A 57,671-nucleotide genomic window follows, 5' to 3' on the forward strand; every position below is an offset into this window, starting at 1 on the left:
ATTGTCTCTCATCAGAAGGATCGGTCAACCGATCCTTATCTGATCTACATTGCGCCAAATGGCGGGTGTTTTTTATACCTCAGATAAGATGATAAAAGCTATGGAAGCTATTCGTTATCCCATCAAGGGCAGTTGCCAGTGTGGCGCTGTCAGTTATCGCTTGTTGGCGCCGCCGCAGATGGTGGTGGCCTGCCACTGCAAGGAATGCCAGAAGCTGTCCACCAGCGCTTTCAGCATCACGGCGATTGTCAGAGCCGAAGATATAGAATTCATTGGCGAACTGAGCCATTGGCAGCGTGGTTCGGCCAGTGGCAATATCAGCGCCGCCAAGTTTTGTGGTCGCTGTGGCAATCGTATCTATCACTACAACCCGGCTGAGCCGCAGAGTATCAAACTCAAGCCCAGTAACCTGGAAGATACCCGTATCATTCAGCCGAGTGCCCATGCCTGGGTCAGTGAAAAGCAGGACTGGTTTGTTATCCCACCCGGAGTCAAGCAATACGCCGGTCAGCCTTGAGAAAGCCCAGCCCTGAAAAAGGCCAGCCTTGATAAAGAACTAAAAAAGCCGTTCACTGAGTGAACGGCTTTTTGATTGCGCTGCTGGACATTGCTAATCCGGCAAGCGTTTATTCCGCCAGCAGGCCGCGACTGCGCAGCAGTGGCTCAATGGCGGCTTCCTGACCACGGAACGCCTTGTAAAGCGCCATAGGATCTTCACTGCCACCGCGCTCAAGGATGTTACTGCGAAAAGCCTTGGCGGTGGCCGGGTCAAAAATACCGTTTTCCTTGAAGGCCTCAAAGGCATCTGCGCCGAGAATATCAGACCAGATATAGGAGTAATAACCGGCTGAATATCCTCCGGAGAAGATGTGGCTGAAGTAGGTGGAGCGATAGCGCGGCGCTATCTCAGGGATCAGCCCCATCTTGCTCAGCGATTGCTGCTCGAAGGCGGCCGCATCCTGAGGTTCGGTAACGCTGCTGCTGTGCCAGTCCAGATCCAGCTTGGTGGCTGCCATGTATTCCACCGTGGCGAAACCCTGGTTGAACTTGCTGGCGGCGCGGATCTTGTCTACCAAACTCTGTGGGATCACCTCACCGGTTTGATAGTGCTTGGCAAAATGCGCCAGCACATCCGGTTGAGTCATCCAGTTTTCCATCACCTGTGACGGGAACTCCACATAGTCGCGGGGCACGGAAGTGCCGGACTGGGAACGATACTCCACCTTGGACAGCAAGGCGTGCAGCGCATGGCCGAATTCATGGAACAGGGTACCGGCTTCATCGAAGGTCAGCAGCGTCGGCTCATCGCCACTGGGGCGAGGGTAATTGAGTACGTTGACTATGATGGGCTGCTCGTTGACGCCATCGACCACCGCCTGGCGGCGATAGGCATTGGACCAGGCGCCGCCGCGTTTGCTGTCACGCACATAGTAATCGCCAAAGAAGATACCGATAACGCTGCCGTCTTTATCTTTCACCTCGAAGGTGCGTACATCCGGGTGATACTTGGGCAGATCGTCACGCTCGGTGACACTGATGCCATAGAGGCGGTTGGCGGTGTAGAACACACCCTTGAGGGTGTTTTCCAGCGAGAAGTATGGCTTGGTCTGCTGTTCGTTGAAGCTGTACTTGGCGACACGTATCTTGTCGGCATAGTACCACCAGTCCCAGGCGGCCAGTTTGAAGTCCTTGCCTTCACTGTCGATAAGCTTTTGCATCTCGGCCTTTTCGGCTTCGGCCTGGGCCAGGGCGGCGGGCCAAATTTTATCCAGCAGGGCGTAGACATTTTCCGGAGTCTTGGCAGTACGCTCTTCCAGCACATAGTGGGCGTGGCTCGGATAGCCCAGAAGCTGGGCTCGTTTGGCTCTAAGAGCCGCCAACTCTGCCAGCACCTTCTTGTTGTCGTGTGCGTTGTCGTTGTTACCGCGCTCGATATAACCCTTGTAGAGTTTTTCTCTCAGCTCACGGTTATCGGCATAGGTCAAAAACGGGGTGACGGAGGGGCGTTGGGTGGTAAATACCCACTTGCCGGAATGGCCGCGCTTGATGGCCGCCTGGGCGGCAACGTCAATCACATCCTGCGGCAGACCGGCCAGATCGGCCTGCTTGTCTATCACAAGTTCAAAGTCGTTGGTTTCTGCCAGCACATTGTCGCCGAACTCCAGGCTCAGCTTGCCAATCGCTTCATTGAGCTTTCTAAGCTCCGCCTTACCGGTGTCATCCAGGTTGGCACCGCCGCGGCTGAAGCGTTTGTAGGTGTCTTCGAGCAGTTTCTGCTGCGCCGGGTTAAGTACCAGCTGATCTTTTTGCTGATAGACAGCCTTGACCCGCTGAAACAGGGCGTTGTTCAGGTAAATATCATCGCGACTGGAAGACAACAGCGGGGATACTTCCTTGGAGATCTTCTGCAGCTCGGCGGAGGTGTCGGCGCTGGTGAGGTTATAAAACACTCCTGACACCTTGGTCAACAAGGCGCCACTGCGCTCCATGGCTTCTATGGTGTTGGCAAAGTCAGCGGCGGCCGGATTATCTATGATGGCTTGAATCTCTGCCTTGCGCTCGGCAATCCCTTGTTTGAAGGCCGGCAGGTAATGCTCGGACTCGATGCGATCAAAGGCGGGGATTTCAAGGTAAGTATTCCAGGGCTGGAAGAAAGGGTTGTCCCGGGTTTGTTCGGCCTTGGCTGCGGCTGGGTTTGTGCCTGTGCCATTCTGGAGCGCAGGCGCTTGGGTTTGGGCAGATGTGTCGCTCTGGGATACAGGCTGGTTGTCGCAGGCGCTCAGTGTCAGCGCCAATCCCAGGGCCAGAGCCACTGGAGAGAGGGTCATTCCCTTCATTGTTATTCCTCTATGCTGGTGTTTATCTCCCGTATGGCGCGGCGAGCCGCGCCGAAGCCGTCCTTATTAACATGGCGTATTGAAAAAGGCCAATTTTGTCCTGTTTAGTTTGTAACAAAACTTAGCGAATGCAGTATCGAAACTGTATCTGTGGCACACTCTCAGGCCTTTGATAATAAAAGATAACAAAAGCCACCCTGCCATGATGATTAGAACAGTTTCCCGTTTATCCCTGTCGCTGTCCCTGTGCTTGTTCGCTCCTTTTGTAAGCGCAGAGAGCGGCCTTACTGCTCAGACTTCAAGCCAGACTTCAAGCCAGACTTCAAGCGTAAGTGCTGCCCAAGGTACAGAGTCTGTATTGAGTAAAGTCTCGCCACTGTCGAAAACCTTGGCCCAGTACAGCCTTGACCGCTATGGCAGCGAGATGGAACAAAGCCTCGCCGAGTTGGTGCGCTTCAATACCGAGGCTATCCCAGGGTTGACGCCCGACACCAATCCGGAATTCATCGGCTTCAAGCAGGCGCTCAAGACCCAAGCGGAGCTGTTGGGGCTGGATTATGCCGATCACGGTTATGTGCTTTTGATAGGCCTTGGCGAAGACAGGGGCGGCGGCGCTAACAAGCTTGGCATCATTACCCACGGGGATGTGCAACCGGCCAATTCAACCCTTTGGCACCAGAGTCCCTATCAACTGGATACTCAATCGCAACCGGGCAAGCTGATAGGCCGCGGCACCGAAGATGATAAGGGGCCGATAGTCACCGCCATGTACGCCATGAAGGCGCTCAAGGACAAGTCGGTAAAACTGAATCGCCGCATTGAACTCATGGTATATCTGGCCGAGGAGTCGGACTGGCAGCCGCTGAAAGTGTTTCTCAAGGACTATCAAGCGGCCGATATGAATATCACCATAGACGCCGAATATCCTGTAGTCACCGCCGAGAAGGGCTGGAGTCAGATAAAACTCACGATACCTGAACCCAAAGTAAAGGCGCCTAATTTCGATAAACCGCAGCTGCAGCATTTCAGCGGTGGCTCCTTTGCCAGTCAGATCCCCCAGCAGGCCTTGGCCCTGATCCGCGGAGCCGACAGCGCCATGGTCAGCCGTTTGCAACGCGCCGCAGAGTCCCAGCAGGGGATGCGCTATGATTTTACCCTGGATTTCGACAGCCTGGAGATCGCCGCCAACGGTAAATCGGCCCATTCCTCAACCCCTGAAGATGGTGTCAATGCCGTGACTCATCTGGCTGCGCTGTTGGAGTCTGAGACATTCGCACCGAGCCAGTCGGCATTAACCCTGGCATTTATCAATGAAATGATAGGCTTGGACCTCTATGCCGAGCGCTTTGGCGAGCTGGGCTATAGCGATGATTTTATGGGACCTATGTCGCTGGCGCCGACTGTGGTGGAGTGGGGGCAGGGGGGGACCAGCATTACGCTTAACCTAAGGCGCCCCATAGGCAAGAGCCCGGAAACCTTGGATAAACAGCTGTCCGCGGCGCTGGTCGGTTGGCAGCAATCCCAAGGCGTGACTCTGGTCGATGTCAGCAGCTATTGGGGCGAGCCCAAAGTGATGGATAAGGCGCCGCATCTGCAAACCCTGCTCAATGTGTTTGCCGAGTTTACCGGTATTACCGACCCTAAACCTGTTGCTATTGGCGGCTCCACCAACAGTAAACTGTTCCCCAATGCCCTCAGTTTTGGTCCGGCCATGCCGGGTGTCGAGTATACAGGCCACAGTGAACATGAGTTCATCACCCGCGAGCAGTTGCAGCTGAACCTTAAGATGTACACTGCCGCCATGGTGGAGTTGGCGGTAAACCCGGGAGCTAAGCTGCCCAGGTAATCGCTGCCGAGATAATTGCTTTCGAGTAAGGTACAGCCATGCGGACTGGGAGTGGCGCCATCATCACAGGGCGGTGCCTTATATTCTTAAACCGGGCCCAGCTCCAAGCAGGGCACTTGTTCCAAAGCCTGATCCCAAGCGGCGCGCGTCTGACAAAAAATGTGCGCCTGGGGAGTCAGCCCCGGCTCATCGTCCAGGCTGCCTGCGGGTATTTGCAGCAGCTTGCCACCTTTGACCGCTTTGGGCAGCGCAGAGCCGCAAATGGCGCAAAAGTGGCGGCTGTGGCGGGTACCGGGCAGGGTAAACGCAGTAATGGCGTCCTGGCCACTGAGCCAGGTTAACTCGGCGCTGTCTGAAAACAGATTGGCACTGTGGGCCGAACCTGAATCCTTGCGGCAACGACTGCAGTGACACAAAAAGAATTGCTGCAGCTCAGCGCTGATTTCAAAACGAACCTTGCCGCAAAGGCAACTGCCTCGATACTGCTTCATGCTCCCTCCTGGGTGTTGATAAGTTATTGTCTTTCTCGCCCCGTCCGAAATTTTGGCTGCTCCTTCCTGCCACATTGCTCAAGGAATAAGCAAATGAGTTCATTCTAATAGCGTCGCTCGGGACAGGGCAAATGCTATTGGCGCTTTAGGAGGCGATTGCGTGCCTGTACTGGATGGTGTTACCCAACAGGAATCTTCATTTTACTCTTTGATAATATATTTGAGCTGTGATTGGGTGTCAGGCTTTATTACTCAGCACGATTTTCTGTTTTGTACTAACAATGCTCGCGATAAGGCGCAAACTCAGACAGCAGCCAATCGATAAACAGCGCCGATTTACGTGGCAGGCTGCTGGACTTGGGGGTCAATAGATAATAACTGTAGGGGCTGACAAAGGGCGCTTCAAAGGGGATCACCAGAGTGCCGGCCTTGAGTTGATCTTCGATAAAGAAACGCGGGATCAGCGCCGCTCCCATGCCGCTGGCGGCGGCCTGACTCAGCATATAGAAATGCTCGACGCCAAATTTCTGCTCTGTGGTCAGTGTAATTCCCAGTTGCCTGGCCCAGTAAGGCCAAAGCTCAGGGCGGGTGGTGTGCTTCAGCAGCGTCACCTGGTTGATATCTTCCAGTTGCTTTAGCTTGGGAGCCAGTAGCGGTGAGCACACCAGGCACAGCTCTTCATTCATCAGTTTGATCACATTCACTCCCTGAGGTTCACTGGTGGCGGAGCGAATGGCGATGTCGTAGCGGCCGCTGGCAAAGTCGACGGCGAAGTCGCCTATGGTGAGATCCACATACAATTGTGGGAAACGTGACTTAAATTCCTCCATTCTCGGGATCAACCAGTTGATGGTCAGGCTGGGTAATACATTGATGGCCAGGGTCTGCGCCTTGAGACTTTGACGTTTCAACTCGGCGGTGGCATTGGCCAGGGTCTGCAGTGCCGCCTGCACCTGCGGCAGGTATTGTCGCCCCTCATCTGTGAGCGCCAGTTGCCTGTGTTGGCGCACAAACAGGCTGAATCCCAGGAAGTTCTCGAGTAGGCGCACCTGTTTGCTGATGGCACCGTGGGTCACATACAACTCCTGCGCCGCCAGGGTGATGCTTTGTAGCCTTGCCGCTGCCTCGAATGAACGCAGGGCATTGAGAGGCGGTAATTCCTGAAACATATTTTCTCCGCTGTTTAGTGTGAGAAAATCTCACGTGAAAGCGAGAATAACTCCTTTGCCTTTTGCGGGCAAACTGCGTCTAATAGCAATCCTTCAACTCTGTATTCGACAACATAAAAATGGCATTTGAACTCACTCTGCAATTGGCTACGGTTCTGTTTTTGGTCGCCTTGGTGGCGGGCTTTATTGACTCTATCGCCGGTGGCGGTGGCCTGTTGACTATTCCGGCGCTTATGTGGGCCGGACTGCCTCCGGCGGCGGCGCTCGGCACCAACAAGCTACAGGCCTGTGGCGGCAGTTTCTTCGCCAGCCTCTACTTTGTGCGTAAGGGAATGGTGAATTTGGGTGAGATGAAACTGGCAATTGGTTGTGCCTTTGTCGGCGCCTCAGTCGGTACGATTCTGGTTCAGTTGATAGATGCCAGCGTGCTGGAGTTGATGCTGCCGTTTCTTATTTTGGCTATTGGTTGTTACTTTCTGTTTTCCAAGAAAATTACTGAAGATGACCGCGCCAGGGTTCTGACCCCTGGGGTATTTGCCTTTACCGCCGCACTCGGGGTAGGCCTGTATGACGGCTTTTTCGGCCCCGGCACCGGCAGCTTTTTTGCCCTGGCGTTTGTGTCCTTGGCAGGTTTCGGCCTGGCCAAGGCGACGGCTCATGCCAAGGTACTGAATTTTTCCACCAATATTGCCTCGCTCATCTTTTTTGCCCTTGGCGGCAAGGTGGTGTGGCTGCTGGGATTGGTGATGCTGGCAGGGCAGGCCGCCGGGGCGACTCTGGGTTCACGTCTGGTTATCACCAAGGGCAGCAAGATCATCAAGCCGCTGGTGGTGGTCATGTCGCTGGTCATGAGCCTCAAGCTGCTGGCCGATCAATATCAGTGGAGTTTTTAAACCCAAATAAGACAGACGGCTGAGTGCTAAGCACTCAGCCGCAGAACCTTGGCAGGCGCATATACTATTGCATTGATTTTGCATACCATAAGGCTCACGTATCCGTCTGCAATCTTAGCGCCCAATGAAATTTATCCATACCTCGGACTGGCATATCGGTCGGCAACTGCACAACGAGTCGTTGCTGGATGAGCAAGCTCATATGCTTGAGCAAATAGTGGCGCTTGCCGCTGAGCATCAGGTCGATGCCCTGGTGGTCGCCGGTGACATATATGACCGCTCGATCCCGCCCGCCAGTGCGGTTGCCCTGCTGGATAAGTTCCTCAATACCCTGCTCAATGAGCATCAAATTCCTGTGCTCATGATAGCCGGCAATCACGACGGTCAGGAGCGGCTGGGGTTTGCGGCGCGGCAAATGGCCGCCAGTGGCCTTTATATTAGCGGCCCGCTGCAAGCGCAAGTTAATCCGCTTATCCTCAAAGGCTGTGACGGCGATGCCTGTTTCTATCCCATTCCCTATGCCGAGCCGGCGCAGGTACGGCATGTGCTGGAGGTGGATGCCAGCAGTCACCAGCAGGCGATGGCCTGCTTGCTGGAGCAGGTTCAGGCGCACGATAGCCAAGGCTTGCCCAAGGTCGTGGTGGCCCACTGCTTCCTCGATGGCGGCAGTGAGTCTGAATCCGAGCGGCCCTTGAGTATCGGCGGCGCCGATAAAATCGACCCTGCACTCTTTCGCGGCTTTGACTACGCGGCGCTCGGGCATCTGCATGGCCCGCAATATAAGGGCGCCGAGCACGTGCGCTACTCGGGCTCGCCGCTGAAATACTCTTTCAGTGAACACAAACAGAAAAAATCCGTGACCCTGGTGGAGCTGAGCGCAGGACATACCCCAAAAATCACCCTGCTAGCGCTAAAACCCAGGCGGGATGTGAGGGTGATTGAAGGCCTGCTCGATGAGCTGCTGCAACAGGGCGAAAAAGATCCGGGGCGAGAGGACTACCTGATGGTGCGTCTGCTCGATACCCAGGCGCTGCTGGATCCCATGGGCAAGCTGCGCGGCGTCTATCCCAATGTGCTGCATCTGGAACGCACGGGCCTGATGTCCCGGCAGCAGGGGCAGGAGATTGGCCGCGACAGAATCAAAAAAGGCGAGCTCGACATGTTCAGCGATTTTTTCAGTCAGGTACAGGGTGAGGCCATGACAGAGGCGCAGCAGCAGACCATGAGCCGTTTGATTGAAGAGTTGCACAGGGAGCAGGAACAATGAGACCACTGATTTTGGAAATGCGCGCCTTCGGCCCCTTCGCCGATTGTCAGCACATCGACTTTACCGAGCTGGGCGACAAGCCGCTGTTTCTGATCAATGGCCCCACTGGGGCAGGCAAGACCACGATTCTGGATGCCATCTGTTTTGCCCTGTACGGCAAGACCACAGGTAACGAGCGTGAAGGCAGCCAGATGCGCTGTGATAATGCCGATGACGGTCTGCTCACCGAAGTGTATTTCAGTTTTGAATTGGGGCAAAAACGCTACAGCATTCGCCGCTGCCCCGAGCAGCAAAGAGCTAAAAGCCGCGGCGAGGGTTTTACCCTGCAAAAGAGCGAGGCGGAACTCAAGCGGCTGTTGCCCGATGGCACCGAAGAGTTGCTGGTGGCCAGTAAGGTCACGGATGCCAACGCCTGCATCGAAGAGTTGACTGGCCTGGATGTGGATCAGTTTCGCCAGGTGATGGTGCTGCCTCAGGGCAAGTTCCGCGAGCTTTTGCTGGCCGACTCCAAAGAGCGGGAAAAGATCTTCAGCCAGCTGTTTCAAACCCATATCTACCGCCGCATTGAAGAGCGCCTCAAACAACAGGCGCTGGAAATCAAGGCAAAGGCCAGAGATTTGCAATCACGCCGCGCCGGGATTTTGGAAACTGCCGGTGTCGAGAGTCTCGAGCAGTTGACCGCAGAAATTGCTGCTTTAACCCCCTCTTTGACCGAAGCGACAGGTAACAAACAAAAGGCCAGCGAAGCCTTGGCCCAGAGTGTCAAGACGCTCGATAACGCCAAGGCGTTAACCGCCGAGTTTGAGCGCCGCAAGCTGCTGCAAACCCAGCTTGATGCGCTTGAGCAGCGGCGCACTGAAATCGAGCTGCACCAGCAGACATTGGAGAAAGCCCGCAAGGCTGAAAAGTTGCTGCCAAGCCTCAAAGAGTTGCAGTTTCGCCAGCAGGAGTGGCAGCAGGCTAAAGCCAAGGAAGCTGACTATGCCAAGCAGTTGCAGAGCGCTGAGCAGCGTCTGAAACAGGCTACAGATGATAAGGCTACACTCGCCGAGTTGGATGAGCACGCTAATAAGCTGCGACGGGAGCTTGAACAACTCGACAAGCTGCAGCCGGCTATTAACGAGCTCAAGCAACTGACCGAGGAGCATGAGCTTGGCCTAGTGGAGTTTGGGCGTCTTGAGCGGGCAGAGCAGCAGAGTCGCACTGAGCTGGAACAATGGCAGCAGCAACAACAAAAGCTTAAATCAGAGGCGAACGAACTGTTCTCAAGCGCCGAGCGCCAAGGGCCGTTGCATCAGGCACTGGCGGCGTTGAACACTCGCCTGGAGAAGACGGAGCAGCTCGGGCACATTAAGCAAAAATGGCAGCAAGCCCAAGTCAGTCTGCAGCAGGCCGAGGCCCATGGTCATCAATGCAAGGCCGAAAGACAGAGCGCCGAAACGGAACATCAAAGGTTGCAACTGGCCTGGCATACAGGCCAGGCGGCTATTCTGGCGGCTAAGTTGCAGCCTGGGCAGCCTTGTCCCGTATGCGGCGGCTTGGAACATCCGGCACCGGCCGAGATGGCGCAGGATATTCCGGGTGAAACCGAGCTCAACCGAGCGAGAGACGCCGAGCAGCAAGCCACGGCAAGGCATGAGGCGGCCCGCAGCGATTATCGTCATATCAAGCGGCAAACCGAGGAGTTACAGCTCGAGCTGCAGCGCTTGAGTGCTGAGTTACAGGCCTTTATCGCCGCGGATTTTACGACAGATGTTAAGACAGAGGCTACGACAGAGGCTAAGGTTGACGCCGCTATGGATGGCGACTCCTATGCCAAAGCCGATCTCGCTAGCGAAATAGACAGGCTTGTGTCCCGTCGCAGGCAGCTGCTCAATGAATTGCAACAGGCCGAAGCGGCTCAAACCCGCCTCAATGATTGCAGGCAACAATTGCAGCAGGCCGAGCAGCAAGTGGAGCAGCGACTCAAGCACAGAGAGACTCAATTACAACAGTTGCAGCAGCTAAGAGAGCAGTTGGGTCTTACGGGAGCCCGTAAAGACGCAGCGCTTGCTGCTCTGCCCAATGAATATCATGCTCTGGCAGCCGAGGCGGCGCTTGAACTGATGGCGCGGCAACTTGAGCAAAAGCAGAGTGAGTGGCAACAGCTAAAACAGCGACAGCAAGATATCAATCAACAGTATACCGAGGCCGTCAGCCAGCATAAGGCGCTGATACAGGCCTTGACATCGGGCCGTGAAGACAGCGCCCGGGCCGAGCAGTTTGCCATCAAAGCGCAGCAAACGCTTGATGATGCCCTGAAGCAATCTGGATTTACTGATCGCCAAACCTTGGAACAGGCGCAGCTGGATGAAGCGCAGATGCAGGCATTGGCTGAGAAGATAGAAGTTTGGCGCACGCAGCGCTTTGAGCAGCAGGCGCTGCTCAAAGCCATGGATGAGCGGCTCGCCGGACAAAGCCTGCCTGAGCTTGGGCAGCTTGAAAACCTCTGGCAGCAACAGCAGCAGCAACTCGCCGAGGCGGAGTCTGCCTGGCAGACGCTCAACAACCGAATGCAGAGCCTTAAAGGCACAGAAGCCCAGCTTAATAAAGAAGCGCTAGCCGCTCAGGCGCTGGAGCAGGAATACGCCCTTATCGGCACTCTGAGTGATGTGGCCAATGGCAACAGCCATAGCAAGGTGAGTCTGCAGCGCTTTGTGCTCAGTGTCTTGCTCGATGATGTGCTGCTCGAAGCCAGTCGCCGTTTGGCGCTGATGAGCAAAGGCCGCTACCGCTTGCTGCGCAAAGAGGACAGGGCTAAGGGCAATAAGGCCTCTGGTCTGGAGCTTGAGGTGGAAGATGCATACAGCTCCAAGGTGCGTCCGGTGGCCACACTCAGCGGTGGTGAGAGCTTTATGGCGGCCTTGTCGCTGGCGCTGGGGCTCTCTGATGTGGTGCAGGCTTATGCCGGTGGTATCAAGCTCGATACCCTGTTTATCGATGAAGGTTTTGGCAGTTTGGATCAGGACTCTCTGGAACTGGCCGTCCGCACCCTGATGGACCTGCAATCCAGTGGCCGCATGATAGGGGTTATTTCCCATGTTTCCGAGATGAAAGAGCAGATAAGCTGCCGCATTGATATCAGCAAGCATGCACTGGGCAGCAGTATTCGTCTGGTTACAGCTTGATGCAAACGGGGCAAATTTGTCGGTCAAATCTTAAATCCACCCAGTAATCATGGGGTTTTGGTGAATAATACTTGTCTCAGGGACTTTTTTTGATATAAGTTTGCAGCTGGCCTCTTGAAAACAGGGGTTCCAGCTATTGGTTTTTTCAGTTTGAACTCGGTGAGGCAACAGTTGCAGACAGATAGAATATCCTGGTTGAGTATGATCCCTATGCGTTTGCAGGCCTTGCCCACTTTACACAAGAAGCTGCTGCTCAGCTCTGGGTTATTGGTGGGCGCGGCGTTGCTTTGGCCCGGGACTCACGAAGTCACGCCACAACGTATTCCCTTGCATCTGGATATTGAAGCTCTGCTGCCTCAAGTCGGCACTGAGCCTTCGGTTGTTGAATTGGTCGGCCCGGACTTTGAACGTGTGATCCAAAGTGGTGACACCCTCAGCGTATTGTTCCAAAAGGCAGGTGTCGGCCAGCAGACCATGTACAAGGTGCTGGAAGCCGATTTGGATATTCTGGCGCTCGATACCCTGCAACCGGGTAACAGGATCCGCTTTTGGATCGATGAGCAGGGCAACCTGACCCAGCTTGAACTCTACTTCAACGCCGCACATCAGGTGCTGTTCAAACGTTTCGACGATGGTGGTTATGGGGTTGAAGAGATCAACATCGAAGGCGTCTGGCAAAACCGGATTGTCAGCGGTGAAATCCAGGGGTCTTTCTATCGCTCGGCGCAGCGGGTCGGCCTGAGCGCCGCCGAAATTCAAAAAATTGAGAGCCTGCTGAAGGAAAAGCTTAATTTTGCCCGGGATCTGCGTGCCGGCGACCACTTTTCTGTGCTGATGAATGATCAGTACATAGAAGGAGAGTCGACCGGTGTCAGCCAGGTGCTGGGATTACGCATTCAAAACGGCCGCAATGAAATCACTGCATTTCAGAGTACAGATGGTAACTTCTATGATGAGAAAGGACGTAGCCTGGCTCGGGCCTTCCAGCGGATCCCGCTGGAGAAGCGCTATAGGATCAGCTCATCATTCAATCCCAATCGTCGTCACCCGGTTACAGGACGGGTTTCTCCCCATAACGGCACCGACTTTGCCGTACCGATAGGCACCAAGGTCGTGGCACCGGGCGACGGTGTGGTGACTCTGGTGACCAATCACAGATACGCCGGGAAATATATAGTGATAGAGCACGGCAACAAATACCGTACCCGATATCTGCATCTGTCCAAACCTTTGGTGCACAAGGGCCAGAGAGTCAGTCGTGGCCAGGTTATTGCGCTTTCCGGTAATACCGGGCGTTCGACCGGACCGCATCTGCATTATGAGTTTCATGTCAATGGGCGGCCGGTGAATGCCATGAAGGCGGATATCCCCATGGCCAGCCAACTCTCCAAAGAGCAGATGCGTGAGTTCAGCCAATTGGTCAGTACCCGCAAGATGATGATGGATCTCGGTTAAATCCGCTTATTGGTTTTGCTGTAGCCAGCGCTTAACGGCGCTGGCTTTTTTATAAGCCAATTTTACCCATCCAGGCCCATTTGTTAGGGTGTGGAGAGAACCTGAGTGCAACAGGAGGAAAAATGAAGTTATGGCATGCACTGGTATTAGTGTTAATGAGCCTGGCGTTGCCGGTTACGGCGGCCGAAGAGCCCCCAAAACCTTATTCGGAGCAGAGTATTTACGATAAGCCCTTGATGGAGCGCTATGTGCTCGATGAGCTCAAGTCGATACGGCAAGACATGCAGTCGCTGGAAAAACGGGTCACTGTCGATATTACCGACCGGGAGCTGGCGGTTGCCGACAAGTCGATGAACTATGCCAATGTGACTGTGACCTACTTCTTCTATCTTATCGCTGCTGCGGTGTCACTGATCGCTCTGGTAGGTTGGCAGTCACTTAAGGATATTCGCGACAAGACTCAAGAAATGGCCAACGAGAAACTGGAGGCGATTGCCGCCCAATACGAGAAAAAGTTTCAGGAGATGGAGCGTGAGCTGAAACGCAAGAGCCGGATCATTACTGAAAACAACAAGGAAATTGAGCGGATCAACGAGATACACAACCTATGGATCCGTGCTCAACATTCGCAGACGCCGGAGCAGCGAATCGAGATCTACAACGATATTCTCAAAATACGTCCGGGCGATCTCGAGGCCTTAACCTACAAGGCCGATGCCGCCATGGAAATGGGCGAGTATCACTGGGCGATGAGCATCTGTAACCGGGTGTTGGAAGTGGATCCCAAGAACGCCAATGCGCTTTATCAGCGAGCCTGTGCCTTTACCCGCATGGGCTCGGAAGAGCAGGCTATTTCCGATCTGGAATTGGCTGTGGGTTTCAGTGCCTCACTGAGTGAGGCAGCCAAGGAGGAGAAAGACTTTGATTCCTTGCATGGCTACAAACGTTTTGACGATCTGATCAGCGACGACTGACAGTAATGTCGGGCAATTATCTAGTCCTGCGGAAGGGTTAACCTGCCTGCTGTAGCCGCTGTTGATACTTAAGGGCGCAGCGGCACAGTTTGCCCTTGAGTGCCGGGCAGCCGCCGCAGGGGGATTTCTTAAAGGGGCGCAGCGCAAAGCTCATGCTGCCGGTCTGGGGCTTTAGGCTGTGAAGTTGTCCGAGTTCGACAGAAGCTTGATTGGCGGCAATCCAGGTGCCGGCTCGGTTTTGCAGCTCTGCCTTGAGCAGTTTCTTTTGCGGTTTTTTGAGCTTCTTTTGCCGGGAGAGTTCAGTGGGCAGTTGCTGCTCTAATGCGCTAACCAAGTTTTTGCCAAGGCGTTTGCGGCTGGACTTGCCGAGTGCGGGTTGCGTCTTTTTCAACGCCTTCTTGGCCTGCTTATGGCATATCTTGGAAATATGCTTGCTTATCTTGGGCATAAACCACTCCACATCTAATCGGTATCGTCTGCTAAAACAGAAAAGCGCTGTCATATGCCGACCTGGTTAATCGCAGCATTCAATGACGGCCTGAAAAGTCAGAGTAAAAAAGCAAAGTCGATACCTGGAACTGAAAGTGATTTTAAATGAAAACTATTATCAGTCAATAAAAGATTGTTAATAAACAGAACTCTCCTGTGGTTACTTTTATCTTCAATGAGGGTTTGATAGACGGTTGAAACAGATGACCCGGCAAATGCCGGGTCATAGTTATTCTATCTGACGGGTTATTTTACCTGACAGGCTGAATATCAGATGCAACGCTGTTTCAGGTTTACTCTTGGGCGAGAGTCACTTCATTCCTGCAAGAGCGGACCGGAGCCGAAAACCCTAACCTTGAATTCGTTTTAGAAAATCCAGCGCGCCACAAACCGCGGCTACCTGGGCGGCATTGCACTGTTCATCGCTTGCCTGCGGGCTGTCCGGGTAGACTTCTGTGGTGCAGGTGTATGGGGCATTGGTAACCGAGGCACATAGACCAAGCTGCTTGAGCGGATAACGGATAACGCCGTGGTCGACCACAGGAGAGCCGATGATATTGCCGTCTTTGTCGGCCGGAGCGATATGGGTCACTTTGGCGACCGCTTCGATAATGGCTCGTTGGAATTCAGGTTGCGGCATGGCTTCATCATCTACCACATAAAAACCGTCCGGGATCTCACCGGGAGCTATGATTTTGCCATCGCGGGCCGCCAGCGCCGGGCGAAACTCGGTTTCATCCGTATCTGTGGTTTCATGCAGATCGATATGAGCCAGGAAAGGGGCGCCGTGGCTAGCAACCAGAGCCATCAATGCGGCAGACTCTTCTGCCGGGCTGGGTTCAAAGAAGGAACGGTTGGGATCGATAGCCAAAGGATTCCAACGGTTGATGACTTCGTATCCCCAAGGGCTGACACAGGGAACGACCATGAGGTTGAAATCCGCTTGATAACGTTCGGCTTCCTGCTCAAGAAACTGCAGCGCACCTTGAACGCCACTGGTTTCATAACCGTGGATCCCGCCTGTGACCAATACCCAGGGCTTATCTGCCTGTGGCGATTTACTCTGCAGGGCGAGCAGGGGATAACGTTCCGGGTCATAACTTAAGGCGCCGTACCGGCGGCATTCAAAAGCTGTCTTGAGGGCATAGATCTTGTCGAGCACCTGTTCACGGTAGCTGCGTTTTATGTTTTGGGTGGCGCGCCAGGCGGATTTTTCGGCCTCTCCCCAGGGAATACCTGGAGTGCCTATAGGGTATTCTTGACTCATGGATTGCCTCCTTATTTCTTTTCTAAACGTGTATGAATGGCGTATGAATAGCAAAACGCAGCCCATTAGGCTGCGTTTATTCTGGAAGAAAATGTTACTGGGCGTTAAAGGCCTGACCGTTTTCCTGCAGGCTGTCGTCGCCCATCAGATATAGATAAACGGGCATTATCTGCTCTGGCGTCTTGAGATCCAGAGGGTTCTCTGCCGGATAAGCCTTGGCGCGCATGCCGGTGCGGGTTGCTCCCGGATTGATACTGTTGGCGCGCACCTGGGTGCCTTCACATTCATGAGCCAGCACCTGCATCATGCCTTCGGTAGCAAACTTGGAGAAGGCATATGGGCCCCAGTAAGCGCGGCCCTTACGGCCAACACTGCTGGAGGTAAAAATAATTGAGGCGTGCTCGGCCTTGCGCATCACTGGCAACAGTGCCTTGGTCATCATCACTTCGGCCACCACATTGACCTTGAGCAGATCTTCCAGTGACTGAATATCGATATGTTCAAACGGCCCCAAAGCGCCTAACAGGCTGGCATTATGCAGCAGGCCATCGAGCTTGCCGAATTGCTGCTCTATGGTTTCGGCCATGTCGCGGTAGTTTTGTTCGCTGGCGCCCTTGAGATCCAGAGGCACAATCGCTGGAGTCGGGCCACCGGCGGCTTCAATTTCATCGTAAACGGCTTCCAGCTTCTTGACCGTCTTGCCCAGCAGGATCACTGTGGCGCCATGGGCGGCATAGGTTTTGGCTGCGGTTTTACCGATACCGTCGCCTGCGCCGGTTACCAGAATCGTTTTGCCCTTGAGAAGATCTTTTGCTGCTTGATATTCCAACATGGGGAGTTATTTCCTCTTCGCGCTAAAGCCCGCCAATACTCGACTCACTACAGCGGTATACATCTGTTTAAAACAAATGACTGTTCATAGTTACTTTTCGTTGCGGCCAACTGTGACAAAAATGTAGCTAACTCAATATTTTTACGTTAACTTGAGACGAGCTGAGTACAGATTTCAGCTCCTCTGGTCACAGTGTCTGGGGTATTGTGACCAATTTCTTGGGGAAAACAAAATTATTACAACAAGATTTGGGGAAAAAAGATGAAAAGACTCATTTTGGGTGTTGCAATCACATCTGCACTTGGACTGACAGCATGTGGTGAAGACAGCTATAACGAACTTAAGGATAAGACGGAGCCGCTCATCCCTGAGTCCCATTTGGTGTTTGATCCTGCCAAAGCTGAAGTTCCCTTGCCAAACGACCTACTGCTCAACGGCACCACAGACGGTACCTTGAATATTCCCGGAGAAGCCTCCGGTGACTATACCAATCCGCAGCTGGCGCTGGGCGCGCTGGATGGCTGGTCAACCACGCAACCGATAACCATAGATATTGAACCTTCCAAAGATAACAGCGGCAATACCCTGAGCCTGCTGGCATCTTCCGTGGCCCAGCCAGGAGCGGTGAGAATGTTTGAAGCCGTCAGCGGCGGCCCGCTTTCTTCCAAAGCCGAGTGCCAGGCCAAGCCTTCGGTTTCTGCCTGTGAAGTGGGTGAAGAGCTGGTTTGGGGGGAAGACTTCATCACTCAAGCATCCGGCAACAAGATAGTTATTGTGCCACTGAAGCCACTTAAGCCAGCTCAGTCTTATATCTACGCCACCACTAAACTCATTATGGATTCGGCCGCGCGCCCGATAGCGCCTTCCTACACCTATGGCCTGTTGAAACTGGATATCGACACAGCGCCGCTGGAAACTGCCGATCAATTGATGCTGCAAACTCTGGTAAACAGTTATGAGAAGGGCATGGCGGCGGCTCATGGCGTCGACAAGGAAAGCATTACCTATTCAGGCCTGTTTACCACCCAGTCGGTGGCCGATGTTTATGAAACCACCAAGCTGCTGATGCTGCAACCCGGTTCACCCTATGCGCCCAAGTGGCTGCAAACTCCGACTCCAGCCGGCTATACAGTGGCGATGGCAGCTGGGCTCACCCCTGCTGACGGCATAGCCTATGTATTGGCGGATTTGGCCGATGTCTACACAGCGGCCATTGAAGTGCCGGTTTACGGCACTTGTTCATCGGCAAGCTGTGACGGCATTAACGGTTACTGGCAAGCCCAGGGCGACAGCCCGGTATCTGTGTTGCTGGCGTTGCAGGCCGGTACTCTGAGCCAGGAGAACTTTGCCGCCCAGGCGATGGCTTACAATATAGATCCCGCCGCTGCACTGGCCAACCCTTCCTTGTTGGCCGGCAAAGCGTGGAAACTGGATGATGACAGTGCAGTCGATAAGACTAAGCACCTGACCCGTTTTAATCCTATTCCGGCTATTCGCAACTACGAAACTGTGCCTGTGCTGATCTCCATGCCCAACGCCACTAAGCTTGCGGCATTTTATGCCAGCCAGGGCTTGCCTTTCACGCCACCAACCAGTGGCTGGCCTACCTCAATAGCGCTGCATGGTCTTGGTGGCGGCAAAGAGATGTCGCTGGCCTATGCCGGTAGTTATGCCGCTGCCGGTGTAGCTACGCTGGCCATAGATATGCCGCTGCACGGTGCCCGTTCATTCGATGCCAATGGTGACGGCATCTATGAAGTGTCGGCCTCAGGTGCTGCCTATGGCAATGTTATCGGTAAGCCGGATGCCTTCCAAAACGGCAATCCGCTGGTATTTGTCAATATAGAAAGCACGTTGTCGGTACGGGATAACTTCCGTCAGGCGACCATGGATCATCTGGCGCTTAGAGCCGCGATAACAGGGATGTCGGCGCAATTGGCCGAAATGGGCGCGCCTCAGGTGTTTGACAATAGCCAGATAACCGCTCAGGGGCTCAGCCTTGGCGCCATTGTCGGCACTAACTTCGCGACCTATGCCAGCACAGGTTTGAAAGACCCTGCATCCGGCACAGCGTTGCCCAACTACTATGGCATCAAGGGGGCCTCTTTGGTGGCGCCGAGCGGCGGCTTGGCGGGTTCTTTCGCCGGTTCTGCCACCTTTGCACCTTTGTTGTTTGCCAATGTGACGGCTTCCGATACCTTCAAGGCCTTGGTGAATGCGGCCAATAAACAAGGATATCAGCCGGGCTCGGCCGAATATGAAGCTCTGGTTCAGGAGGTATACGCCGAATTTATCCCTACCTTCGCCTTTGCGGTGCAAACCGGGATAGAGTCGGCCGATCCTATCAACCAGACTGCCATGCTCAAGGCCACTGGGTTGCCGGTTCATCTGGTGGAAATCGTCGGTGATGGTGCTGGTAACAAGGGCGATCAGGTTCTGCCCGGTACTGTCGCGGGCTTCCCGCTGTCCGGCACTGAGCCTTTGATTGCGACTCTGGGGCTTAACTGCGTCGATCAGACCAGTGCAGGTGGTGGCGCCGTGCGCTTTGCCAAGGGGCATCACAGCTCGCTCATCGACCCATCTGAAGTTCCGGGCGTGACCGATGGCATGGCAGCCCAGGCGACAGCGGAAATGCAGTCTCAGGTCTCTATTTTTGCTTCTTCTGCCGGTAAAGATGGTGCCAGTATTTTGGTAACAAACCCAGCAGTCTTGCAAAGTTGTGGCGGCTGAAGCGCTATTTAGTACAAGTTTCTCCATGAGCAGACGCAGCACTTGAAGTAGCCAAGTCATGGCAAATGATTTCGAAAAGCACTAAAAAATCCGATGACTTATAGTCATCGGATTTTTTTATGTGTAATTTGACTCTGGTTCAGTATTTAATTCGTATCAGAGAGATAACTTCATCAGTAATCAAAGTATGACTTAAGCTCAGAAATATGATGATCGCACTGACAAACGACATATTTGGGGGAAGACAACCTCAGTCGATAGCCACATAAAGTTTATTCGTATCTTCACATCAACTACTGACAACAGGTTGTCAGTAGCACAGGTGCATACTTGCTGTCGCACTGATAGCCAAGTGTGTAAGGCACTGGAGGATGAGCCTCCCGTGATAATTGAATTAAGATGGAGAAGATAAAATGTCAACAGAAACCCCTTTGGTCTGGAGTGAGATCCCGGTTGCTGATATGGCCCGCGCCAAGCATTTTTATCAAGAGGTTTTGGGACTGTACTGCAGAGAAGATCCTATGCCTGATTGCGAGTATGTCAGTGTCAGCCGTACCAGTAGTGATAGCGCTTGTTTAGGTTTGATCAAACACCCAAAAATGGCACCTTCATTGACGGCCTCAGTGGTTTATCTCAACCTGGGCGACAGGCTGAGTACTACTATAGGTCAGTTGGAAGCACAAGGGGTGCAGATCCTGTTGCCGCCTATGGCTATCAAGGAAGGTGAATGTGGTTATTGTGCTCAAATAGCCGATTCCGAAGGCAACCGACTTGGCTTGTGGGCCATGCAGCTGTAAGCTCAGCGCAGTTATCTTTATCGAGACCGATGTTTTGTCGGTCTTGTATGGCGTCAGCCCATTTTGCATCGAAGTTTACTTATTCTGCGAGGATGAAAAGAGGTAGAAGCAAATAGGGCAATGGAAGTTTTGTCTGGCTACAGCGACATAGGCCTGCGCCGGATGCGCGGTTTTTCAATTCGCTCTTCGGTGGCAAATCGAACATTTTTAAGGAATGGTATAAGTCATGCGCCGCGCTGACCGTTTGTTTCAGATAGTGCAGATACTGCGCCATCGCCGTTTGACCACGGCGGCGGTATTGGCCGAGCGCTTGGAAGTGTCGGTCAGAACCATCTATCGGGATATTCAGGATCTCTGTCTCAGCGGGATCCCCATCGAAGGGGAGGCGGGACTGGGCTATCTGCTGCGTCAGGAGGTGAGTGTACCACCCTTGATGTTCAACGAGGCTGAACTGGAAGCGATCCAACTGGGGATCCGTATGGTGCAGACCTGGGGCGGTAATGAACTTGGCAAGGCAGCCAAACAGGCGCTTATCAAGGTAGAAGCCGTGGTGCCGGAGCGTTTACGTGCATTGCAGAGTTTGATGTTTTCACCGGATTTCTACCTTGATCAACAAGATTTTGTCTACCTGGATCCGTTACGTATTGCCGCCAGGCTTCGCCATTTTGTGCTGCTCGGCTATCAGGATGTCAAAGGCAGTGCCAGTCAGCGCAAGATAAGGCCGCTGGCGATCTACTTTTGGCGCGGCACCTGGACTTTGCTGGCCTGGTGCGAACTGAGAGAAGATTTTCGCTCCTTTCGGGTGGACCGTATTGTTAATCTGTCACAGCTGCCGCAGCGTTTTCCTATCACCCCGGGGCAAGAGATGGAAGATTTTGTTCGCCGTATGGAAACCGACTATCAAAACCAGGCGTAAAGCCAAGACTACCCCTTATAAATGACGCGGCATCTAATAGTTCTTGATATATTGGCATTATCTTTTTTGACCCCAGTATGCTGGATTCCTACGACTATAGTCTGCTTGAGCAATAAACTATTTTCGAGAGTTTGCTGAGTCATTGCCGTGAGCTTGTTTATCACCCCAGGGTATTTATCTTTCCGCCCCGGTAAGTCATTTACGCCAATGAGATAGAGCGTAAGCAGGATTTTAGTGAAGCGGTGGCGACTTATCATGAGATGCAAAAAGCCTATGAGGCTTTCGGTGATGAGTTAATTGAAGTTCTCAGATGGTCGGTTGCGAAGAGAGCCGGTTTCATTTTGGCCAAGGTGAGCGAGGGCTGCATATGTTCTCAGCCGTCGCTGTTAGCTTCCTCAGCCATTAAACCAGAGGTTCCGGTTTAATCCCAGGGCCGGCCTACCAAACGCTCAGTTTGAATATTGCCAGTATTACAGCACAGGTCAGCAGTCCAAGACCGCCCAAAACACAAACCACTTTTTCCGGGTAGCGTGAACCCAGTTCGGGAAAGAGGATGGCGCCCAGGCTGAAGCTTGGGATCATCTCGTACAGTAACCCCATTCTCTGGTTGCTTGCCGGTGCAAATGGCGGCAGGTAGAAGTAACAGAGCAGATAAATAGCCAAGGTGGCAATCGCGAGCCATTCATAGCCCTGAAAGGGCTCATCGGCCTTGAGCAGACGGCGCAGCAGGACAATCATAATCGCCGCGATTAAAAGTAGCATGACACTTCCCTGTAAATAAAATGGCCGCCACAAACTAAGGGATCCGAGATGAGCTGACAAGCGCAAAAGAGAAAAAGCGCCGCAGGGGCGACGCTTTTTGAGGCTATTTACCAGCTCAGGTGGTAATTGATGGCAAAAGTGCGGCCACGGCCGTGATAGTCAAACATCTTCTCCGGGCCGTAAGTCGGGCTGTAGAAGTAAGCGGCTCGCTGGCCCCAAAGGGTGCTGTAGTCCTTGTCCAGCAGGTTTTCGATGCCATAGCTCAGGGTGCCGACCGCCAGTTCGATGGAGCCGAGCAGATCCAAAGTGGTATAGCTGTCTAACTCACTTCTCTGGCCATCATTTGCGTTGAAGCGATAGTCAGAGTCGGCGCTGAAGCTGTGCTCGGCCTGCAATCTTAACTGTTGGCTGTCACCGCGCCAGGCGATAAAGGCCGTGGCCTTGGAAGGTGAAGCATAGGTGACTGTCTCATCAATCCAGTCGGCGCCATTTTTGATTTCACTGCGAACCAGATGCAGGTTGCTGCCCACCTGCCAGGCGCTGCTGATATCGAAGTTCAGCTGGGCTTCCAGGCCATAGGTGCGTTTATCCTTGTCCTTGACTTCTATGGTCAGATCGCTGCGATTGACCTCAATCACCTTATCCGAAATGGCGTAATACAGACTGGCCTGGGCCTGCCAATGGTCGGCCAGATAGCGCCAGCCCAGCTCAAAGGAGTCTGTCTTGATGCCATCGAGGCGGGAATCATTGATATTGATGCTGTTGGTCAAGTGCAGATAACCATCGGCATCGGCCTGATAGCTGCCGCGACCATAGTATTTGGACAGATCCGGCAGCTCAAAGCCTTGCGAGTAGGCGAGCCACAGTTGCTGATCCCGGCTCAGTTTAGCCACCAAGCCCAGGTTAACCAGGCCGACATGGTAGTCTGTGCTGCCGCCTTTGATAGCATCGGCGCCCGGCGCTTTACCCTGGGCAATCGCCACCTGTTGGTTATAGCCGATAAAGTCATCGACGCTGTTGTCCATCTGCTGATAACGATAACCTGCGTTGAGCACCAGATAGTCGTTGATATCCCAGCTGCCCTGCAGGAAGGCTGCGATGGACTCGACACTGAAGTCGACATATCGGCCTGTGGTGAATAGTTCCTTCATGGTCAAACCGCCACTCTGGTTGGCGGCGTCGAGATCAAAACTCATCTGATCCGAGTCGAAGCTCTCCTTGTCCCAGTCGATGCCCCAGGTGAGTTTGAGGCTGTCGCTGGGCCTGGATTTCAACACGGCTTTCAGGCCATAAATGCCGGTGTTTTGTGACGAGGCCGAGAAGTTGTAAACCCCGAGGGTTTCACTGACGTAAGGGAAGGGGTGAAAGTCGAGATCTTCCTTGCGGTAAAAGCCTTGCAGGTACAAGGTTTGGCCGAGAAAGTCAGCCTGGGTATAGTTGAGGTTCAGTAAGGTTCGATCGGTTTTGGGGCTGCGATCAGCATTCAACCCCTTGCGGCTTTCGAGCAGGGAAGCATCTGAGGTGACGCCGCTGAAGTTTTCCCCCATATAGAGGCCGTGGTCGCCATCGGACTCATTGTTGTAAAACTGCACCAGGGCACTGAGGGTAGCATCGTTAGGGAGGCTCCAATCCAGGTTGGCCATAAGATCATAACCTTGGGTGTACTGCATGCCGGTTTGGGTGATATCCGGCATCACCTGATTGCCGTTGCCGTCGAACCACTGGCCATTTTCCTGCCAGGCGGCACTGAAACGTCCCTTGAGGGTATCGCTGCCACCGGCCACGGCAAAGGCGGTGCGGTAATCCAAGTCATCACTGCTGTTAAAACCCGATTTGAAACCTGCCTCGGCTTCAAAGGTATCCAGGCTGTCTGCGGCTTTTTTGGTTACTATATTGATAGCGCCGCCCAAAGCACCACCGCCATAGAGGGCTGAGGCGCCGGCCAAGACTTCAATGCGGGCGATGTTAAAGGGATCTATGCTGTCCAGCTGGCGGCTGATCCCTCTGGAGGTGTTCATCGATACGCCGTCTATCAACACCACCATGGCGCGGCCGCGCATGTTCTGACCAAAGTTGGTCCGGCCCTGGCTGGATACGTCCATGGAGGGAACCAGGGCTGCCAGCATCTCTTTCACGCCTTTGCCGCTGTTTATCTGCTCGCGGATGCTGTTTTCATCGATTAACCAAACTGTGCCGGAGAGCTCGCTTATCTGGGTCGGGGTACGGTTGGCACTGACCACCATACGCTCCATCTGGGCTTCTTCGGCCAAGGTGGCTCCCATCAGCAGCAATTGACTGCAGACAGCAGCGGCAACAAGGCTCATCCGAGCCGTGGATTTGGGCATAACATTCTCCTATAAAACTCAAGGGGTTAAATGAGGCACCAGACAGGGATCCAGCAGGCAAACACCAGGCTGAGCGTCTTCTTGCCGGGTTGGTATCCCAAGGCCAAAGACAGCACCAAGCCAGGTGCCAACAGCAGGATCAACAGTCGGGCATCCAGCCCAAAACTGGCCAATACCAGCATGATTGCCAGCAAGACCAATCCCTCACACCAAAGCAGTTGGTTACAGCGCAACAACAGCGGGGACGTTTCCATATTATTTGGCCTCCAGAATGAGGTTGTATTTTAATTGCAAATAAAAATGGTTCGCAATTGAATTTACAGTGGAGGGGGAAAGTGGGTTACAGGTATTTCAATATTCACATTGATATTGCGGCTGCGATTTTCTGCGTTATTTGACTCAGGCAGGCCCCGGCGTGCCACCAATCAGATGCCTTGAATGCCAGTTGCAGCGCAAGCCTCTCTCTACAAAAGAGAAGGCCACGAGGACTTGTTCGCACCTTACTTAGGTTATTTGTGAATGAGTCTCACGTTAACGTAATTTATCTCATATATATCGCTTTAAACCGCGTACTTGAAAAATCAAACTTTCAGCCGGAATAGTATAAAATGACGCACATAATTTCGGTGCAAGGCAAAGTCAGATATCAATAAGAGCATCTGTCGTGATGAAATGCCTTGCTGTCATAGAAGGAATGTCAGTGCAGCAGAATAATCCTTATCAGGCCTCTTGTCCGGCGCAAATCTGGGTCGATGCCGATGCCTGCCCGGTAGTGATCCGCGAAATGTTAGTGCGGGCGGCGGCGCGTACCGGCATCAATGTCACTTTTGTCGCCAATCAGGCGCTCAGGATCACAGGTGCTGCCAGTGTCAAAACCTTACAGGTGCCCAAGGGGTTTGATGTGGCTGATAACGAAATCGTGCGCCTGTGCCAGGCCGGTGATTTGGTGGTAAGCAATGATATTCCGCTGGCGGCCGAAGTGATAGATAAGGGGGCCAAGGCGCTTAATAGCCGCGGTGAGCTGCTGAATCGTGACAATGTGCGTGCCCGTCTCAATATGCGGGATTTTCTCGATACCCTGCGTGCCAGCGGCATAGATACCGGCGGCAGTCCCAAGTTGAGCCAGGCAGATAGACAGGCCTTTGCCAACGAACTGGATAAATATCTGCTGCACTGGCAGCGCGCTAAGACGCGTCAGGGCTAAGCCTGCCAAGCCATAGTTCGCTCAGAGAATCAAAAGCCTGGAAACTTGAAAGCTCAGCGATTCGAAAGTTCAGCGATTCGAAAACATAGTGGCTCGCAAGTTTCGCGGCTATGCAAGATTCAAAGCCTATGCAGAATTCATTTCTTATTTAAGATCTGGTTGCAGTTTAAGATCTATCATCCATCCAAGACTGGGCATCCACTCAAGAATCGGCCAGATCCGGCGCCTCCGGCAGCGCCTGCTGGAGAAAGTCCAAGAGCAGGCTGACCTTGGGCGACAGATGGCGGTTCTGTGGGTATAAGGCCCAAATACCCTCCGGCGCCGCCTGGTAAGCCTCGAGTACAGATACCAGGGCACCGCTGGCGAGATCCTCACCGACATAATAATCGGGCAGTTGCACCAGCCCGAGCCCTTTGCGGGCAGCATCCAATAACCCAGGGCCAGAATTACACACCAAGCGGCCACTCAAACGCCATTGACGTTCCTGGCCCTGCTCGATAAAACGCCAGTAAGGGTGATTGCCCAGCAAACATTGATGCCGATGCAGCTCGCCCAGAGTGTGGGGCATGCCGTGGTTGGCCAGATACTCCGGGCTGGCGCAGACATAGTTGCGGCGACTGCCAAGACGCCGCGCCATCAAGCTGGAATCCGCCAGCTTACCCAGTCGAATCGCCAAATCATAACCGCCATCAATCAGATCCAGCGTCTTGTTGTTGAGATCCAGTTGTAGATCCAGCTTGGGGTGCAGGCAGAGAAAGTCATTCAGTAGTGGCAGAATAAATTGCTCGCCGTAAGTGACCGGCGCCGTCACCCGCAGCAAGCCCTGCGGGGTTTGTTTCAAACTGCCAAGGGCGCGCTCGGCTTCCTCTATGCCATCTTGCAGCAAACGGCAGTGGCGATAATAAAGCTGGCCCTCTTCACTGAGCGACACCTTACGGGTAGTGCGATAGAAGAGTTTGCTCGCCAGGCGTTTCTCCAGCGCGGCGATTTGGCGGCTTATCTGCGCCACAGACAAGTTGAGCCGCTCGGCGGCGCGGGTAAAGCTCTGGCTCTCGGCCACGGCGATAAATTCGCTGATCCCTTCCCAGTGGTTCATTATTACTTCTCAGTAAAAGTGATTTGTATATTTGGCTGATTATCTTTTATTTGGGAATAAATACAATGTTGGCATCCGGTTTATGAGCCAAGAGGTTCGATACCGAATCAATCACAACAGAAGGAAGCGACAATGACAGACAAATTTATCAAGTCCCGCGCCGCCGTAGCCTGGGCCGCCGGTGAACCGTTGAAGATGGAAGAGGTGGATGTGATGTTGCCCAAGGCCGGTGAGGTATTGGTGCGCATTGTTGCCAGCGGTGTGTGTCATACCGATGCCTTTACTTTGAGCGGCGACGACCCAGAAGGTGTGTTTCCGGCCATTCTCGGCCATGAGGGCGGCGGCATAGTGGAGATGGTCGGCGAAGGCGTCACCAGTGTGGCGGTGGGCGATCATGTTATTCCTCTTTACACGCCTGAATGCGGTGAGTGTAAGTTCTGCCGCTCCGGCAAGACCAACCTGTGTCAGAAGATCCGCGAGACTCAGGGCAAGGGCCTGATGCCGGATGGTACCACCCGTTTCTTCAAAGACGGCAAGCCGATTTTCCACTACATGGGCTGCTCGACTTTCTCTGAATATACGGTATTGCCTGAGATCTCCCTGGCCAAGGTTAACAAATCGGCACCGCTGGAAGAGATCTGTCTTCTGGGCTGCGGTGTTACTACCGGCATGGGCGCTGTAATGAACACCGCCAAGGTGGAAGAGGGCGCCACCGTGGCCATCTTCGGGCTCGGCGGCATAGGGTTGTCGGCGGTGATTGGCGCGGTGATGGCCAAGGCCGGTCGCATCATAGGCATAGATGTCAATGAGTCCAAGTTTGAACTGGCGAAGAAGCTGGGGGCGACCGAGTGCATCAACCCCAAAGACTATGACAAACCTATTCAGCAGGTGATTGTGGATTTGACCGACGGCGGCGTCGATTACTCGTTCGAGTGTATCGGCAATGTGGATGTGATGCGTTCGGCGCTCGAGTGTTGCCACAAGGGCTGGGGAGAGTCAGTGATCATTGGGGTTGCCGGTGCCGGGCAGGAGATCTCTACCAGACCCTTCCAGTTGGTGACTGGCCGGGTGTGGAAAGGTTCGGCTTTCGGTGGTGTCAAAGGACGCTCACAGTTGCCTGGCATAGTGGAAGATTATCTGGCCGGTAAATTCAAGCTGGATGACTTTATCACCCACACCATGGGGCTTGAAGATATCAATGAAGCCTTCGAGCTGATGCATGAAGGCAAGAGCATTCGCAGCGTGATCCACTTCTGAGGACCTTCTGATGGAAAATATCAGTAACAACAGGTCGTTTGGAGGCTGGCACAAGCAGTATCGTCATTACTCCAGCAGTCTGAACTGCGAGATGCGTTTCGCCATCTATCTGCCGGAGCAGGCCAATAGCCAAAAGGTACCTGTGCTGTATTGGCTCTCCGGGTTGACCTGTACGGATGAGAACTTTATGCAAAAGGCCGGGGCCCAGCGCCTCGCGTCTCAGCTGGGGCTGGCCATTGTTTGCCCGGATACCAGCCCGCGCGGAGAAGGTGTGGCCGATGCCGATGATGCCGCCTACGATCTGGGGTTGGGGGCCGGTTTTTATGTCAATGCTACCCAGGCTCCCTGGAGCAGCCACTATCGTATGTATGACTATGTGGTAGATGAGTTGCCGGCATTGATAGAACAGCACTTTCCGGTATCGGATAAGCGCGCCATTGCCGGCCACTCAATGGGCGGCCACGGCGCGCTGATGATAGCCCTTAAAAATCCGGGCCGTTATCTCAGCGCCAGTGCCTTTGCCCCCATCAGTCATCCTAGCCAGTGCCCTTGGGGCCAGAAGGCGTTTGCAGCCTATCTTGGCAGCGACAGGGAGGCTTGGAAGGCCTATGACACGGTAGAGCTGATAAAAAGTGGTGCCAAAGGGCTACCGATGCGGGTTGATCAGGGCGAGAGTGATCTGTTCCTGGCCGAGCAGTTACTGCCACAGGCCTTGCGGGCCGCCGCCACTGATGCTGGAATTGCGCTGAGTTTTCACAGCCACCCCGGCTATGATCACAGCTACTATTTTATCGCCTCATTTATCGACGAGCAGCTTAAGTTTCATGCCAGCCATCTGGGCTTGTAAACGCTGAGCCTCTAAAACGCTCAGTCACTTAAATGCAGCGCCGCCTAGGGTTTGCCCCGGCGGCGTTTTTATGCGTTATAGCGGCCATTGCCCGGTATCCGCTTGTTGAGTACTTTCTTGTTTACCCCACTTTTATCTGAGGGGAATTAACGAGCGCAGGGATTAACGGGAGGGAGCATGAAAATAGGCAGATGGCAGACACCCTTCGAGCAGGGGGATCTCTATATTACCGGGCTCTTCTGGGGCGGTGATTTCTTGTTGCAGCTTCCCAGTGGCAAACGCTATCAAATTAAGAATAAACCCCATCCAGGGGTGGATCTCAGTCTGGAATTGTTTCATTTACCGAGTGAAGGGCGCTATCGGCTGCATTACCGCTCGGTCAGTGCGTTTCGTATGTTGGATGAACATGGATTGCTGGAGCTTTGGCAGGCGCTGAGCGAGCTTGGGGACGAACAGGGTTGCAACAGCCGCCTGATTAAAGATCACGCCTGGTCGCGTGAAAGCCCAATCAGTTTCTTCCATGGTCACAGTGACGGTTGGTCACACCTGATTTGTACCGGCGATGAGTGTGTCGAGGTGTTGTGCCCGAGCGCGCCGGAAATCATCTATCTTGGCAAATGTGCCGCCATGGAAGACTGAAAAATCTTTGGGAAGCGGTGAGATCAGTTGATCTCGACCTTTTCCATTCCCAGTTGCTGCAGCGCTATCACGGCCTGGGTGCGGTTGCGAACCCCCAACTTACGGAAGATAGCGGTGGCGTGGGCCTTGATGGTCGCCTCGGATACGCCCAGGTCGTAGGCTATCTGCTTGTTGAGCAGGCCTTCGGCAAACATCTGTAACACCTTGTATTGCTGCGGCGTCAGCTCAGAGAGCTTGCCGGCCACCTTGTCGGTATCTTCTTCATCATTGATTTCAATCAACTCTATGCCTTTAGGCAGCCAGATATCGCCGAACATTACTGCGGTTATCGCGTCGATAAAGGTTTCCATCGAAGCTGACTTGGGAATAAAGCCGGCGCCGCCGTAGTGCAGGGCACGGCTGATGGTGGCGGCATCTTCATGGGCTGAAATCACTATCACCGGCAGTTCGGGGAAGTGGGCGCGCAGATGGATAAGAGTGGAGTAGCCATGGGAGCCCGGCATTTGCAGATCCAGCAGCACCAGATCATAGTCCTGATGAGTTTGCTCAAGCAGTTTTTGCAGCCCATCGGCACTGTCGGCCTCAAACCAGCGGGTATTGGAGAAACCGCTGTTAAGCGCTTGGCGCAGGGCATTGCGAAATAATGGGTGATCATCGGCGATGATAATATTTAAGTTTTCTGGCTTCATGGCTTGTTATGGTTATGGCTCTGCACGCTGAAGAAGGGTCAATGTAACAGAAAAGTGACAAATAATCCTATTGCTTTATCAGGCTTTAAGTGACTTTTTGTTACTGTCGCTTTTAGACTTTAGTCGAGAACGACAGTCAATAAAAGCCTTTTCAGCGGCAAACAGGATTGCAGGATAAAACTTACATAGCCTGTTGCCAGAAACAGGCTCGGATTATGTGAAATAAGCGAACAGGGTCTAGTTGGCCAGATCATCACTCCAGATCTGGGTTGGCTTTCTGTCTTCATCGACGGCCACGAAGGTGAAGACGCCGCGGATAGCGTGCTCACGCTTATCCTGATACATATCTTCTACAAAAATGTTCACTTCGACTTTCATTGAGGTGTTGCCCACATGGATCACCCGGGCGATCAGTTCTGCCAGGCTACCGGCAGGGATCGGCTTTTTGAAATCGATTCTGTCTGAGCTGACGGTGACCAGGGTCTTGCGACAAAAGCGGGTGGCGGCGATAAAGGCGGTTTCATCCATCCAGGCGAGGGCTTCACCGCCAAACAGTGTGTTGTGATGATTGGTAATAGACGGGAAAACCGCCTTGATCACCCGAGCCTCGGCTTGTTCAATTCGGCGTGCTACGGCCACTTCATATTGGCTCTGTGTCGTTTCTGGCATACGGCAACCTCTGGTTATGCTGGAAAATCAGGGGCGGTATTATAGTTCGACCAAAGGCGGATTGACAGTTTGCTTTCAATGGGTGCTGTGGAAACAGTCAGAGCACAAAAAAGCCCCGGCATCTCCGAGGCGGAGAGTGTGGGGCTATTTTATGTTGGCGGCCTGTATCTGTGGCGGCTTACTTGCCCAGCAGGCGGCGTCTTTCCTTGGCAGCAGCGGCCAGATCTCTGAGCAGCTTTTCCGAGTCTTCCCAGTGCAGGCAGGCATCCGTGATGCTTTTGCCGTAAGTGAGTGGCTCACCGGCAACCACTTTCTGATTGCCTTCGACAATAAAACTCTCGGCCATGATACCGGCAATGGCGGTGGAGCCGCTGCGCAGCTGCGTCATGATATCTTCGGCGACTTCCAGCTGCTTTTTGTGCTGCTTCTGGCTGTTGCCATGGCTGAAGTCGACCACTATGCCGGAGTGGATCCCAACCGAGTCCATCTGCTCTCTGGCCTTGGCCACATGCTGCTCGCTGTAGTTGGGGGCTTTACCGCCGCGCAGAATGATATGCCCGTACGGATTACCATGTGTGCGATAGACCGCCAGTGAGCCGTCTTTGTCCGGAGAGTAGAAAATATGTGGTTCTCTGGCGGCGCGCACTGCATCGACGGCAATATTGATGTTGCCGTCGGTACCGTTCTTGAAGCCTACCGGGCAGGAGAGTGCCGAGGCCATTTCACGGTGAATTTGGCTTTCTGTGGTGCGGGCCCCGATGGCCCCCCAGGTGATGAGATCGGCAATATACTGACCATTCACCATATCCAAAAACTCGGTGGCGATAGGCAGTTTCAGCTCGGTGATCTGCTGAAGTAACTTGCGGGCCAGGCGCAAACCTTTATTGGGGCTGAAGCTGCCGTCCAAGTCAGGATCGGAAATCAGGCCTTTCCAGCCGACTATGGTGCGTGGTTTTTCAAAATAGACCCGCATCAGAATGCACAGATCGTCTTTGAGTTCATGGTGCAGCTTGGCCAGACGGCCGGCATACTCAAGTGCTGCTTCAGTGTCATGGATGGAGCAGGGGCCTATGATGACCAACAAACGCGGATCGTCACCCTGAATAATGGCTTCGACTTCGCGGCGTTGTTCAACCAGGTAGTCTGCGGCTTCCTGAGTCAATGGATACTCAGATGCGAGTTGGGCAGGTGAGATCACTTTACATAAGAGAGAGGTGCGTAATTCGTCTGTTTTAATGGTCATTCATGATACCGAGGGAAATTTCTTGAGCGCTTTGCGCTTATCTTGTGTCGGATTATAACCAATCGAGCCGAGCTGCAAAGTGGCAATTGTCCGATAATTGCCCAAGTGGGCCTTGAAAAAGTGTCAAGACCCACTTGAATCATTCAGAGTTCGCACTGTGGTAACAAGTAGTTAGCTAGAAAATGCCAATATGTAACTCAGTTTCAACTCGAGTAGCATTTGTCGGCTGCTAGGGCGTTTTTTAGAACATATGGCGCTCAAGGCCGGTGGCATCGAGGATTTTGGTGGCGATTTCCTCGACCGATTGGTTGGTGGTGTCTATATAAGGGATGCGTTCTTTCTTGAACATCATCTCCACCTCTTTCACTTCGAGGCGGCACTGGCGCAAAGAGGAATAGCGGCTATTTTCCATCCGGCTCTGACGTATCTCATGCAGGCGTACGGGTTCAATAGTCAGGCCAAACAGTTTGGATTTATTGCGTTTCAATACCTCCGGCAGCTTGAGGTTGTCCATGTCGTCTTGAATAAAGGGGTAGTTGGCGGCCTTGATGCCGAACTGCATCGACAGATAGAGGCTGGATGGCGTCTTGCCGCAGCGGGAAACTCCCAGCAGGATAATGTCGGCCTTGTCCATATGCTTCATGGTCTGGCCATCGTCGTTATCCATGGCAAAGTTGATGGCGTCGATACGGGCATCATAACCCGCTTTGGCCATTCCATGGGTGCGATGCAGTGAAGGGCTGGCAGTGACCCCTAATTGTTGCTCCAAGGGGGCGACGAAAGTGTTGAGAAAGTCGTAGTCCAGGCCCTCACTGGAATAAATGATGTCGCGAATTTCCGGTTTGACGATGGAATGAAACACCAGAGGCCGTTCCCCTGTTGTAATAAAACTATCATTAATCTGTTTTTTAACGGCTTCTGCTTTAACGGTATTTTCCACAAATGGAATGGTAAGTGAATCAAATTCCAATGGAAATTGAGAAAGCACTGCGTGACCAAACACTTCGGCCGTGATTGCTGTTCCATCAGAAATGTAGAATACTTTACGTGCCATGCCGACCTCATGTAGTAATAAAATTACAAATAAAATTATAGATTTACGCTTGTTGCCTCGGAGTGTAAAATGCCGCTGCCCTCGTGTGAAGGGGCCACTGAAATAAACTTGCGGAGATAGAACTGTGCAGCAATACGTACTCTGGTATCAGGAATTAGGCATGGGTGACGTCAACAAGGTCGGCGGTAAAAACGCTTCCCTTGGTGAAATGATCAGTAATCTGGCCAATGCCGGTGTTCAAGTACCTGGCGGCTTTGCGACCACATCCCACGCGTTCAATGAGTTTCTTGAGCAAAGTGGAGTAAACCAGAAGATATATGACATTCTTGACACATTGGATGTAGATGATGTCAACGCACTGGCTAAAGTTGGTGCACAGATCAGACAGTGGGTTATCGAAACCCCATTTCAGCCAGAACTCGAACAAGCGATTCGAGAAGCTTACGAAAAATTAGCCTCTGAAACCCAAGATGCTTCATTCGCCGTGCGTTCCTCTGCCACCGCAGAAGATATGCCTGACGCTTCATTTGCCGGTCAGCAAGAAACCTTCCTCAACGTGAAGGGCTTTGAAGCTGTATTGGTTGCCATCAAGCATGTGTTTGCTTCTCTGTTCAACGATCGCGCTATCTCCTATCGTGTGCATCAGGGTTACGACCATCGCGGTGTGGCACTGTCTGCCGGTGTTCAGCGTATGGTTCGTTCCGATAAAGCGGCTTCCGGCGTGATGTTCACCATGGATACCGAGTCCGGCAACAAGGACGTGGTATTTATCACTTCTTCCTTCGGTTTGGGCGAAATGGTAGTGCAAGGTGCGGTTAACCCGGACGAGTTCTATGTACACAAGCCAACCCTGACTGCCGGTCACAAGGCTGTTGTTCGTCGTAATATCGGCAGCAAGCTGATCCAGATGGTGTACTCAGATGATGCATCTCACGGCAAGCAGGTGAAAATTGAAGATGTCGCCAAAGAACAGCGCATGACTTTCTCCATCAATGATGAAGAAGTGATGGAACTGGCCAAGCAGGCGATGATTATTGAAAAGCATTATGGCCGTCCGATGGATATCGAATGGGCCAAAGACGGTAACGACGGTCGTCTCTACATAGTTCAGGCTCGCCCCGAAACCGTGCGTTCCCGTGAAGATGTGCAACTGATTGAGCGTTATCACCTCAAGAGCCGCGGCGAAGTGATTTGTGAAGGTCGTGCTATTGGTCACAAGGTGGGCTCAGGTGTTGCCAAGGTGCTCAAATCTATCGACGAAATGGACAAGATCCAGCCAGGCGATGTACTGGTTACCGATATGACTGACCCGGATTGGGAACCTATCATGAAGCGCGCCAGCGCCATTGTCACCAACCGTGGTGGTCGTACCTGTCATGCCGCCATTATTGCCCGTGAACTGGGCGTGCCTGCAGTAGTGGGTTGTGGTGATGTGACCGACAAAATTCAAAACGGTCAGGAAGTAACTGTATCCTGCGCCGAAGGCGACACAGGTTATATCTATCAAGGCAAGCTGGAGTTTGATGTGATTTCCAGCCGCGTTGATTCCATGCCTGATCTGCCGATGAAGATAATGATGAACGTGGGTAACCCTGACCGCGCCTTCGACTTTGCCCGTCTGCCTAACGAAGGTGTTGGTCTGGCCCGTCTCGAGTTCATCATCAACCGCATGATAGGCATTCACCCCAAGGCTCTGCTGGAATTCGATCAGCAAAGCGACGAGCTGAAAGCCGAGATCACCGAGATGATCGCCGGTTATGAATCTCCGGTTGAATACTATGTTGCCCGCCTGGTTGAAGGTATCTCTTCTATCGCTGCAGCATTCCACCCCAAGAAGGCCATCGTGCGTATGTCTGACTTCAAGTCAAACGAATATGCCAACCTGATCGGCGGTGACAAGTACGAGCCAGAGGAAGAGAACCCAATGCTGGGCTTCCGTGGCGCCAGCCGCTACATCTCTGAGTCGTTCCGCGATTGTTTCGCCCTCGAGTGTGAAGCCATCAAGCGGGTTCGTAACGACATGGGGCTGAAGAACGTTGAGATCATGATCCCGTTCGTTCGTACTCTGGAAGAAGGCCGTCAGGTTATCGAACTGCTGAAAGAGCAGGGTCTGGAGCGTGGTAAAGATGGTCTGCGCGTCATCATGATGTGTGAACTGCCATCCAACGCCCTGCTGGCGGATCAGTTCCTGGAGATGTTCGATGGTTTCTCCATCGGCTCCAACGACCTGACTCAGCTGACTCTGGGTCTGGACCGCGACTCAGGCATCATCAGCCACCTGTTCGATGAGCGTAACGAAGCCGTTAAGGCGCTGCTGGCGATGGCTATCAAGTCTGCCAAGGCCAAGGGTGCTTACGTGGGTATCTGTGGTCAGGGTCCTTCGGATCACGCTGATTTCGCCGCTTGGTTGGTGGAGCAGGGCATAGACACAGTGTCTCTGAATCCCGACACAGTGATCGACACCTGGTTGTACCTGGCTGAAGCCCACGGCTAAGTCAGAAACCGTTGTTATGAAGGAAGCCGCTTTTTAGCGGCTTTTTTTTGTTTATAATGGCCCGATAACAAAAAATTTATTCGAGCATAAGATGTTACCCCTACTATCACACCAACAAACTCTGGAACCCTTGTATCTGGAATATCTGGATGCGCTGGAGCAGCGCGGCTTTCGCGGCGATATCGACAGGCGTTACAGTGCCCGTTTGGCGCAAGCGACGGATAACTCTGTTTATCAGTTTCTGCCACAAGCGGTGCTCTACCCAAGAGACAGCGCCGATATTGCCATGGCGTTGCGGCTTGCCTGTGAGGAAGCTTTTGCCAAGGTGGTCTTCAGTGCCCGCGGCGGCGGTACCGGAACCAATGGTCAGGCGCTGACCCATGGGATAGTGCTGGATCTTTCGCGCCATATGAACCGGGTATTGGAAGTTAATCCAGAGGAAGGCTGGGTTAGAGTCGAGGCCGGTGTGGTCAAGGATGCGCTCAATGATGCGTTGCGGCCGTACGGCTTTTTCTTCAGCCCGGATCTTTCCACCTCCAACCGAGCCACCCTGGGGGGCATGATCAATACCGATGCCTCCGGCGCCGGCTCGCTGGTGTATGGCAAGACCTCGGATCATGTGCTTGAGCTTACCAGTGTGTTGGTGGATGGCAGTGTGCTGCACACGGCTCCAGTGAGCCGCGAGGTATTGGAATCGGGTGAGAAGGTCACTGACAACCCGCTCGGCAATAAGCTGATTACCGAAGTGGCCCGTCGCTGCCGTGAGCAGCGAGAGCTGATTGAACAGCGCTTTCCCAAACTGAACCGTTTTTTGACCGGTTACGATCTGAAAAATGTCTGGGATCAACAGCTCTGTGAATTCAACCTGTCGCGGATCCTCACCGGCTCTGAGGGAACGCTGGCGGTGGTGACTGAGGCCAAACTGGATATCACCCCTTTGCCGGCCAGCCGCCTTATGGTCAACATCAAATATGACTCTTTTGAATCTGCACTGCGCCATGCGCCCGACTTGGTGCTCGCCAATGCCACTGTGGTGGAAACCGTCGATTCCAAGGTGCTGAATTTGGCGCGGGAAGACATTATCTGGCACTCGGTATCCGAGCTTATCCAGGAAGTGCCCGGCAAAATAATCGATGGTCTTAACATGGTGGAGTTTGCCGGAGAACAAGCCCAGGTAGATGAGCGGGCTGAGCGTCTGGCCGCGGCGCTGGATGCACAGATTGCCGCCGGTGAAAAAGGGGTGCTTGGGTATCAGCTTACCCGGGATGCCGGTTCCATCAATAAGATTTATGCCATGCGCAAGAAGGCGGTGGGGCTGCTCGGGGCCACCAAAGGCCGCCGCAAACCGATAGCCTTCGCCGAAGATACCGCCGTACCTCCTGAAAAGCTCGCCGACTATATCATGGAGTTCCGTGCCCTGTTGGATAGCCATCAACTGCAATATGGCATGTTCGGCCATGTGGATGCCGGGGTGCTGCATGTGCGTCCGGCGCTGGATATGTGCGATCCCAAGGATGAAGCCTTGCTGCGCACCGTCTCGGATCAAGTGGCGGCACTGACGCAGAAATACGGCGGCCTGATGTGGGGCGAGCACGGTAAAGGCGTGCGTGGTGAGTATGGCCCCCAAGTATTTGGCGAGCAGCTTTGGAGTGAGCTTGAAGAAGTTAAGACGCTGTTCGACCCCCAGAATAAACTCAACCCGGGTAAGCTGGTGGCGCCCAAAGGCCAACAGCTTATCTACAATGTCGACAGTACCAAGCGCGGCAGTTTCGATAGGCAAATACCTGTCAGTGTCCGCGATGCCTTCCCGGATGTGATGAACTGTAATGGCAACGGCCTGTGTTTCAACTACAGCCGCTTTTCGCCCATGTGCCCCTCTTTTAAGGTGACTGGAGACAGGATCCATTCACCCAAGGGCCGTGCCGGGTTAATGCGTGAGTGGCTGCGATTACTCGAATCTGAAGGCGTCGATGTCAATGAGCTGGCCAAGTCCAAATCCATGGGCCTGTTGCAGCGGCTGCAGAACAGCCTTAACGCCAAGAAAGAATACGACTATTCCCACGAGGTGATGGAGTCGCTCAAGGGCTGTCTCGCCTGTAAGGCGTGCTCCGGCCAGTGTCCGGTGAAGGTGGATGTTCCCAAGTTCCGGGCACAGTTTTTCAGTATCTATTACCGCCGTTATCAGCGTCCCGCCAAGGATTACCTGGTGGCCGGTGTCGAGGATTCTGTGCAACTGATGGCCAAGGCGCCCCGGCTGAGTAACTTTGCGGCGCAGAACCCTCTATCCAAGTGGGTGATTAAAAAGGCTCTGGGGTATGTGGATGCGCCTGCGCTGTCTGTACCTACCCTGAAACAGCGCCTCGATGCTCACCCCAGCCGCGGTTATGATCTCAACGCCTTAAGCGCTATTCCCACCGCTGAGCGACAAAACTATGTGTTGGTAGTGCAGGATCCTTTCAACAGCTTCTACGATGCCGAACTGGTTTATCGCTTTATTCGTCTGATTGAAGCGCTTGGACTCAAGCCGGTATTGCTGCCGTTCAAGCCCAATGGTAAACCGGCTCATATCAAGGGATTTCTGGAGCAGTTTGCCAAGACGGCGCAGACCGCCGCCGACTTTCTCAATCAGGTGCATGCCCTTGACATGCCCATGGTGGGAGTAGATCCGGCCTTGGTGCTGGTTTATCGCGACGAATACCGTGAGGCGCTCGGCGCCAAGCGCGGCCAATTCAATGTCCAGCTTGCCAGCGAGTGGCTCAGTGCCATGCTCGAGCAGTTGCCGCAACTGCCTGCAAGCGGGCGCGAGTTCACCTGGTTCAGCCACTGCACTGAATCCAGTGCTCGTCCCGGCACTGCCAAAGAATGGCAAACCATCTTTGCCCGTTTTGGTGCCAAGTTGGGTACCGTGAATCTGGGTTGTTGCGGCATGGCCGGTACCTACGGCCATGAGCTGGAAAACCTGCCACGCTCCAAGGCTCTGTATGAGATGTCCTGGGACGAGGCGATAAAGTCGTTGCCGCAGGAGCAGATACTGGTGTCCGGTTATTCCTGTCGCAGCCAGGTCAAACGCTTTGGTGGCTTCAGGCCCAGGCACCCCATCGAAGCCTTGCTGGAGCTGACTCAAATGCAAGCCTGAGAGCGCCAAGAATAGGGCTCCTCAAAGTGTGGAGCCCATGAGTAGGGAACACAAGAAAAGGAAGTCAGGATGAAACAGTCGGAAGAAAAGGAAGTCAGGATGAAACAGTCGGAAGACAAGGTGAGTGAGGTCCTGAAAGGGTTGGGGGCAAGGCCTGACTTGTGTCAGCAGCAAGCCCTGTTTGAGATAGATGTTAAAGGTGACTGGTATTATCTCAACTCACCGCTGCCGACCAAGTTTGCCAGACTCTTCAGTAGTATTTTGCACTGCATCGAGGGTGAACATCTGTTGCTCACCCCGGCAGAGCGTTTGAAGGTAGCGGTGGCCGACACACCGCTTATCATAGTTGATTACAAGCAGTTGGATATCGAGGCCGAGAGCAGCCGTTTTGCCTTGGTTTGCTCCCAGGGTAATGAGTTCGAGGTGCAGGGGCTCAATGCCTTTGAGAGCGCCGAATCCGGGCTATTGGTAAGCTTGCCTCGAGGTCTCAAGGCCAGGCTTGGGCGTGCCTGTTTTTATCGCTTTGCCGAAACCTATTTACTGAGTTAAAAGTCAACGGAATCGCTTTGCCATTCAGGCAGATATAAAACCTTTATTTACAGTAGCCTGACTGTAAATGCCCCATTATTCTCCTTTCTTGTGTTAGTGAAATATTCAGCAGGTGGTAGTATTAATACCATTGGTATAGAAGTTTGATTGACTCAGAATCGGGTTAGCCACTCAAGTTTAAAGCGGATTATCGGCTGGTAATCGTTTACCCATAGGGGAGTCATAAAGCCGTATATTTGGGCAGGTCAATGCGGTTTTATTCCGCCGGAGACGCCATGCACCGCTTTTCATGCTCCCCGCGTAGGTCAATCATTTTGCGCAGTGGTATAGTTAAACTCGGCAATGGAAATGGCCCGGTGCCAATGAAGCAGAATAAACGATTTTGCTGAATGGGGCGAAGCCCAGCAGCTAGCGAACAGACAAGCCCTGAAGTACAGGAGGTGTTGCTTGAACCGCAAAGAGAGTCTCGGTTATCTGGTATCCCATCTGAACGTGGAATTGCAACATGAACTGGATAGCCGCCTGAAGCGTTATCAGCTGGATATTAAACTCTGGCCTGTGTTGTTTGCGCTCTGGCAAGAGGAAGGGATCAGCCAAACCGAGTTGTCACGTCGCTGTGATGTGGCCAACTACACCATGACACGCTTGCTGGATCAACTGCAGGTACAAGGCTTAATTTATCGCCACCAGGAAGAAGACAACCGGCGTGCGTTTCAAATTTTCCTGACCGATCAGGCCAAGGCGATGGAGCAGGACTTAATTCGCGAGGCCGAGCGGGTCAACGAGAAGTTTATGGCGGCCTTGGATGAGCCGGAAAGAGCGCAGTTGCTTATGCTGCTCAACAAGATAAATCATACCGACAAGCGTTAACCTTATGGTTGAATGCGCGATCACTGAATCAAAGATAGACCAATAGTACGCACACCAATCCTCCCAGTAGCAACCAGTGTTGCATATGTGAGTTGTTTGGCTGTTGCTTCCCCTGTTTGAGGCTCGCCAGCAGGCGGTTACACTTGTAGATGCGACAGATAGTCAGCTCTGTGGTGGGGTCTACCAGAAGTTGCATCCGGCAACGTGCGCCATTACGTAACTCAAAGCTGTGTTCGCTATGTAGCCCCAGGTTGAATTTGCTGGATACCATTTTACCGTCGACAAACAAACGCTCAAATCCATTCCAGTTACTGGCCTGTAGTTCCACCTTTTGCTGTTCCACTTCATAGCCGAATCTGAGCATCACTGACTCCCTGACATTCGAGATGACGAATGTTAAGTCAAGCAGAGGCAGATGACGCTTGCCAGTCCGGGAAAATGAATTTTCTGTTTCCGGCGCCTATCTCTTTGCCGACAAGGGGAAAATTTTTTCAGTAATAAAAAAGGGCCCGAAGGCCCCTTTATGGAATATGAGCGAGCTTAAGCTTGAGTACCATTGATGATGGCGCGGGCCATCTCATCGGCTACTTCGGCCGTGGTACGGTTCTGCTCATCGGCCTGCTTGAAGATGGTCAACAGGGTGTTGTAGATCTCTTCTACCTTGGCGCTAGACTTGGCAGCATCATAGTCTTTTTCGAAAGACACGTTGATGATGCCACCGGCGTTGATCACATAGTCTGGGGCATAGAGGATGCCCATCTGCTTAAGCTGCTCACCGTGGCGGGGCTCGGCCAACTGGTTGTTGGCGCAGCCTGCGACTATGCCGGCTTTCAGCTGTGGCAGTGTGGTGTCGTTAAGTGTGGCACCCAGGGCGCAAGGGGCATAGACATCGACGTCCAGAGCATAGATGTCCTGAGGGGCAACCACCACGGCGCCAAAGTCGGTGGCGACCTTGTCCAGTGATGCTTGATGGATATCGGTTACAAACAGCTCTGCGCCTTCTTCATGCAGATGCTTGCACAGATAATAGCCCACATGGCCTACGCCCTGAACGGCTATCTTGAGGCCCTTGAGGCTATCTTTGTCCAGCTTGTGTTTAACGGCAGCCTTGATACCCAGGTAAGTTCCCATGGCGGTAAAAGGAGAGGGATCGCCGCTCATTCCTTCCAGACCAAGCACATAAGGGGTTTCATCATGGGCAATCATGATATCGGCAGGGGTGGTACCCACATCTTCGGCCGAGTAGTAGCGGCCGCCCAGGCTGTGAACAAAACGGCCAAAGGCGCGGAACAGTTGTTCACGATTCTCTGTCTTGGGATCGGCTATGATAACTGACTTACCGCCACCCATGGCCAGACCGGCCAGCGCGTTCTTGTAAGTCATACCGCGGGAGAGGCGCAACACGTCAGTGAGGGCTTCATCATCTGATTGGTAGTTCCACATACGGCAACCGCCTACGGCTGGACCCAGGTTGGTGTTGTGGATGGCGATGATGGCACGCAGGCCACTTTCCTTGTCATGACAGAATACTACCTGTTCATGTTCGTCGAATGATACATGATTAAATACAGCCACGTCTGTTCTCCGCTGTGCTTATTGGGGCGGCGCTTAGCGGCCGCCGACCGCTTGTTATATTTATTGCAGAACCATAGCATTTAGCGATACTCTCAACAAAGCTGATGAGCAGAATATTTGTGATCTATCTGGCAATTTTGCTTTCCACCTTACGTTAACGTAAAGCTGGTTGGAAGCTGAAGTCAGCCACCCATAGTCGTCTCATTATGGAGTGGTACTGAAAAAGCTGGCCAGAGGCTTAGTTGAACAGATACAGAATATAAAAGCACAATAAAAACAAACAAGAAGAAAGGAAAGTTTATGACTGAACAGACAAGTACACCGCCTAACGCCGAACAGCAGGAAGCCTTGCGCCAGGCTTGGGTGCGTGAACAGTTCCAGAAAGCCAATAAATTTCTTGCAGAGAAAGGGGTGATCCCCAGCAAAGTGGTACCGGCAGAAAGCCGTTATCTGGCGCCTTATGTAGCCATGTGGAAAATCGAATCCAAACAGCCCAGCCACAAGACCTATTGGGTGATGTCCGGTGACTTGCCTTCCGACTATGTTGATGTCAGCGTAGCAGCCACTGCCCGTGAAGCCTTGCGTCACTTTTCGCTGACCTGGCAGCTCAAGGCCGAGAACTTAGTGCAATCCGGTGCCACCAAAGACCCAACCCAGGCCAAGTTTGCCCAGTTGCTGGTCTCCAGAGCCGAGAGCCTGTACAAGATCCAAGCGGACGATAAGCTCTGGGGGTGATGTCGCAATCAATTTCTCACTCTCGACTTTGACGATGAACTTCTGATAGTCATAGTGACGCCAATAGCCTTGGCAGACTGTTGCTCCCTTCCCTGAGAGGTGTTTCTGCAGAAGTTCGAAAATGCGGTGGCAGATGTGGGGAACTACCAGTAAATCTGTGTCTTAGAGGCTGCTTTTGGATACCCCTAAAACAACAACCCAGCCTATGCTGGGTTGTTGTTTATCAAAGAGAGCTTCTAAGTTCAAAGGCGTCAGGCTGCGCCGTCGAACAGGGTATCTTCCAGTGTGCGGCCTCGCATCAGGCTGCGATATTGCCAGCCATTCTGCTTGAGTAGCTGCAGCAGTTCGATATCCAAGGTGTCCTTTTCCGGTTGGTAACGGATAAGGTAGTTTTGTTTGCCCTTGGCCGAGACCTCGTAAACACCTTCAAGGGCGTAGAGTGCCTCCAGCAGTTTTTCCTGATCACAGTGTTGCATCTGCAGCGTCAGATAGGCTTCGGCGCTGCTCTGCTGCATGGTGACCGACTGGCTCAGTTTACCTTTGTCCAGATACAGCACTCTGTCACAGAGCTTTTCCAGTTCATCCAGATTGTGGGAGCTGATAATAAAGGTAGTGTCTGCGCTCAAGGATTCTACCAACTCGCGAATTTTGCGGGCGTTGGCGGGATCCAGTCCGGCCGTGGGTTCATCCAGCAGCACCAGCTTGGGGTTGCCTATCAGCGCCTGAGCTATCGCGGCGCGTTTCCCCATACCATGACTCAGAGAGTTGGGTTTTTGATTGGCGACGTCCTCAAGGCCTACCAGCGCCAGCACCCGCATGGATTCAGCTTTGGCAGCTTCAGCGCCCATACCCTGCATGCGGGCAAACAGGCTGAATTGAGTCAGCAGGCTGAAGCCGGGATCCAGGGCGGCGTCCTGGGGCAGGGCCGAGATCTGTCCTAAAAGTCCGGTGCTGCCCGGGCGCTGTCCCATCACAGTGATTTCACCACTACTTGGACGTATATAACCCAGCAGCAGGCTCATCAATGTGGTCTTGCCGGCACCGTTTGGGCCGACCAGGGCGATGGGACTACCGGGCTCCAGTTGCAAGTCGACGCTATCCAATGCCCGCTTGCTGCTGTAGAGTTTGCTCAGGCCGTTACAGTTAATCAGACTCATAGATCACCTCGCTGCATCATGGTGCGGCCTATTGCCAATAACCCAATGGTTTGCAGCAGTGGCAACCAAGCACTTGACAGTGCCGTTAGCGGCTGGGCATTGAGCATGGCATCTATCTGTGCTCCGGGCACCAGATAACCGATGAAAGAGAGCATGGGCAGCTGAGCATTGATAACCGCCATTACTATCATCATGGCGGCAAAGAAAAGCACCGCAAAAACACTGGCTAATCTGGCCGAGCTGGCCCAGAGTGAGAACAGCGCCATCAGGGCGGTGTAGGGCAGCAGGATCAATACCAGATTGAGTGTCATCATCAAGCCGGAAGTCAGCGCGGGTAGCACCAATGCCATATCCCGGCTCATGGCCAAAAATACGGTTGCTATGACTGTGATGGCAACCAACAGCAATTGGATCAACATCATGCCGAGGAAGCGGCCGAAGAAGAGGGCATCGCGGCCCGAACGCAGGCTGAGGAAGCGCAGTGTGCCGCGGTTTTTGTCCGAGGCGAACTGATCGCCGCAGATAAGAATGCTGAACATGGGGAACAGGTAGAGACTGATGACCCAATAGACGGCTTGCTCGGCAACCGGCCAGGCAAATAGTTGATCCAGAGTGCCTTCACCGAAGGCTCCGGTAACAAAATGCTTGAAGTCCGGGTTCAACAGAAAGCTGGCGGCACCTCGGACCGGATAGGCGAGGATCAGCAGCCACACCAGGGCGAAAGCTATCATCGCCAGGGTGCCACGGCGGTGGAAAATCAGTTTATAGAGTTCAAATCCCGCGAGTTGCAGGGCGTTTTTCAGCCCTCCGGGATGAGTGCTGTGAGTTGCAGTTGTCATGTGGTTCCTTGTTTTGCTCCAAATATGGAGTCCTTGCAGCGACAGGTGCAAGCACTGGGTTGCCGATAAGACGCCAGCCTAACACCATGAGGCCAGGCAGACCAACGCCTGGCCGCTATTTCAAGCCGTAGCTGTCGTTTTTACGGTCAATTATGCCAGTTGCGCCTTAAGCTCGGCCAATTCCTGTTTTAGTAAAGCCAGCTCTTGCTTGATTGTCGTCAGCTCTAGCTCAAGCAAGGCTATCCGGCTTTGGCTCGCCGTTTCTGGCTCACTTTCGCACTTTCTTTCGCGTTCACCTTCACGGTGAGCTGCAGCTTGATTGGCAATCTGAGAGGTATCTGCGCCGCCGGAACTTTCAGATACACCATCATGCTCGGTGAAGTTCTCGGCAAAGCGTATCTCACGTTTGCCCGGCTCCCTGGCCAGTTGGCGGATAAAGCCTTTGTCTTTCAACGCTAGCAGGGTTTGCTCCACTTGTGGCAGGCCGTCAAATTCAAACAACCGCTGAGCCCGGCTTCTGAGTTCACCAGCGGTTTGGGCGCCGCGCAGCAGCAACAAACACACTATCGCCAGCTCTGCGGGGGAAAACTGCAGCTCGCCAAATTCTGTGTTACAGAATCTGTGGCGGTATTTAATGACCCGGCTGCCAAAGCCGGATTGCTCACTCAGCAGACGTTTTTTACTCAGGCTGTCCAAGGCTTGCTGCACTTCAGATTCGTTCAGTTCCATCACGGGATCGCGGCTGGTCTTTTGATTGCAGGCTTGGGTCAGTGAGTTGAGAGACAAGGGATAAAGATCCGGAGTAGTGACTTCTTTTTCCAGCAGGCAGCCAATCACTCTGGCTTCGATGGCATTGAGTTGCAACATAATTGACAGTTCCATTCAAGGCAGATGTCGGCCAACTGACCGACATTTTACTCAGTGTTTTTGAGTTATATCAGAGCCTTGAGCAGATGTCGCGGTTTTCCTCGGCTGCGCCTTTCCTGAATAGGGCAGGCGCGTTATTTTTGCTCAATTCTTTGCCAGTGCTTTGTCAGTTCTTTGTTCAATTACTGGCGTGGATACCGTCATCTTCGATGCGCAGTTTTCCGGCTTTGAACAGGCCGCCGATGGCTTTCTTGAAGGCCTTCTTGCTCATGCCAAGTTCGGCGTAGATCACCTCGGGCGAGGTCTTGTCGCTGTAGGGCAGGAAACCGCCGGCCTGGGCCAGCTTCTTCATGATCCGCTGTGATTGCTGATCCAACTCCTGACGGTCAGCCTTTTGCAGGGTCAGATCCAGTTTGTTGTCGTGACGCACCTGCTTGATATAACCCTTGAGCTTTTGGCCAAACTTCAGCTTACGGAACACTTCATTTTGATAGATGACGCCCCAATGCTTGTTGTTGACTATCGCCTTGTAGCCGAGATCTGTGGTACCTGCAATGATAAGGTCAACCTGTTGACCATTCTTGTACCAAGCCGGGCTCTTATCGACAAACTTATCGATTTTGGACGAAGCGACAATCCGTTCGTCGGCGCGGTTACGGTGAACATAGACCAGGTAACTGCGGCCTTCTTCTGCCTGCTTGTGCTGCTCACCGAAGGGCAGCAGCAGATCTTTTTCCAGTCCCCAATCGAGGAAGGCACCGACCCGGCCAATGGAAACCACCTTGAGATAAGCAAACTCACCCACCTGAGCCAGGGGCTTTTTAGTGGTTGCGATAGGCATGTCGTTGGAGTCCAGATAGAGGAACACCTCCAACTTGTCGCCAACCTGACAACCCTTGGGCACCACTTTATTGGGTAATAACACCTGTCCCAACTCATGAGCGTTGAGGTAAACCCCGAAATCAACCTGTTTGACCACTTCCAGGGTGCAACTTTGACCTATTTCTGCCATCTGTTTTTGAACCTGATTAACTTTGTTTCAGCTGCGGCGGATTATAACGGATTGCGCCCACCTATGCCCGTGCCTTTTTTTAGGGAAGGTACGAATAAGTCCTCGTGGCCTTCTCTTTTGTAGGGCGTGGCTTGCACAGCAATTGGCGTTCAAGGCATCTGACTGAAGGCATGCCGGGGCCTGTCGAAGTCAGACTTCCCTAAGTTTAAATAAGACTAAAGTTAGCGCTGCTTTTTGCAGCAGAACTGGTTAAGCTGAAAATAAAAACCTTTGCCTATGTTCTCTATCTGGTCCGTCAGCCTGCTGGCACTCTTGTATCTCGCGCTGTTGTTTATCATCGCCTGGTGGGCGGATAAATATAAGCCCAAACGCTTTCGGGCGCTGTTTTACAGCCTGACACTCGGCGTCTACTGCACCTCCTGCGTCGTGGTACTTTGTCCAGCTTCTATTTAGCTGCTGCGATTTTTGCTTGAATCGCCAGGTTTCAAGATAACAAACCTTTGTTTGAGGGTGAGTTTTCACCCTCAAATTCCCCAAGGGGGCGGCATTGAAGCAAACTAGGTACCCAAAGCGGTATCTGGGCATCAAAATAGGGAGCCTGTGTATTTAAAAAATCTTGAACAGATAAAATCAGCTTTCAAAGCTCAATTTATTGATATAAATCGAAAAAAGCTCGCTTAAATGGCATGGGTGAACATCGCAACTGTAGTTTATATTTCAAGGCCTTGGATAAACTGTGATTCGTGCTTGCATTATGGGGCACAGCAAGGTTTAATTGCGCCGTTTTGAAGGTACATTCAGTCCTGACAGGCAAACGTGAGTAACAGGGTTATTATGGTTCACGAGTCATTAACCGTGTAAATGAACAAAGCACCATTTACACGGGGTTAAGAGGGTTTTAGCTAATGCACAGCCATTCATTTGCCGCACTGGTTCGCCAAGTGCCACAACACAGGTTTTCAACCATTGTCAGCTATGACAATACCGGCTTGAAACATCTCACGTTAATCCGCATCAATTCCGGCCGCGAACAGGCCAATAGTCCCAACTGAGCCCGTCGTCCATCTACGACGATACATTCACTCGGCATTCATTTTTGAATCGCCGAGGACGGGTTATTTGTCCACCCTTACATTCAACACCAAGAGTTTTAGGTTAAATGCAAGCCAAGAATATTTACTACGAGACACTGCATCCGGCATATGGGCAGTATTTTGAGGTGGAAAAGGTGCTGTTCGAGCAAAAGACCGAACAGTGGCACCTGAGCATTTTTGAAAATGCCGCTATGGGACGGGTCATGGCGCTCAATGGTGCCATCCAGACCACTGAGAAAGATGAGTTTGTCTATCACGAAATGTTGACCCATGTGCCTATTCTGGCCCACGGCGACGTCAAGCGGGTGCTTATTATAGGCGGCGGTGACGGTGGCATGCTGCGGGAAGTGGTCAAACATAAACAGATTGAATCCATTACCATGGTGGAGATTGATGCCGCCGTGGTGGAAATGTGTAAAAGCTATTTTCCAAACCATTCCCAAGGTGCCTATGATGACCCCAGAGTCAACTTGGTGATCAGCGACGGGATGGATTATGTTAGGCAATCACGGCAAAAATTTGATGTGATTATCTCTGACTGCACAGATCCCCTTGGTCCGGGAGAAGTGCTGTTCAGTTCCGACTTTTACGAGGGCTGTAAGCGTTGTCTCAATGAAAATGGGATTTTTGTCGCTCAGAACGGCGTGCCTTTTATGCAGCTGGATGAAGTGCAAAATACCGTCAGACGCATGAGCTCTTATGTGAAAGAGTGTCGGTTCTATATGGCGGCCGTGCCTACCTATGTGGGTGGCAGCATGGCCTTTGCCTGGGCAACCGATGATCTTGAGGCGCGTCAGCATAGCCTGGCGACTCTCGAAGAGCGTTTTGAGCGGGCCGGTATTACCACCCGTTATTACACGCCGGCTATCCATCAGGCAAGCTTTGCGCTGCCGGCGTTTGTCGAACAGGCGGTCGCGTCAGCGATGACGGTTACCGCATAACCCATTTTTTGATAACAGGCTAACGAACATGAGTGATTGGTCTATTGACGATGCCCGCGTCGGCTACAACGTCGCATACTGGAGCCAGGGATTTTACGGAATAAGCGATCAGGGTGAGGTGACAGTGTCACCGGATCCTTTGAATCCGGACAGCAAAATCGGCCTGAACGAACTGGCCAAAGACATGGTGAAGGCCGGTGTTAACCTGCCTGTGCTGGTCCGTTTCCCGCAGATTTTGCACCACAGGGTCGATAGCCTGTGCCAGGCCTTTAATCAGGCGATTCAAAAGTATGAGTACAGCGAGGACTATCTGCTGGTTTATCCCATCAAGGTGAACCAGCAGCAGACAGTGGTTGAGGAAATCCTCGCCAGCCAGGTCAGCAAAGAAGCCCCGCAACTAGGGCTTGAAGCCGGCAGTAAGCCTGAGCTGATGGCGGTACTGGCGATGGCACAAAAGGCCAGCTCAGTCATAGTCTGTAACGGCTACAAGGATAAAGAATATATCCGCCTGGCACTGATAGGCGAAAAGCTGGGCCACAAGGTCTATATAGTGCTGGAGAAGATGTCCGAGCTTAAGATGGTACTGCAGGAATCCCGCGAGCTGGGGGTTACTCCGCGTCTGGGTCTGCGCGCACGCCTGGCGTTCCAGGGCAAGGGCAAATGGCAGGCCAGTGGCGGTGAAAAGTCCAAGTTTGGTCTGTCTGCTGCGCAGGTGCTGCGGGTGGTCAACGAGCTCAAGAGTGCCGATATGCTGGATTCGCTGCAGTTGCTGCACTTCCACCTGGGTTCGCAAATCGCCAATATCCGCGATATTCGCCACGGTGTGGGTGAAGCGGCGCGCTTCTACTGCGAGCTGAGAAAACTGGGGGCCAAGGTCAACTGTTTCGACGTGGGCGGCGGCCTGGCGGTGGACTATGACGGTACCCGCAGCCAAAGCAACAACTCAATGAACTATGGCCTGAGCGAATACGCCAACAATATCGTCAGCGCTCTGAGTGATGTCTGCGCCGAGTACGAGCAGCCGGTGCCTAGGATTATCTCTGAGTCCGGCCGCTTCCTGACGGCGCACCACGCCGTACTTATCACGGATGTTATTGGTACCGAGGCCTATTCCCCTGAGAATATCCAGCCACCGGCAGAGGATGCCCCACAGCTGCTGCACAACATGTGGCAGTCCTGGAGCGATATCCGCGGCCGCGCCGATTCCCGTGCCCTGATTGAGATTTTCCACGATACCCAATCGGATCTGGCCGAAGCTCACGCTCTGTTTGCTCTTGGGCAACTTAGCCTGGAAGAGCGCGCCTGGGCGGAGCAGACCAACCTGCGTGTCTGTCACGAGCTGCAGGGCTTGATGAACAACAAGAACCGTTATCACAGGCCCATCATTGATGAACTCAATGAGAAGCTGGCCGACAAGTTCTTCGTTAACTTCTCGCTGTTCCAATCGCTGCCGGATGCCTGGGGTATAGATCAGGTGTTCCCTGTGTTGCCGCTGACCGGGCTGGATACCGCGCCAGAGCGCCGCGCCGTGATGCTGGATATCACCTGTGACTCGGACGGCATGGTGGATCAGTATGTGGACGGGCAGGGGATTGAAACCACACTGCCGGTTCCTGCCTGGAGTGCCGAGAGCCCGTATCTTATCGGTTTCTTCCTGGTGGGGGCTTATCAGGAGATCCTCGGTGACATGCACAACCTGTTCGGTGATACCAACTCGGCTGTGGTGCGTCTCGATGAAAGCGGCCTGGCCAACATAGAGTCTGTGCTGTCCGGTGACACTGTGGCCGATGTGCTGCGCTATGTGAACCTGGATGCCGTATCCTTTATGCGCACCTATGAAGAGCTGGTGAATCAGCATATTGCCGAAGACGAACGCACCTCGATCCTTGAAGAGCTGCAATTGGGTCTTAAGGGTTATACCTATCTGGAAGATTTTTCATAAGGTCGGTGCATTCAGCAGGCCCTTCGGGGCCTGCAACAAGTAGAGATAAAAGATGTTTTTTGAAGGTTCAGAAAAAAAAATTGAAGTGATAGTGACGCCGGCTACGCCTTCGCTGCGCTCACTGGGAAAGCCCTTCTGGGAAGAGATGGTGGCCAAGGCCAATGCAGAAATCCTCTCTTCCGTCAGCAATGATTATTGCGATGCCTATCTGCTCAGCGAGTCGAGTCTGTTTGTTTGGGACGACAGGTTTTTAATGTTGACCTGTGGTACCACCACACTGGCGCGCTCGACCCTGCATTTTATCGACTCCCTCGGCGAAGAGGCGATAGCCTTTGCGACTTTTCAGCGCAAAAACGAATATCTGTCGCACCTGCAGGCCAGCTCTTTTGAGCAGGACTTGCAGGCACTGAGAGAGAAACTGTCCGGCGTGGCGTACCGTATCGGTCATCTGGATTCCCATCACCATTACCTGTTTTGCAGTGACAAGGCCTTCAGCGCCGAGAGCGGTGATGCCACCAGTGAGCTTTTGATGTATCACATTCGCGGTGAAGCGGCCGACTATCTGCGCTCCGATAACCAAAGCTGCGCCGGGGTTCGCCAATTGCTGGCACTGGAAGAGATGCTGCCCGGATTCCAGTTTGATGACTTCCTGTTTGAGCCCTTTGGTTATTCCATCAACGGCATTCGCGGCAAAGAGTATATGACTATTCATATTACACCGCAGGAAAGCAGCTCTTATGTCAGCTTCGAGACCAATCTGGATCTCGCCGCACAACCGATAGATATCTTCGCCCGTTTGCTGGCCATTCTCAATCCCGGCAGCTGGGATGTCATCGGCTTCAACGCCCAGTTGGACACCCGTGGTTACCCTGAACATTTATGTCTGGGAAGTTGCTCTTTGTCCCTGGAGCAGGGTTATAATGTTGGCTTCAGTCACTATCAGCAGATGTGCCACGAAGTGCTGATCCCTGAGTCCATGTAAATATCGGCATTAGCCAAGTTTTGGAGTATTTATGACCACTTTAGCAGATAAACCTGATTACTCGCTTTATTCAAATGCGTTTGGTTATTTGCGTCAGCCACTGGATTTCAAACCGCTAGAAAGCGATGCGGATGTGGTGGTAATAGGTTTGCCTTTCGATATGGCCGTTACCGGTCGCAGCGGTGGCCGAATGGGGCCTGGAGCTATCCGCAATGCCTCGACCAATCTGGCCTGGGAAGAGAAGCGTTGGCCTTGGGATTTCAGCCTCAGCGAATATATCAAGATAGTGGACGCCGGCGATCTGGTGTTCAATTGTGGTGATGCCGCCGATTTTACCGAGCGCACCGAAAACTTTGCCAGCAAAGTTCTGGCCTCCGGCAAGACACTGCTGAGCTTTGGCGGCGATCACTTTGTGACCCTGCCGCTGCTGCGCGCGCATCACAAACAGTTTGGCAAGATGGCGCTGCTGCACTTCGATGCTCACACCGATACCTACAGTGAAGGCAGCAAGTTTGACCATGGCACCATGTTCTATCATGCCCCCAACGAAGGCTTGATCGATCCGGCCCATTCTGTGCAGGTGGGGATCCGCACCGAATACACCAAAGAGGGCCACGGTTTTCAGGTGATTGACGCCGCCATGGCCAATGATATGACCGCCGATGAAATCGTGGCGCAGATCAAGGCGCGGGTTGGCGATATGCCTTTGTATGTGACTTTTGATATCGATTGCCTGGATCCTGCCTTCGCGCCGGGAACCGGTACTCCGGTATGCGGCGGTCTCACCAGTGATAAGGCGCTGAAGATTATCCGTGGTCTCAAGGGCCTCAACATAGTGGGTATGGATGTGGTTGAAGTGGCACCTGCTTACGATAGCGCCGACATTACTGCGCTGGCGGGCGCGACGCTGGGCCTGGAAATGCTGCATGTCTGGGCTTTGTGTCAGGGCAAAGTCAAGTAAGCCGCTTTACGTTAAGCCAACGCTTGTCGTTGGCTTTTCTTCTTGTATAGAGCCCCCCTAGCTAGGCTGGGGGTTCGCTTTCGCTGGGGCACTGCGCCCGGCTCAGGGACAAGGATAGACAATGACAGATTTGAGTGATATTCGCCGCGAATACACCCAGGGCGGCCTCAGGCGCGCCGATCTGGCCACCGAGCCCATGGCGCAGTTTGAGCGCTGGATGGCGCAAGCCAAGGATGCACCTTTGACGGATCCTACCGCCATGGTGGTGGCCACAGTGGACGAAACCGGCCAACCGTTTCAGCGGATAGTCTTGCTGAAGCGTTTTGATCAGCAGGGTTTTGTATTCTTTACCAATCTGGAAAGCCGTAAGGCGCAGCAGATTGCCGTCAACGCCAAGGTTAGTTTACTGTTTCCCTGGCATCCGCTGGAGCGCCAGGTCGCCGTGACAGGTGTCGCCGAAGCCCTGTCTGCTACAGAGGTATTCAAGTACTTTGTCAGCCGTCCGAAAGATAGCCAGATAGCGGCCTGGGTCTCGAAACAGTCGAGCAAGCTTAGCGCTCGTCAGGCACTCGAGAGCAAGTTTGCCGAGATGAAGGCCAAGTTTGCCAAGGGCGAAGTCCCCTTGCCCAAGTTTTGGGGCGGTTACCGCATAGTGCCTTCCAGTGTGGAATTCTGGCAGGGCGGTGAGCACAGGCTGCATGACAGATTCCTCTACAGCCGCACAGATGGTGGATGGGAGATTAATCGTCTCGCACCTTGATGGCGCTATGGCATAACAAGAGGGACGGCATCTGCCGTCCCTCTACTTTATCCGTCAACTATTTTAACCGCACTACGTTTTCCGCCTGCAGCCCCTTTTGGCCTTCAGTCACGCTGAAGCTGACCTTCTCACCCTCTTTCAGGGTGCGACGGCCGCTGCCTTGAATGGCGCGGTAATGGACGAACACATCGGCGGCGTTTTCCTGGGTTAGAAAACCAAAGCCTTTTTCATCGTTGAACCATTTAACGGTTCCTGTCACTTGTTGCTCTGACATAGTTTCCTCTTTCAGTCACTTAGCCTGGGCTGTAGCTTTGTATAAGTATTTGTAGGGTAAAGGGGATTTGTTTCACTGGTTTGACACTCTGATGATCCTTGAAAACCAGAGTTTTTTGCGCTCAGCAACAGGTTTTTATAGCAAGAGTGGGGCTGAAAATAACTGACTGATAGAGATTGCCAGGGATAGAGTCAATATCAATCCCATCAAGAGTGAGGGAGTAGCATTCTGCAGGTTTATGGGTTGAGAATGCTACTCTTATGAGCCGAGAGCAGGGCTGATATTTTATTTAGTACAGAAAGACTGACTCAATCTCACTCTTCACTGAGGTAGAAGTAACCTTTTTCTAGCAGGTCACACAGCAGCGCTGCTATTGCCTCATCATCCAGCAATGACTCAAGGTTTGCAGCATTTATGCTGGTGCGATTGGCAATAAATTGCGCCTGCTCTTCACTGCCTTGCGGCAATTCAAAGGCTTCCCCATTGATAAACAGCCGGCAGTTGGGATCGTTTTCCAGCATGAGAATTTTAAGCCCACCTATGCGCTTGAATACAGCGCCTTCGGCCGCAGCTTCTCTGAGCTCCTCGGTACTCATAGGCTCACCCTGGCAAATATCCAGATCAAAGCGATTCTGACTCAACAATTTGCCCAGCACGCCCTGATAATAGTCAGGGTTCTCAGTCAGCTCTTTCAGCAGCACCATCATCCCCTGTTGCTGGCTCTTGGCGATCAGCGCAGGTTGCCCGGCTTCTTCACTCGAAGTGAAACGTTTGTGGCCGAGATCCTGATCAAGCATAAAGTCGGCCATTTCGCTGATAAGCTCTTGCTGACTCGGTGCCCGGAAGCCTATTGAGTAGGACAGTGCCAGGGTCAGAGTCTCGCCCCTGTGAGGAAAACCGGGCGGAATATACAGCATGTCGCCGGGCTCCAGCACTGTATCTATGATGGGCTCAAAGTCCTCAATCAAAGGGGTATTGGGGTTATTGCCGCGCTTGGCGTATTGGCCCTTGGCACCCACTGTCCAGCGTCTGCGCCCCTCGCCTTGAATGATAAAGACATCATAGTTGTCTATATGGGGGCCGACACCACCACCCGGCGTGGCAAAGGACACCATCAGGTCATCGAAGCGCCAGTCCGGCAGGAAACGGAAGGCTTCCACCAGACCCTGAGAGTCCGGATACCAGTGGTTGACAGCCTGCACCAGCAGTTGCCAGTTTTCTTCACCGAACTTGTCATAGTCTTCAAATGGGCCTGAGATCACTTCCCAGTCCTGCCCCTTGGTGATTACCACCCGTGAGGAGATCTCCTCTTCACAGGCGAGGCCCGCCAGCTCATCGGCGGCGATAGGATCGACAAAGTCCTTGAAGGCTTGTCTGATCACCTTGGGTTGTTGCTGCCACACCTCTTTAACAAAGGCATCTCTGTCTAGAGTCAGCTGGTAAGTGTTCGTCATCTGTTATCCAATCCTTAAACCGTTTCAATGGCCAGTCAGTTATCCCGCTTGCAACGGCATAAACCCCGGGGAGAAAAAAGGCGGTACTGGAAACCAGTACCGCCTGCGACAGCCAAGAGGCTATCAGTTCAAATCATCGACAAAGGCTTCGGCGCGGCCTATGTAGTTGGCCGGCGTCAGTTGCTTGAGTTCGTGTTTCACGTTCTCAGGCAGTTCCAGACCGTCGATAAAGGCAGCCAGCTGCTGACCATCGATACGCTTGCCACGGGTCAGCTCCTTGAGCTTCTCGTAAGGCTTTTCGATGCCATAGCGGCGCATGACTGTCTGTACCGGCTCGGCCAGTACTTCCCAGTTGTGATCCAGTTCATCGCGCAGGTGCGCCTCGTTGACTTCCAGCTTACTGACACCCTTGAGTGTGGCCTGGTAGGCGATCAGCGAGTGGGCGATACCCACCCCCAGATTACGCAGCACTGTGGAGTCGGTCAGATCGCGTTGCCAGCGGGAAACCGGCAGTTTGCTGGCCAGGTGCTGCATCAAGGCGTTGGCTATGCCCAGGTTACCTTCCGAGTTTTCAAAATCGATAGGGTTAACCTTGTGCGGCATGGTGGATGAGCCGATTTCACCGGCCACTGTCTTCTGCTTGAAGTGACCCAGGGCGATATAACCCCAGATATCACGGTCAAAATCAATCAGCACTGTATTGAAACGGGCCACGGCATCGAACAGCTCGGCAATATAGTCGTGCGGTTCAATCTGAGTGGTGTAGGGGTTCCAGTTCAGCCCCAGGCTGGTGACAAAGCGCTGTGACAGCTCATGCCAGTTCACTTCTGGGTAGGCGGACAGGTGGGCGTTGTAGTTACCCACGGCGCCGTTGATCTTACCCATGATCTCAACCGCTTCAATTTGTTTGAGTTGGCGTTCGAGACGTACGGCCACGTTGGCCATCTCTTTACCCAGAGTCGAAGGCGAGGCGGGTTGGCCGTGAGTACGGGACATCAGAGGCACAGTCCTGTAACGTCTGGCCAGCTCTTTAACGGCATCGACCAGTTTCTGGCAGTATGGCAGCAGTACCTGTTCACGGGCTTCGGTCAGCATCAGGCCGTGGGACAGGTTGTTGATGTCTTCACTGGTGCAGGCAAAGTGCACGAACTCGCCTATGGCAGCCAGCTCGGCATTGTCGGCGATTTTTTCCTTGATGAAGTATTCCACCGCCTTAACGTCATGGTTGGTGGTGGCTTCGATGGTTTTGACTCTCAGGGCATCGGCTTCGCTGAAGTTGTCGCGAATATTGTCCAGCAATGCCAGAGCTTCTTCACTGAAGGGGGGGACTTCTTCGATTTCAGGGCAGCTGGAAAGCAGTTTCAGCCAGTTGATTTCGACCTGAACACGATACTTGGTAAGACCGTACTCGCTGAATATCCCCCGAAGTTCGGCGGTTTTACTACCATAACGCCCGTCTACCGGTGAGATAGCAGTCAGTGCGGAAAGATCCATTATAAGCTCCTTGATGAACTTGGCTTTATTATAGGGTGAGGCTTTTCTTAGCTGTATCGACGATCGCCTTGCGGGCAAACACCAGGTGTCTGCGTTTACCGCCGAGTTGACGCCAGAGTACGGCACTGCGCATTGCTGCCAGCAACAAGGCGCGTATTTTATGTTGGACCAGTGGCCGCTGCAGTATGTTGGGATTGCCCGAAATCTGGATCTTGGGCCCCAAATTACTGATGATATCGCTGTAGATGCTGGCCAGGTTGGCGATAACCTGCTCGTCGGTTATGGCAAAGTGGCTAAGTTGGCGATGCACCTGATTGATGCGCTCAGACAGCATCCCCAGAGCCGCCTGGTTGCGGCTCAGTTTACGCTCCAGCGCCAGAATGCCGACCAGATAGCGGGTGATTTCCACATCTTTCTGGGCGCTGTCACCCAGTTGGTTGATAATCCACTTGTAGCCGTTGGCCAGCACGACTTTGTCGGGATAGATCTCATCGATATTCTCGGGATCTGTCACCATAATGCCATCGAGTGCCGCAGCCAACTGCTGCGGATCGCTTTCCCCGTGGCGGGCTATGTATTGCACCTGGGCGATTGCCTGCAATATGCCGGCAAATGCCATAGTGCGGTCATGCAATTGCTCGCTCAATGATTACTCCCTAATCAGGGTTTCTATGATGCCGCCACCCAGGCAGACTTCACCGTCGTAGAATACTGCCGACTGCCCTGGCGTGACTGCCGCCACAGGTTCGTCGAAGATCACTCTCAGTTCATCGTCACCCTGGATATAAACAGTGCAGGGGATATCCTGCTGGCGATATCGGGTCTTGACCGTGATTTTTGCGCCATCGGCAGGGCCTTGTCTGTCTACCCAGTGCAGCTGCCTGGCCGTGAGGCCAACCGACATGAGTCTCGGATGCTGGCCGCCTTGGGCGACAATCAATACATTACGTTTCAGATCTTTGTCGACCACATACCAAGGATTGTCGTTGCTGTTTTTCATGCCGCCAATTCCAAGGCCCTTGCGCTGGCCCAGCGTGTGGTACATCAGCCCCTGATGCTCGCCTATCACTTCACCGTCGACACTCTCGATTTTACCCGGTTGCGCGGGCAGATAAGTGCCAAGGAATTCAGTAAATTTGCGTTCACCGATAAAACAGATGCCGGTGCTGTCTTTCTTGTTGAAGGTGACCAGCCCTTGCTCTTCGGCAATGCGGCGAACTTCGGGTTTTTCCAGTTCACCTACAGGGAACAGGCTGCGAGCCACCTGTTGGTGACTCAAGGTGTAGAGGAAGTAGCTCTGATCCTTGTTGCCATCTATGCCGCGAAGCAGCTGGGTTTTACCATCGGTATCACGGCGGCGCACATAGTGGCCCATGGCGATATAGTCGGCATCGAGAATGTCATCGGCAAACTCAAGGAAGGCTTTGAATTTGATCTCCTTGTTGCACATGATGTCCGGGTTAGGCGTGCGTCCCGCCTTGTACTCGGCCAGAAAATACTCGAACACATTGTCCCAGTATTCGGCGGCGAAGTTGACCGTGTGCAACTTGATGCCCAGCTTGTCACAGACAGCCTGGGCATCTTTTAAATCTTCGGCGGC

51 protein-coding genes (1 of these 51 running past the window's edge) are annotated in these 57,671 nt (G+C 53.2%); 26 read left to right on the forward strand and 25 right to left on the reverse strand.

Annotated elements, in window-relative coordinates:
* Window positions 1-100: 100 nt before the first annotated feature.
* On the forward strand, window positions 101-517 hold the full coding sequence (locus CX651_RS09435; RefSeq protein ID WP_165564939.1) for a GFA family protein: 417 nt from the start codon (window positions 101-103) through the stop codon (window positions 515-517).
* Between the two features lie 109 nt (window positions 518-626).
* Here the strand turns inward: CX651_RS09435 and CX651_RS09440 are convergent, their stop codons facing one another.
* The gene (locus tag CX651_RS09440) at window positions 627-2,837 is read right to left on the reverse strand and encodes a M3 family metallopeptidase (RefSeq protein ID WP_101055803.1); all 2,211 of its coding nucleotides are present in this window, start codon (window positions 2,835-2,837) and stop codon (window positions 627-629) included.
* Between the two features lie 202 nt (window positions 2,838-3,039).
* Here CX651_RS09440 and CX651_RS09445 point away from each other — a divergent pair, with 202 nt between their 5' ends.
* The gene (locus CX651_RS09445; RefSeq protein WP_229839780.1) at window positions 3,040-4,683 is read left to right on the forward strand and encodes a dipeptidase; all 1,644 of its coding nucleotides are present in this window, start codon (window positions 3,040-3,042) and stop codon (window positions 4,681-4,683) included.
* Between the two features lie 86 nt (window positions 4,684-4,769).
* Here CX651_RS09445 and CX651_RS09450 read toward each other — a convergent pair whose 3' ends face one another.
* Together CX651_RS09450 and gcvA are read right to left on the reverse strand one after the other, a co-directional pair.
* Window positions 4,770-5,174 (reverse strand): GFA family protein, encoded by a 405-nt coding sequence (locus tag CX651_RS09450; protein WP_101055804.1) that lies wholly within the window; start codon window positions 5,172-5,174, stop codon window positions 4,770-4,772.
* Window positions 5,175-5,449: 275 nt separating this feature from the next.
* Window positions 5,450-6,343 carry a transcriptional regulator GcvA gene (gene gcvA, locus CX651_RS09455; protein WP_101055805.1) on the reverse strand — a complete coding sequence of 298 codons (894 nt, stop codon included), beginning with the start codon at window positions 6,341-6,343 and terminating at the stop codon, window positions 5,450-5,452.
* A gap of 119 nt (window positions 6,344-6,462) precedes the next feature.
* Here gcvA and CX651_RS09460 point away from each other — a divergent pair, with 119 nt between their 5' ends.
* From CX651_RS09460 to CX651_RS09480, 5 genes are all read left to right on the forward strand, one after another.
* Complete coding sequence (locus tag CX651_RS09460) at window positions 6,463-7,236, forward strand: TSUP family transporter (RefSeq protein WP_101055806.1); 774 nt, start codon at window positions 6,463-6,465, stop codon at window positions 7,234-7,236.
* Between the two features lie 124 nt (window positions 7,237-7,360).
* Window positions 7,361-8,503 (forward strand): exonuclease SbcCD subunit D, encoded by a 1,143-nt coding sequence (locus CX651_RS09465; RefSeq protein WP_101055807.1) that lies wholly within the window; start codon window positions 7,361-7,363, stop codon window positions 8,501-8,503.
* Entirely contained in the window at window positions 8,500-11,670 is a 3,171-nt protein-coding gene (locus tag CX651_RS09470) for an AAA family ATPase (protein WP_101055808.1), read from the forward strand. The genes CX651_RS09465 and CX651_RS09470 overlap by 4 nt, the downstream gene beginning before the upstream one ends.
* Window positions 11,671-11,841: 171 nt before the next feature.
* Window positions 11,842-13,125 carry a peptidoglycan DD-metalloendopeptidase family protein gene (locus tag CX651_RS09475; RefSeq protein ID WP_373296837.1) on the forward strand — a complete coding sequence of 428 codons (1,284 nt, stop codon included), beginning with the start codon at window positions 11,842-11,844 and terminating at the stop codon, window positions 13,123-13,125.
* Window positions 13,126-13,247: 122 nt separating this feature from the next.
* Entirely contained in the window at window positions 13,248-14,099 is an 852-nt protein-coding gene (locus CX651_RS09480; protein WP_101055810.1) for a TPR end-of-group domain-containing protein, read from the forward strand.
* A 37-nt stretch (window positions 14,100-14,136) separates the two neighbouring features.
* Here the strand turns inward: CX651_RS09480 and CX651_RS09485 are convergent, their stop codons facing one another.
* The 3 genes from CX651_RS09485 to CX651_RS09495 form a co-directional block, all read right to left on the reverse strand.
* On the reverse strand, window positions 14,137-14,547 hold the full coding sequence (locus tag CX651_RS09485) for a hypothetical protein (protein WP_101055811.1): 411 nt from the start codon (window positions 14,545-14,547) through the stop codon (window positions 14,137-14,139).
* Window positions 14,548-14,937: 390 nt separating this feature from the next.
* Window positions 14,938-15,855: a M14 family metallopeptidase gene (locus tag CX651_RS09490; RefSeq protein ID WP_101055812.1), complete on the reverse strand. Its 918-nt coding sequence runs from the start codon at window positions 15,853-15,855 to the stop codon at window positions 14,938-14,940.
* Between the two features lie 94 nt (window positions 15,856-15,949).
* Window positions 15,950-16,687: a YciK family oxidoreductase gene (locus CX651_RS09495; protein ID WP_039033424.1), complete on the reverse strand. Its 738-nt coding sequence runs from the start codon at window positions 16,685-16,687 to the stop codon at window positions 15,950-15,952.
* Between the two features lie 261 nt (window positions 16,688-16,948).
* Here CX651_RS09495 and CX651_RS09500 point away from each other — a divergent pair, with 261 nt between their 5' ends.
* From CX651_RS09500 to CX651_RS09510, 3 genes are all read left to right on the forward strand, one after another.
* Window positions 16,949-19,417, forward strand: a complete 2,469-nt coding sequence (locus CX651_RS09500) for a VolA/Pla-1 family phospholipase (RefSeq protein ID WP_101055813.1) — start codon at window positions 16,949-16,951, stop codon at window positions 19,415-19,417.
* Between the two features lie 413 nt (window positions 19,418-19,830).
* Window positions 19,831-20,214, forward strand: a complete 384-nt coding sequence (locus CX651_RS09505; RefSeq protein WP_101055814.1) for a VOC family protein — start codon at window positions 19,831-19,833, stop codon at window positions 20,212-20,214.
* A gap of 226 nt (window positions 20,215-20,440) precedes the next feature.
* Window positions 20,441-21,130, forward strand: coding sequence for a helix-turn-helix transcriptional regulator (locus CX651_RS09510; RefSeq protein ID WP_101055815.1), 690 nt, complete (start codon window positions 20,441-20,443; stop codon window positions 21,128-21,130).
* A gap of 438 nt (window positions 21,131-21,568) precedes the next feature.
* On the opposite strand, the gene CX651_RS09520 is transcribed toward CX651_RS09510, so the two are convergent.
* From CX651_RS09520 to CX651_RS09530, 3 genes are all read right to left on the reverse strand, one after another.
* Window positions 21,569-21,892: a hypothetical protein gene (locus CX651_RS09520; protein WP_101055817.1), complete on the reverse strand. Its 324-nt coding sequence runs from the start codon at window positions 21,890-21,892 to the stop codon at window positions 21,569-21,571.
* Window positions 21,893-21,999: 107 nt separating this feature from the next.
* Window positions 22,000-24,237 carry a TonB-dependent receptor gene (locus CX651_RS09525; RefSeq protein WP_101055818.1) on the reverse strand — a complete coding sequence of 746 codons (2,238 nt, stop codon included), beginning with the start codon at window positions 24,235-24,237 and terminating at the stop codon, window positions 22,000-22,002.
* Window positions 24,238-24,263: 26 nt separating this feature from the next.
* Complete coding sequence (locus tag CX651_RS09530; protein ID WP_025010500.1) at window positions 24,264-24,491, reverse strand: hypothetical protein; 228 nt, start codon at window positions 24,489-24,491, stop codon at window positions 24,264-24,266.
* 446 nt (window positions 24,492-24,937) lie between these two features.
* On the opposite strand from CX651_RS09530, the gene CX651_RS09535 reads away from it, so the two are divergent.
* Window positions 24,938-25,441 (forward strand): YaiI/YqxD family protein, encoded by a 504-nt coding sequence (locus CX651_RS09535; protein ID WP_224866902.1) that lies wholly within the window; start codon window positions 24,938-24,940, stop codon window positions 25,439-25,441.
* 202 nt (window positions 25,442-25,643) lie between these two features.
* On the opposite strand, the gene CX651_RS09540 is transcribed toward CX651_RS09535, so the two are convergent.
* Entirely contained in the window at window positions 25,644-26,537 is an 894-nt protein-coding gene (locus tag CX651_RS09540) for a LysR substrate-binding domain-containing protein (protein ID WP_101055820.1), read from the reverse strand.
* A 132-nt stretch (window positions 26,538-26,669) separates the two neighbouring features.
* Here CX651_RS09540 and CX651_RS09545 point away from each other — a divergent pair, with 132 nt between their 5' ends.
* The 3 genes from CX651_RS09545 to CX651_RS09555 all read left to right on the forward strand — a co-directional run bounded on the left by CX651_RS09545 (window position 26,670) and on the right by CX651_RS09555 (window position 29,280).
* Complete coding sequence (locus CX651_RS09545; RefSeq protein WP_028781420.1) at window positions 26,670-27,794, forward strand: S-(hydroxymethyl)glutathione dehydrogenase/class III alcohol dehydrogenase; 1,125 nt, start codon at window positions 26,670-26,672, stop codon at window positions 27,792-27,794.
* 10 nt (window positions 27,795-27,804) lie between these two features.
* Entirely contained in the window at window positions 27,805-28,641 is an 837-nt protein-coding gene (gene fghA, locus CX651_RS09550) for an S-formylglutathione hydrolase (protein WP_101055821.1), read from the forward strand.
* A 177-nt stretch (window positions 28,642-28,818) separates the two neighbouring features.
* Entirely contained in the window at window positions 28,819-29,280 is a 462-nt protein-coding gene (locus CX651_RS09555) for a hypothetical protein (RefSeq protein ID WP_101055822.1), read from the forward strand.
* 23 nt (window positions 29,281-29,303) lie between these two features.
* Here CX651_RS09555 and CX651_RS09560 read toward each other — a convergent pair whose 3' ends face one another.
* The 4 genes from CX651_RS09560 to ppsR form a co-directional block, all read right to left on the reverse strand.
* Window positions 29,304-29,969: a response regulator transcription factor gene (locus CX651_RS09560; RefSeq protein WP_101055823.1), complete on the reverse strand. Its 666-nt coding sequence runs from the start codon at window positions 29,967-29,969 to the stop codon at window positions 29,304-29,306.
* Between the two features lie 237 nt (window positions 29,970-30,206).
* Window positions 30,207-30,638: an acyl-CoA thioesterase gene (locus CX651_RS09565; RefSeq protein WP_025011189.1), complete on the reverse strand. Its 432-nt coding sequence runs from the start codon at window positions 30,636-30,638 to the stop codon at window positions 30,207-30,209.
* A 178-nt stretch (window positions 30,639-30,816) separates the two neighbouring features.
* Window positions 30,817-31,881 carry a 3-deoxy-7-phosphoheptulonate synthase gene (locus CX651_RS09570; protein ID WP_101055824.1) on the reverse strand — a complete coding sequence of 355 codons (1,065 nt, stop codon included), beginning with the start codon at window positions 31,879-31,881 and terminating at the stop codon, window positions 30,817-30,819.
* Window positions 31,882-32,122: 241 nt separating this feature from the next.
* Entirely contained in the window at window positions 32,123-32,935 is an 813-nt protein-coding gene (ppsR, locus tag CX651_RS09575) for a posphoenolpyruvate synthetase regulatory kinase/phosphorylase PpsR (protein WP_039033412.1), read from the reverse strand.
* A gap of 124 nt (window positions 32,936-33,059) precedes the next feature.
* Here ppsR and ppsA point away from each other — a divergent pair, with 124 nt between their 5' ends.
* The 4 genes from ppsA (at window position 33,060) to CX651_RS09595 (ending at window position 39,984) form a co-directional block, all read left to right on the forward strand.
* Window positions 33,060-35,429, forward strand: a complete 2,370-nt coding sequence (gene ppsA / locus CX651_RS09580) for a phosphoenolpyruvate synthase (protein WP_101055825.1) — start codon at window positions 33,060-33,062, stop codon at window positions 35,427-35,429.
* 91 nt (window positions 35,430-35,520) lie between these two features.
* Window positions 35,521-38,565 (forward strand): D-2-hydroxyglutarate dehydrogenase YdiJ, encoded by a 3,045-nt coding sequence (gene ydiJ / locus CX651_RS09585; RefSeq protein ID WP_101055826.1) that lies wholly within the window; start codon window positions 35,521-35,523, stop codon window positions 38,563-38,565.
* Between the two features lie 69 nt (window positions 38,566-38,634).
* On the forward strand, window positions 38,635-39,114 hold the full coding sequence (locus tag CX651_RS09590) for a DUF1285 domain-containing protein (RefSeq protein ID WP_229839781.1): 480 nt from the start codon (window positions 38,635-38,637) through the stop codon (window positions 39,112-39,114).
* Window positions 39,115-39,561: 447 nt separating this feature from the next.
* The gene (locus CX651_RS09595) at window positions 39,562-39,984 is read left to right on the forward strand and encodes a MarR family winged helix-turn-helix transcriptional regulator (RefSeq protein WP_039033408.1); all 423 of its coding nucleotides are present in this window, start codon (window positions 39,562-39,564) and stop codon (window positions 39,982-39,984) included.
* A 28-nt stretch (window positions 39,985-40,012) separates the two neighbouring features.
* On the opposite strand, the gene CX651_RS09600 is transcribed toward CX651_RS09595, so the two are convergent.
* The gene (locus tag CX651_RS09600; protein ID WP_101055827.1) at window positions 40,013-40,348 is read right to left on the reverse strand and encodes a hypothetical protein; all 336 of its coding nucleotides are present in this window, start codon (window positions 40,346-40,348) and stop codon (window positions 40,013-40,015) included.
* 176 nt (window positions 40,349-40,524) lie between these two features.
* The gene (locus CX651_RS09605) at window positions 40,525-41,559 is read right to left on the reverse strand and encodes a Glu/Leu/Phe/Val dehydrogenase dimerization domain-containing protein (RefSeq protein ID WP_101055828.1); all 1,035 of its coding nucleotides are present in this window, start codon (window positions 41,557-41,559) and stop codon (window positions 40,525-40,527) included.
* Between the two features lie 300 nt (window positions 41,560-41,859).
* Between CX651_RS09605 and CX651_RS09610 the strand changes: the two genes are divergently transcribed.
* Window positions 41,860-42,294: a DUF4826 family protein gene (locus CX651_RS09610; RefSeq protein WP_101055829.1), complete on the forward strand. Its 435-nt coding sequence runs from the start codon at window positions 41,860-41,862 to the stop codon at window positions 42,292-42,294.
* A gap of 251 nt (window positions 42,295-42,545) precedes the next feature.
* On the opposite strand, the gene CX651_RS09615 is transcribed toward CX651_RS09610, so the two are convergent.
* The 4 genes from CX651_RS09615 to CX651_RS09630 form a co-directional block, all read right to left on the reverse strand.
* Window positions 42,546-43,451: an ABC transporter ATP-binding protein gene (locus CX651_RS09615; RefSeq protein ID WP_101055830.1), complete on the reverse strand. Its 906-nt coding sequence runs from the start codon at window positions 43,449-43,451 to the stop codon at window positions 42,546-42,548.
* Window positions 43,448-44,290: an ABC transporter permease subunit gene (locus tag CX651_RS09620; protein WP_044734371.1), complete on the reverse strand. Its 843-nt coding sequence runs from the start codon at window positions 44,288-44,290 to the stop codon at window positions 43,448-43,450. Before CX651_RS09620 ends, CX651_RS09615 begins: the two co-directional genes overlap by 4 nt.
* 150 nt (window positions 44,291-44,440) lie before the next feature.
* Entirely contained in the window at window positions 44,441-45,157 is a 717-nt protein-coding gene (locus CX651_RS09625) for a YceH family protein (protein WP_371872573.1), read from the reverse strand.
* A 178-nt stretch (window positions 45,158-45,335) separates the two neighbouring features.
* Window positions 45,336-46,169, reverse strand: a complete 834-nt coding sequence (locus CX651_RS09630) for a CvfB family protein (protein WP_101055831.1) — start codon at window positions 46,167-46,169, stop codon at window positions 45,336-45,338.
* Between the two features lie 276 nt (window positions 46,170-46,445).
* On the opposite strand from CX651_RS09630, the gene CX651_RS19840 reads away from it, so the two are divergent.
* The 7 genes from CX651_RS19840 (at window position 46,446) to pdxH (ending at window position 52,849) form a co-directional block, all read left to right on the forward strand.
* Window positions 46,446-46,622 carry a hypothetical protein gene (locus tag CX651_RS19840; protein ID WP_157822676.1) on the forward strand — a complete coding sequence of 59 codons (177 nt, stop codon included), beginning with the start codon at window positions 46,446-46,448 and terminating at the stop codon, window positions 46,620-46,622.
* A gap of 452 nt (window positions 46,623-47,074) precedes the next feature.
* On the forward strand, window positions 47,075-47,221 hold the full coding sequence (locus CX651_RS19965) for a hypothetical protein (protein WP_093983023.1): 147 nt from the start codon (window positions 47,075-47,077) through the stop codon (window positions 47,219-47,221).
* 107 nt (window positions 47,222-47,328) lie between these two features.
* The gene (gene speE, locus CX651_RS09640; RefSeq protein ID WP_101055833.1) at window positions 47,329-48,204 is read left to right on the forward strand and encodes a polyamine aminopropyltransferase; all 876 of its coding nucleotides are present in this window, start codon (window positions 47,329-47,331) and stop codon (window positions 48,202-48,204) included.
* A gap of 28 nt (window positions 48,205-48,232) precedes the next feature.
* The gene (gene speA, locus CX651_RS09645; protein WP_025888969.1) at window positions 48,233-50,146 is read left to right on the forward strand and encodes a biosynthetic arginine decarboxylase; all 1,914 of its coding nucleotides are present in this window, start codon (window positions 48,233-48,235) and stop codon (window positions 50,144-50,146) included.
* Window positions 50,147-50,198: 52 nt separating this feature from the next.
* A complete protein-coding gene (locus CX651_RS09650) occupies window positions 50,199-51,128 on the forward strand; it encodes an adenosylmethionine decarboxylase (protein ID WP_044734378.1) in 930 nt (309 codons plus the stop codon).
* Between the two features lie 31 nt (window positions 51,129-51,159).
* A complete protein-coding gene (gene speB, locus CX651_RS09655; RefSeq protein WP_039033398.1) occupies window positions 51,160-52,089 on the forward strand; it encodes an agmatinase in 930 nt (309 codons plus the stop codon).
* Between the two features lie 121 nt (window positions 52,090-52,210).
* Window positions 52,211-52,849: a pyridoxamine 5'-phosphate oxidase gene (pdxH, locus tag CX651_RS09660; RefSeq protein WP_101055834.1), complete on the forward strand. Its 639-nt coding sequence runs from the start codon at window positions 52,211-52,213 to the stop codon at window positions 52,847-52,849.
* Between the two features lie 58 nt (window positions 52,850-52,907).
* Here the strand turns inward: pdxH and CX651_RS09665 are convergent, their stop codons facing one another.
* The 5 genes from CX651_RS09665 to mnmA all read right to left on the reverse strand — a co-directional run.
* Window positions 52,908-53,123 (reverse strand): cold-shock protein, encoded by a 216-nt coding sequence (locus tag CX651_RS09665; RefSeq protein ID WP_025009621.1) that lies wholly within the window; start codon window positions 53,121-53,123, stop codon window positions 52,908-52,910.
* Window positions 53,124-53,437: 314 nt separating this feature from the next.
* Window positions 53,438-54,577, reverse strand: a complete 1,140-nt coding sequence (locus CX651_RS09670; protein WP_101055835.1) for a ribosomal protein uL16 3-hydroxylase — start codon at window positions 54,575-54,577, stop codon at window positions 53,438-53,440.
* Between the two features lie 123 nt (window positions 54,578-54,700).
* Window positions 54,701-56,071, reverse strand: a complete 1,371-nt coding sequence (gene purB, locus CX651_RS09675; RefSeq protein WP_096141855.1) for an adenylosuccinate lyase — start codon at window positions 56,069-56,071, stop codon at window positions 54,701-54,703.
* A gap of 28 nt (window positions 56,072-56,099) precedes the next feature.
* Window positions 56,100-56,717 (reverse strand): high frequency lysogenization protein HflD, encoded by a 618-nt coding sequence (gene hflD / locus CX651_RS09680; RefSeq protein WP_028781430.1) that lies wholly within the window; start codon window positions 56,715-56,717, stop codon window positions 56,100-56,102.
* A gap of 3 nt (window positions 56,718-56,720) precedes the next feature.
* Window positions 56,721-57,671, reverse strand: the 3' portion of a protein-coding gene (mnmA, locus tag CX651_RS09685) for a tRNA 2-thiouridine(34) synthase MnmA (RefSeq protein WP_096141856.1). The gene runs 165 nt beyond the window's last position; 951 of the gene's 1,116 nt are visible here — the last part of the coding sequence; its start codon lies off the right edge, out of view — the gene reads right to left on this strand; it ends in the stop codon at window positions 56,721-56,723.

The sequence above is a fragment of the Shewanella chilikensis genome (assembly GCF_002836945.1).
Classification (GTDB): Bacteria; Pseudomonadota; Gammaproteobacteria; order Enterobacterales; family Shewanellaceae; genus Shewanella; species Shewanella chilikensis.

Excerpts from the sequence above, each read along its gene's own strand:
- CX651_RS09435 (WP_165564939.1), top strand. The coding sequence starts at position 101 with ATGGAAGCTATTCGTTATCCCATCAAGGGCAGTTGCCAGTGTGGCGCT.
- CX651_RS09440 (WP_101055803.1), bottom strand. The coding sequence starts at position 2,837 with ATGAAGGGAATGACCCTCTCTCCAGTGGCTCTGGCCCTGGGATTGGCG.
- CX651_RS09445 (WP_229839780.1), top strand. The coding sequence starts at position 3,040 with ATGATGATTAGAACAGTTTCCCGTTTATCCCTGTCGCTGTCCCTGTGC.
- CX651_RS09450 (WP_101055804.1), bottom strand. The coding sequence starts at position 5,174 with ATGAAGCAGTATCGAGGCAGTTGCCTTTGCGGCAAGGTTCGTTTTGAA.
- gcvA (WP_101055805.1), bottom strand. The coding sequence starts at position 6,343 with ATGTTTCAGGAATTACCGCCTCTCAATGCCCTGCGTTCATTCGAGGCA.
- CX651_RS09460 (WP_101055806.1), top strand. The coding sequence starts at position 6,463 with ATGGCATTTGAACTCACTCTGCAATTGGCTACGGTTCTGTTTTTGGTC.
- CX651_RS09465 (WP_101055807.1), top strand. The coding sequence starts at position 7,361 with ATGAAATTTATCCATACCTCGGACTGGCATATCGGTCGGCAACTGCAC.
- CX651_RS09470 (WP_101055808.1), top strand. The coding sequence starts at position 8,500 with ATGAGACCACTGATTTTGGAAATGCGCGCCTTCGGCCCCTTCGCCGAT.
- CX651_RS09480 (WP_101055810.1), top strand. The coding sequence starts at position 13,248 with ATGAAGTTATGGCATGCACTGGTATTAGTGTTAATGAGCCTGGCGTTG.
- CX651_RS09485 (WP_101055811.1), bottom strand. The coding sequence starts at position 14,547 with ATGCCCAAGATAAGCAAGCATATTTCCAAGATATGCCATAAGCAGGCC.
- CX651_RS09490 (WP_101055812.1), bottom strand. The coding sequence starts at position 15,855 with ATGAGTCAAGAATACCCTATAGGCACTCCAGGTATTCCCTGGGGAGAG.
- CX651_RS09495 (WP_039033424.1), bottom strand. The coding sequence starts at position 16,687 with ATGTTGGAATATCAAGCAGCAAAAGATCTTCTCAAGGGCAAAACGATT.
- CX651_RS09500 (WP_101055813.1), top strand. The coding sequence starts at position 16,949 with ATGAAAAGACTCATTTTGGGTGTTGCAATCACATCTGCACTTGGACTG.
- CX651_RS09505 (WP_101055814.1), top strand. The coding sequence starts at position 19,831 with ATGTCAACAGAAACCCCTTTGGTCTGGAGTGAGATCCCGGTTGCTGAT.
- CX651_RS09510 (WP_101055815.1), top strand. The coding sequence starts at position 20,441 with ATGCGCCGCGCTGACCGTTTGTTTCAGATAGTGCAGATACTGCGCCAT.
- CX651_RS09520 (WP_101055817.1), bottom strand. The coding sequence starts at position 21,892 with ATGCTACTTTTAATCGCGGCGATTATGATTGTCCTGCTGCGCCGTCTG.
- CX651_RS09525 (WP_101055818.1), bottom strand. The coding sequence starts at position 24,237 with ATGCCCAAATCCACGGCTCGGATGAGCCTTGTTGCCGCTGCTGTCTGC.
- CX651_RS09530 (WP_025010500.1), bottom strand. The coding sequence starts at position 24,491 with ATGGAAACGTCCCCGCTGTTGTTGCGCTGTAACCAACTGCTTTGGTGT.
- CX651_RS09540 (WP_101055820.1), bottom strand. The coding sequence starts at position 26,537 with ATGAACCACTGGGAAGGGATCAGCGAATTTATCGCCGTGGCCGAGAGC.
- CX651_RS09545 (WP_028781420.1), top strand. The coding sequence starts at position 26,670 with ATGACAGACAAATTTATCAAGTCCCGCGCCGCCGTAGCCTGGGCCGCC.
- fghA (WP_101055821.1), top strand. The coding sequence starts at position 27,805 with ATGGAAAATATCAGTAACAACAGGTCGTTTGGAGGCTGGCACAAGCAG.
- CX651_RS09555 (WP_101055822.1), top strand. The coding sequence starts at position 28,819 with ATGAAAATAGGCAGATGGCAGACACCCTTCGAGCAGGGGGATCTCTAT.
- CX651_RS09560 (WP_101055823.1), bottom strand. The coding sequence starts at position 29,969 with ATGAAGCCAGAAAACTTAAATATTATCATCGCCGATGATCACCCATTA.
- CX651_RS09565 (WP_025011189.1), bottom strand. The coding sequence starts at position 30,638 with ATGCCAGAAACGACACAGAGCCAATATGAAGTGGCCGTAGCACGCCGA.
- CX651_RS09570 (WP_101055824.1), bottom strand. The coding sequence starts at position 31,881 with ATGACCATTAAAACAGACGAATTACGCACCTCTCTCTTATGTAAAGTG.
- ppsR (WP_039033412.1), bottom strand. The coding sequence starts at position 32,935 with ATGGCACGTAAAGTATTCTACATTTCTGATGGAACAGCAATCACGGCC.
- ydiJ (WP_101055826.1), top strand. The coding sequence starts at position 35,521 with ATGTTACCCCTACTATCACACCAACAAACTCTGGAACCCTTGTATCTG.
- CX651_RS09590 (WP_229839781.1), top strand. The coding sequence starts at position 38,635 with ATGAAACAGTCGGAAGAAAAGGAAGTCAGGATGAAACAGTCGGAAGAC.
- CX651_RS09600 (WP_101055827.1), bottom strand. The coding sequence starts at position 40,348 with ATGCTCAGATTCGGCTATGAAGTGGAACAGCAAAAGGTGGAACTACAG.
- CX651_RS09610 (WP_101055829.1), top strand. The coding sequence starts at position 41,860 with ATGACTGAACAGACAAGTACACCGCCTAACGCCGAACAGCAGGAAGCC.
- CX651_RS09615 (WP_101055830.1), bottom strand. The coding sequence starts at position 43,451 with ATGAGTCTGATTAACTGTAACGGCCTGAGCAAACTCTACAGCAGCAAG.
- CX651_RS09620 (WP_044734371.1), bottom strand. The coding sequence starts at position 44,290 with ATGACAACTGCAACTCACAGCACTCATCCCGGAGGGCTGAAAAACGCC.
- CX651_RS09625 (WP_371872573.1), bottom strand. The coding sequence starts at position 45,157 with ATGTTGCAACTCAATGCCATCGAAGCCAGAGTGATTGGCTGCCTGCTG.
- CX651_RS09630 (WP_101055831.1), bottom strand. The coding sequence starts at position 46,169 with ATGGCAGAAATAGGTCAAAGTTGCACCCTGGAAGTGGTCAAACAGGTT.
- CX651_RS19840 (WP_157822676.1), top strand. The coding sequence starts at position 46,446 with ATGTTCTCTATCTGGTCCGTCAGCCTGCTGGCACTCTTGTATCTCGCG.
- CX651_RS19965 (WP_093983023.1), top strand. The coding sequence starts at position 47,075 with ATGCACAGCCATTCATTTGCCGCACTGGTTCGCCAAGTGCCACAACAC.
- speE (WP_101055833.1), top strand. The coding sequence starts at position 47,329 with ATGCAAGCCAAGAATATTTACTACGAGACACTGCATCCGGCATATGGG.
- speA (WP_025888969.1), top strand. The coding sequence starts at position 48,233 with ATGAGTGATTGGTCTATTGACGATGCCCGCGTCGGCTACAACGTCGCA.
- CX651_RS09650 (WP_044734378.1), top strand. The coding sequence starts at position 50,199 with ATGTTTTTTGAAGGTTCAGAAAAAAAAATTGAAGTGATAGTGACGCCG.
- speB (WP_039033398.1), top strand. The coding sequence starts at position 51,160 with ATGACCACTTTAGCAGATAAACCTGATTACTCGCTTTATTCAAATGCG.
- pdxH (WP_101055834.1), top strand. The coding sequence starts at position 52,211 with ATGACAGATTTGAGTGATATTCGCCGCGAATACACCCAGGGCGGCCTC.
- CX651_RS09665 (WP_025009621.1), bottom strand. The coding sequence starts at position 53,123 with ATGTCAGAGCAACAAGTGACAGGAACCGTTAAATGGTTCAACGATGAA.
- CX651_RS09670 (WP_101055835.1), bottom strand. The coding sequence starts at position 54,577 with ATGACGAACACTTACCAGCTGACTCTAGACAGAGATGCCTTTGTTAAA.
- purB (WP_096141855.1), bottom strand. The coding sequence starts at position 56,071 with ATGGATCTTTCCGCACTGACTGCTATCTCACCGGTAGACGGGCGTTAT.